Annotated in this window: 48 protein-coding genes (2 of these 48 cut by a window edge); 19 read left to right on the top strand and 29 right to left on the bottom strand. The window is 65.4% G+C overall.

The features are described from left to right. The 6 genes from AB3X98_RS16820 to AB3X98_RS16845 all read right to left on the bottom strand — a co-directional run. Positions 1 to 721 carry the 5' portion of a GntR family transcriptional regulator gene (locus AB3X98_RS16820; protein WP_342947214.1) on the bottom strand. The gene continues 26 nt to the left of window position 1, outside the view, so the window shows 721 of its 747 coding nt (coding positions 1–721); it begins with the start codon at positions 719 to 721; its stop codon lies beyond the left edge, outside the window. Positions 722 to 1091: 370 nt separating this feature from the next. Next, positions 1092 to 2234, bottom strand: a complete 1143-nt coding sequence (locus AB3X98_RS16825; RefSeq protein WP_342947213.1) for a porin — start codon at positions 2232 to 2234, stop codon at positions 1092 to 1094. 80 nt (positions 2235 to 2314) lie between these two features. Then, complete coding sequence (locus tag AB3X98_RS16830) at positions 2315 to 3709, bottom strand: spinster family MFS transporter (RefSeq protein ID WP_368602132.1); 1395 nt, start codon at positions 3707 to 3709, stop codon at positions 2315 to 2317. A gap of 446 nt (positions 3710 to 4155) precedes the next feature. Then, positions 4156 to 5352 carry a 5-demethoxyubiquinol-8 5-hydroxylase UbiM gene (ubiM, locus tag AB3X98_RS16835; RefSeq protein WP_368602131.1) on the bottom strand — a complete coding sequence of 399 codons (1197 nt, stop codon included), beginning with the start codon at positions 5350 to 5352 and terminating at the stop codon, positions 4156 to 4158. Between the two features lie 23 nt (positions 5353 to 5375). Further along, positions 5376 to 5816 (bottom strand): hemerythrin domain-containing protein, encoded by a 441-nt coding sequence (locus tag AB3X98_RS16840; protein WP_368602130.1) that lies wholly within the window; start codon positions 5814 to 5816, stop codon positions 5376 to 5378. A 273-nt stretch (positions 5817 to 6089) separates the two neighbouring features. After that, positions 6090 to 6299: a hypothetical protein gene (locus AB3X98_RS16845; RefSeq protein WP_069266757.1), complete on the bottom strand. Its 210-nt coding sequence runs from the start codon at positions 6297 to 6299 to the stop codon at positions 6090 to 6092. A 220-nt stretch (positions 6300 to 6519) separates the two neighbouring features. Here AB3X98_RS16845 and AB3X98_RS16850 point away from each other — a divergent pair, with 220 nt between their 5' ends. The 3 genes from AB3X98_RS16850 (at position 6520) to AB3X98_RS16860 (ending at position 9105) form a co-directional block, all read left to right on the top strand. Continuing rightward, complete coding sequence (locus AB3X98_RS16850) at positions 6520 to 7563, top strand: D-cysteine desulfhydrase family protein (RefSeq protein ID WP_368610286.1); 1044 nt, start codon at positions 6520 to 6522, stop codon at positions 7561 to 7563. A 54-nt stretch (positions 7564 to 7617) separates the two neighbouring features. Beyond that, a complete protein-coding gene (locus AB3X98_RS16855; RefSeq protein ID WP_368602129.1) occupies positions 7618 to 8004 on the top strand; it encodes an SgcJ/EcaC family oxidoreductase in 387 nt (128 codons plus the stop codon). 246 nt (positions 8005 to 8250) lie between these two features. Further along, positions 8251 to 9105: an alpha/beta fold hydrolase gene (locus AB3X98_RS16860; RefSeq protein ID WP_368602128.1), complete on the top strand. Its 855-nt coding sequence runs from the start codon at positions 8251 to 8253 to the stop codon at positions 9103 to 9105. 133 nt (positions 9106 to 9238) lie between these two features. Here AB3X98_RS16860 and AB3X98_RS16865 read toward each other — a convergent pair whose 3' ends face one another. From AB3X98_RS16865 to AB3X98_RS16895, 7 genes are all read right to left on the bottom strand, one after another. Beyond that, positions 9239 to 9376, bottom strand: coding sequence for a hypothetical protein (locus tag AB3X98_RS16865; protein ID WP_368602127.1), 138 nt, complete (start codon positions 9374 to 9376; stop codon positions 9239 to 9241). A gap of 24 nt (positions 9377 to 9400) precedes the next feature. Then, on the bottom strand, positions 9401 to 10111 hold the full coding sequence (locus AB3X98_RS16870) for a YceH family protein (protein ID WP_069266884.1): 711 nt from the start codon (positions 10109 to 10111) through the stop codon (positions 9401 to 9403). Between the two features lie 95 nt (positions 10112 to 10206). Beyond that, positions 10207 to 13002, bottom strand: coding sequence for an Hsp70 family protein (locus tag AB3X98_RS16875; RefSeq protein ID WP_368602126.1), 2796 nt, complete (start codon positions 13000 to 13002; stop codon positions 10207 to 10209). A gap of 5 nt (positions 13003 to 13007) precedes the next feature. Continuing rightward, positions 13008 to 14852 carry an Hsp70 family protein gene (locus AB3X98_RS16880; RefSeq protein ID WP_368602125.1) on the bottom strand — a complete coding sequence of 615 codons (1845 nt, stop codon included), beginning with the start codon at positions 14850 to 14852 and terminating at the stop codon, positions 13008 to 13010. Beyond that, positions 14849 to 15439: a DUF2760 domain-containing protein gene (locus tag AB3X98_RS16885; RefSeq protein ID WP_368602124.1), complete on the bottom strand. Its 591-nt coding sequence runs from the start codon at positions 15437 to 15439 to the stop codon at positions 14849 to 14851. Before AB3X98_RS16885 ends, AB3X98_RS16880 begins: the two co-directional genes overlap by 4 nt. A 390-nt stretch (positions 15440 to 15829) precedes the next feature. Then, the gene (locus tag AB3X98_RS16890) at positions 15830 to 16339 is read right to left on the bottom strand and encodes a DUF1269 domain-containing protein (RefSeq protein WP_368602123.1); all 510 of its coding nucleotides are present in this window, start codon (positions 16337 to 16339) and stop codon (positions 15830 to 15832) included. Positions 16340 to 16489: 150 nt separating this feature from the next. Then, positions 16490 to 18409 carry a potassium transporter Kup gene (locus AB3X98_RS16895; protein ID WP_368602122.1) on the bottom strand — a complete coding sequence of 640 codons (1920 nt, stop codon included), beginning with the start codon at positions 18407 to 18409 and terminating at the stop codon, positions 16490 to 16492. A gap of 260 nt (positions 18410 to 18669) precedes the next feature. Between AB3X98_RS16895 and AB3X98_RS16900 the strand changes: the two genes are divergently transcribed. From AB3X98_RS16900 to AB3X98_RS16920, 5 genes are all read left to right on the top strand, one after another. Then, positions 18670 to 19779, top strand: coding sequence for a purine nucleoside permease (locus AB3X98_RS16900; protein ID WP_069266767.1), 1110 nt, complete (start codon positions 18670 to 18672; stop codon positions 19777 to 19779). 376 nt (positions 19780 to 20155) lie between these two features. Beyond that, positions 20156 to 21460: an NAD(P)/FAD-dependent oxidoreductase gene (locus tag AB3X98_RS16905; RefSeq protein WP_368602121.1), complete on the top strand. Its 1305-nt coding sequence runs from the start codon at positions 20156 to 20158 to the stop codon at positions 21458 to 21460. A gap of 312 nt (positions 21461 to 21772) precedes the next feature. After that, positions 21773 to 22942, top strand: coding sequence for a diguanylate cyclase (locus AB3X98_RS16910; RefSeq protein ID WP_368602120.1), 1170 nt, complete (start codon positions 21773 to 21775; stop codon positions 22940 to 22942). A gap of 117 nt (positions 22943 to 23059) precedes the next feature. Then, positions 23060 to 24091, top strand: a complete 1032-nt coding sequence (locus AB3X98_RS16915; RefSeq protein ID WP_368602119.1) for an SGNH/GDSL hydrolase family protein — start codon at positions 23060 to 23062, stop codon at positions 24089 to 24091. Positions 24092 to 24412: 321 nt separating this feature from the next. Continuing rightward, on the top strand, positions 24413 to 25075 hold the full coding sequence (locus AB3X98_RS16920) for a gamma-glutamylcyclotransferase (protein WP_368602118.1): 663 nt from the start codon (positions 24413 to 24415) through the stop codon (positions 25073 to 25075). Here AB3X98_RS16920 and AB3X98_RS16925 read toward each other — a convergent pair. Beyond that, on the bottom strand, positions 25072 to 25722 hold the full coding sequence (locus tag AB3X98_RS16925) for a LysE/ArgO family amino acid transporter (RefSeq protein ID WP_368602117.1): 651 nt from the start codon (positions 25720 to 25722) through the stop codon (positions 25072 to 25074). The two genes, AB3X98_RS16920 and AB3X98_RS16925, sit on opposite strands and share 4 nt — an antisense overlap. A gap of 115 nt (positions 25723 to 25837) precedes the next feature. Between AB3X98_RS16925 and AB3X98_RS16930 the strand changes: the two genes are divergently transcribed. Next, the gene (locus AB3X98_RS16930; protein WP_368602335.1) at positions 25838 to 26305 is read left to right on the top strand and encodes an Lrp/AsnC family transcriptional regulator; all 468 of its coding nucleotides are present in this window, start codon (positions 25838 to 25840) and stop codon (positions 26303 to 26305) included. 18 nt (positions 26306 to 26323) lie between these two features. Here AB3X98_RS16930 and AB3X98_RS16935 read toward each other — a convergent pair whose 3' ends face one another. Further along, the gene (locus AB3X98_RS16935; RefSeq protein ID WP_368602116.1) at positions 26324 to 27625 is read right to left on the bottom strand and encodes an aspartate aminotransferase family protein; all 1302 of its coding nucleotides are present in this window, start codon (positions 27623 to 27625) and stop codon (positions 26324 to 26326) included. Between the two features lie 86 nt (positions 27626 to 27711). Here AB3X98_RS16935 and AB3X98_RS16940 point away from each other — a divergent pair, with 86 nt between their 5' ends. Together AB3X98_RS16940 and AB3X98_RS16945 are read left to right on the top strand one after the other, a co-directional pair. Further along, entirely contained in the window at positions 27712 to 28620 is a 909-nt protein-coding gene (locus AB3X98_RS16940; protein WP_368602115.1) for a LysR family transcriptional regulator, read from the top strand. An 82-nt stretch (positions 28621 to 28702) separates the two neighbouring features. Further along, positions 28703 to 29077, top strand: coding sequence for a hypothetical protein (locus tag AB3X98_RS16945; RefSeq protein WP_256094896.1), 375 nt, complete (start codon positions 28703 to 28705; stop codon positions 29075 to 29077). Positions 29078 to 29087: 10 nt separating this feature from the next. Here the strand turns inward: AB3X98_RS16945 and AB3X98_RS16950 are convergent, their stop codons facing one another. From AB3X98_RS16950 to AB3X98_RS16960, 3 genes are all read right to left on the bottom strand, one after another. Beyond that, positions 29088 to 29432, bottom strand: a complete 345-nt coding sequence (locus AB3X98_RS16950; protein ID WP_069266775.1) for a hypothetical protein — start codon at positions 29430 to 29432, stop codon at positions 29088 to 29090. Positions 29433 to 29593: 161 nt separating this feature from the next. Next, entirely contained in the window at positions 29594 to 30904 is a 1311-nt protein-coding gene (locus AB3X98_RS16955) for an MFS transporter (RefSeq protein ID WP_368602114.1), read from the bottom strand. A gap of 37 nt (positions 30905 to 30941) precedes the next feature. Next, entirely contained in the window at positions 30942 to 31988 is a 1047-nt protein-coding gene (locus AB3X98_RS16960) for an ABC transporter substrate-binding protein (protein ID WP_368602334.1), read from the bottom strand. A 159-nt stretch (positions 31989 to 32147) separates the two neighbouring features. Here AB3X98_RS16960 and AB3X98_RS16965 point away from each other — a divergent pair, with 159 nt between their 5' ends. Both AB3X98_RS16965 and AB3X98_RS16970 read left to right on the top strand, forming a co-directional pair. Then, entirely contained in the window at positions 32148 to 32813 is a 666-nt protein-coding gene (locus AB3X98_RS16965) for a response regulator transcription factor (RefSeq protein WP_368602113.1), read from the top strand. Further along, positions 32800 to 34227, top strand: coding sequence for a sensor histidine kinase (locus tag AB3X98_RS16970; RefSeq protein WP_368602112.1), 1428 nt, complete (start codon positions 32800 to 32802; stop codon positions 34225 to 34227). The genes AB3X98_RS16965 and AB3X98_RS16970 overlap by 14 nt, the downstream gene beginning before the upstream one ends. A 49-nt stretch (positions 34228 to 34276) precedes the next feature. Here AB3X98_RS16970 and AB3X98_RS16975 read toward each other — a convergent pair whose 3' ends face one another. Continuing rightward, positions 34277 to 35467: a sugar transporter gene (locus tag AB3X98_RS16975; protein ID WP_368602111.1), complete on the bottom strand. Its 1191-nt coding sequence runs from the start codon at positions 35465 to 35467 to the stop codon at positions 34277 to 34279. A 396-nt stretch (positions 35468 to 35863) separates the two neighbouring features. Between AB3X98_RS16975 and AB3X98_RS16980 the strand changes: the two genes are divergently transcribed. Then, positions 35864 to 36688 (top strand): alpha/beta hydrolase, encoded by an 825-nt coding sequence (locus tag AB3X98_RS16980; protein ID WP_342947196.1) that lies wholly within the window; start codon positions 35864 to 35866, stop codon positions 36686 to 36688. 24 nt (positions 36689 to 36712) lie between these two features. Here the strand turns inward: AB3X98_RS16980 and AB3X98_RS16985 are convergent, their stop codons facing one another. Further along, the gene (locus AB3X98_RS16985) at positions 36713 to 36961 is read right to left on the bottom strand and encodes a hypothetical protein (protein WP_368602110.1); all 249 of its coding nucleotides are present in this window, start codon (positions 36959 to 36961) and stop codon (positions 36713 to 36715) included. Between the two features lie 61 nt (positions 36962 to 37022). Further along, on the bottom strand, positions 37023 to 37439 hold the full coding sequence (locus AB3X98_RS16990) for a MarR family winged helix-turn-helix transcriptional regulator (RefSeq protein WP_069266783.1): 417 nt from the start codon (positions 37437 to 37439) through the stop codon (positions 37023 to 37025). Between the two features lie 433 nt (positions 37440 to 37872). Between AB3X98_RS16990 and AB3X98_RS16995 the strand changes: the two genes are divergently transcribed. Then, positions 37873 to 40116, top strand: coding sequence for an NADP-dependent isocitrate dehydrogenase (locus AB3X98_RS16995; RefSeq protein WP_069266784.1), 2244 nt, complete (start codon positions 37873 to 37875; stop codon positions 40114 to 40116). Positions 40117 to 40232: 116 nt separating this feature from the next. Here AB3X98_RS16995 and AB3X98_RS17000 read toward each other — a convergent pair whose 3' ends face one another. Together AB3X98_RS17000 and ilvD are read right to left on the bottom strand one after the other, a co-directional pair. Next, positions 40233 to 41288 carry a DUF535 family protein gene (locus AB3X98_RS17000; protein ID WP_342947195.1) on the bottom strand — a complete coding sequence of 352 codons (1056 nt, stop codon included), beginning with the start codon at positions 41286 to 41288 and terminating at the stop codon, positions 40233 to 40235. 488 nt (positions 41289 to 41776) lie between these two features. Further along, positions 41777 to 43636, bottom strand: a complete 1860-nt coding sequence (gene ilvD / locus AB3X98_RS17005) for a dihydroxy-acid dehydratase (RefSeq protein WP_368602109.1) — start codon at positions 43634 to 43636, stop codon at positions 41777 to 41779. 284 nt (positions 43637 to 43920) lie between these two features. On the opposite strand from ilvD, the gene AB3X98_RS17010 reads away from it, so the two are divergent. Beyond that, positions 43921 to 45309 carry an alkaline phosphatase family protein gene (locus AB3X98_RS17010; protein ID WP_368602108.1) on the top strand — a complete coding sequence of 463 codons (1389 nt, stop codon included), beginning with the start codon at positions 43921 to 43923 and terminating at the stop codon, positions 45307 to 45309. Positions 45310 to 45334: 25 nt separating this feature from the next. Here AB3X98_RS17010 and AB3X98_RS17015 read toward each other — a convergent pair whose 3' ends face one another. From AB3X98_RS17015 to nirB, 4 genes are all read right to left on the bottom strand, one after another. Continuing rightward, on the bottom strand, positions 45335 to 45565 hold the full coding sequence (locus AB3X98_RS17015) for a hypothetical protein (RefSeq protein WP_368602107.1): 231 nt from the start codon (positions 45563 to 45565) through the stop codon (positions 45335 to 45337). Beyond that, on the bottom strand, positions 45562 to 49758 hold the full coding sequence (locus AB3X98_RS17020; protein WP_368602106.1) for a molybdopterin-dependent oxidoreductase: 4197 nt from the start codon (positions 49756 to 49758) through the stop codon (positions 45562 to 45564). Before AB3X98_RS17020 ends, AB3X98_RS17015 begins: the two co-directional genes overlap by 4 nt. Before the next feature lie 84 nt (positions 49759 to 49842). Continuing rightward, on the bottom strand, positions 49843 to 50190 hold the full coding sequence (gene nirD, locus AB3X98_RS17025; RefSeq protein ID WP_069266789.1) for a nitrite reductase small subunit NirD: 348 nt from the start codon (positions 50188 to 50190) through the stop codon (positions 49843 to 49845). Positions 50191 to 50219: 29 nt separating this feature from the next. Next, entirely contained in the window at positions 50220 to 52811 is a 2592-nt protein-coding gene (gene nirB, locus AB3X98_RS17030; protein WP_368602333.1) for a nitrite reductase large subunit NirB, read from the bottom strand. 611 nt (positions 52812 to 53422) lie between these two features. Between nirB and cobA the strand changes: the two genes are divergently transcribed. Beyond that, complete coding sequence (gene cobA, locus AB3X98_RS17035; protein ID WP_368602332.1) at positions 53423 to 54217, top strand: uroporphyrinogen-III C-methyltransferase; 795 nt, start codon at positions 53423 to 53425, stop codon at positions 54215 to 54217. Positions 54218 to 54273: 56 nt separating this feature from the next. Here cobA and AB3X98_RS17040 read toward each other — a convergent pair whose 3' ends face one another. Next, positions 54274 to 55668 carry an MFS transporter gene (locus tag AB3X98_RS17040; RefSeq protein WP_069266790.1) on the bottom strand — a complete coding sequence of 465 codons (1395 nt, stop codon included), beginning with the start codon at positions 55666 to 55668 and terminating at the stop codon, positions 54274 to 54276. A gap of 23 nt (positions 55669 to 55691) precedes the next feature. Beyond that, positions 55692 to 56426: a type IV pili methyl-accepting chemotaxis transducer N-terminal domain-containing protein gene (locus AB3X98_RS17045; RefSeq protein WP_368602105.1), complete on the bottom strand. Its 735-nt coding sequence runs from the start codon at positions 56424 to 56426 to the stop codon at positions 55692 to 55694. Between the two features lie 497 nt (positions 56427 to 56923). Here AB3X98_RS17045 and AB3X98_RS17050 point away from each other — a divergent pair, with 497 nt between their 5' ends. Together AB3X98_RS17050 and AB3X98_RS17055 are read left to right on the top strand one after the other, a co-directional pair. Then, the gene (locus AB3X98_RS17050) at positions 56924 to 57292 is read left to right on the top strand and encodes a hypothetical protein (RefSeq protein ID WP_368602104.1); all 369 of its coding nucleotides are present in this window, start codon (positions 56924 to 56926) and stop codon (positions 57290 to 57292) included. A gap of 342 nt (positions 57293 to 57634) precedes the next feature. Beyond that, positions 57635 to 57671 carry the 5' portion of an AI-2E family transporter gene (locus AB3X98_RS17055; RefSeq protein WP_342950051.1) on the top strand. 1070 nt of this gene lie beyond the right edge of the window, so only the first 37 of its 1107 coding nucleotides appear in the window; the start codon lies at positions 57635 to 57637; its stop codon lies beyond the right edge, outside the window.

Consider the following 57671-nt stretch of genomic DNA (forward strand, 5'->3'; position numbering starts at 1 on the left):
GCGACCCGGCCTCGGCCGAAGCCGTTTCGCGCGCGTGGCTCATCGGCGCGTCGTTGAAGAACTCGGCCGGCAAGGTGGCGAGGAACTCCGAGAAGCCCGCGTCGCCGCCCGGCGAATGCTGCGCCATGACTTCCTCGGCGGTCGCCTCGTCGCCCGAAAGCAGCGCTTGCGCGAGGCGCTGGTGGTCGGCGATCACCTTCTCCCGGCGGCTCGGCGCCAGAAACAGCTTGGGGCGATAGCGTGAAATCAGGCGGCGGATCGCCCGGATCTGCTCGGCCAGGTAGTCGTTGTGGCAGGCCTGACAGATCACCTCGTGGAATTCGGCATTGCTGCGCGCAAAACGGCGGGCGTCGCTCTGGTTCAGCGCTTCCACGCCTTCGTCGATCGTGCGCTGCAGTTCCACGCGCTGCTCGTCGTTCATGCGGCGGGCGGCCAGGCGCGCCGAAACGGCTTCCAGCTCGTGCAGCAGTTCAAGCATGTTCCGCAGCTGCGGGACCGTCATCTTTGTCACGAACACGCCCTGGCGCGGCACGATCTGCACATACTGCTGCGCGGCAAGCTGCTGCAGCGCCTCGCGAATGGGCGTGCGCGACACATTGAAGCGCGCGGCGAGCGCGCGCTCGTCGAGCGCGGCGCCCGGCACGAGTTCGCCTCGCTCGATTTCCGATTCCAGGAGCGCCTTGATTTCGGCGGACCGGCTCAGTTTGGGTGGCAGACTCATTGAATGGCTGACAGTGGGTTCGAAGGGCCATATCGGCGGCTTGCAACTGCCGATGGCGTTTAAAATCCATATGATACCGTCAGGTATACCAAACGCCCAACTGTGTGTTACCCCAATGAAAAGGGAATGATCGAGTCGCCGGAGGGCATCCGTGCGCGCGGACAGCAACTCAATCCGCGCAAGAGAGTGGCATTCTCCTTACCCCGGCTTGGCGCCCCCAGGGCTTCGCGCGCGAATGCCCGCCAGGTCCATGAGGCCCCGGCGGGCATGTAGACAAACGGTTTGAACCGGCCGACCTGTCGAGTAGGATTCCTTAAAAAAGCGCCGGCACCCGGAAACTCAATCCAGCTACCGGCGCGTCGCGAAACGATTAGAAAGTGTGTCGAATACCGATCTGCATAGCCAGCTGGTTGGCCGTGGTGGATGCGAGGTTACCGTACAGCGAGCCTCCTGCTCCCGGAACCGAGTACGGCGTCGAAACGAGGAAGCTGTCCGCGAACTTCTGCCCCGCGAACGCATGCTGGAATACGCCGAACATGTAGACGTCGGTGCGTTTCGAAAGGTGATAGTCCACGCCAGCGCTGTAGAGGTCGTACTTGCCAAGGCGGTGCTGGTCTACATAAGTGAACCCGCCGCCCACCGTGAGCATCGGCGAGATCCTGTAGCTCGTGCCGACCTCGTAGGCGTTCACCGTGACGACACCACGCGGGCTCTTCGACGCATTCGTGTACGTGTACAACCCATTGACCGACCACGCATCGTTCAGGTTCACCATGCCGCCAACGGCAACCGTGTAGATCGACTCCGCGTCGAGCGCAACCTGCGCCATCGTGCCGACGCCGCGCGTTGCGTTGCCGCCGTCCGTCTTTGTGATCACGGCAGCCATCGAGTACGGTGCGTTGAACGTGCCGGTCGGGCTGTACTTGATGCCGCCGCTAATCACGCGCGGGTTACCGGTCGGCGTGCCGCCGAAAGCGCCTGCGATATTGCTGAAGCCATACATCACGCCCGCGCCGAAGCCATGCCAGTTAGGCGTTTCGTAGCGCACCATGTTGCTCACCGGCTCGCCCGCGAGGCGGTCAATGTCGTAGGCGCCGTGGAACGCATACGAAGGCGCGAACTGCGCGACGTTCGTGTAATAGGAGATGTAGTCGTAAATGAAGTCGTAATCGTAGCCGGCGATCAGCGTACCGAACCTGTCGCTCGACAGTCCCACGAAAGCGCGGCGTCCGAACAACGCGCCGCCGTGGCCCGCGGCGCCGGTGTTCAGCGAAAAACCGTTCTCCAGCGTGAAGATCGCCTTCAGTCCGCCCCCCAGATCCTCCACGCCTTTCAAGCCCCAGCGCGACGCCTGGTTGATGCCGTCATCCATTTTCCAGAGCGAATGACCGCCCGCGTTGCTCACATAGGTGAGGCCATTGTCGATAATCCCGTACAGCGTCACGCTGCTTTGCGCGTGCGCGCCACCCGCCATCACGGCCGCTATCGCGCCCGCCAAAACCTTCTTCTTCACTTGACGATCTCCTGAAAATGCGGGCTTTTTCACCCGCTTTTATTGCTGGTGTATTCCCATCGGCTGGCGCCGGCTTCGAACTACTTGCTGCGAGAGAGGTGGCGCGAGGCCAGGAAGTAATGGACAGCCGACCATCCGAGCGCCACGCTGACCGCCAGCATCGCGTAACGAATGCCGTGAGCCGAAGCATCGTGACAGGCCGACGCGAAGGCTCCCTGACCTGCGGCAACTGCGCCATGCAGGCCGTGTGCGCCGCCAGCCGCGCAAACCAGCTTGAACTGGCCTTGCGTGAACAGGCGTGCCGCAAGATGATCGCTCAGGAATCCTACAGTGGTCGGACCCAAACCCTGACCCACCAGATTCATGAGCAGGAACACACAGGCCGACGCGGTGGCGCGCATGCGCGGTTCGACGATGCCGTGCACGACGGCGAAGGTCGGGCCATTCCACATGCTCAGCATGATCGTGGCGCAGAAGATCAGTGCCACCGCGGCGGGCCATTGCCCGAGGGTGAGGCCGAATGCCACGAGCGGAAAGCCGATCGCCGTGCCGAGCGCGGGCACCCAGGCATACCAGCGCCGATTCTTCACGCCCAGCGAGTCGGCGAGCAGGCCGCCCAGCGGGTTGCCGAGCAAACCGCCCACACCGATCACGAGGCCGAAGATCAGCCCGGCCTGCGCGAAGCTCAGGCCGTACACGCGGTTCAGATAGACGGGGATGAACAGGTTGACGCCGTACTGCGCGAACCCGCCGATCACGGTGCCGAGCAGCATGTGCACGAAGGCGCGGCTCTTGAACAGAACGGCGAGCACATCGCGCAGCGGCGGCACGGGGGCCGCAGCGTGCGCACCGCCCTCCTCCGCCCCGCCGCGCTTCGGTTCGCGCAGCGTGATCCAGGCAAGCAGACCGAAGATGAGTCCCGGGAGGCCGACCACGAAGAACACCGGGCGCCAGCCCATGTGCTGCACCATCAAGCCGCCGCCTAGCGCGCCGGCAAGCACGCCGATGGGCGGCCCGAACGCATAGATGGAGAGCGCGCTCGCGCGGCGGCGCGGGCCAAACTGGTCGGAAATCAGCGAGTGCGCGGTGGGTGTGCTGCCGGCCTCGCCAATGCCCACCCCAAGTCGGTAGAGCAGCAATTGCCAGTACGCGCCGGCAGTGCCGCACAGCGCCGTCATGACCGACCAGGCACCAATAGAAAGCGCGATCAGCACGACACGGTTGAAACGCTCGGCGAGACGCGCGATCGGCAGACCCAACAGCGAATAGAAGATCGAGAACGCGAGCCCGTTCAGCAGCCCGAGTTGCAGGTCGCTCAGGTTCATCTCGATCTTCATCGACTGGCCGACGACCGCGATGATGATCCGGTCGACAAAACTCGACGCATAGATCAGAACGAGGAGTAGCAGAAACCAGCTGCGGTACCAGCCGGTTTCGGACCTCGCTCCGATGTTCGGGGCCGTCAGTTCCTTCATTGTGGTGTCTCCGAGGTGAACCGTACGTCATGTTCGGCTCGCCGTTTGTATGCCACAAAGCGTCTGTGGGATTTTTTGAGGATTCTGTAGCATAATTTTTAGGTGCGCAAGGCTAACTCGCGTGAAAGGCATCCTCGTTTTCACTAGGACGAATCGTCTAATCAATGCAGTCCCCGGCGACCGGATAAGTCCTGGCAAGCCGCAAATGCGCGCTGACCAAGGCGCAGACGGGCGCGAGTCGGCAAACGGCTAATGGATGGAGAGGGTGAGACGCGACAATCAGCGATTTGTTGCGCACGCAACGAACATGATCGAACAGCTTGTCACTAATCCGGCGCCATTTACTGTTTGATGTTTGGCGCCAAAGGTGCTACGAGTGGCGTGGCGAACGCGGTGCCCGCCCTCGAACGCATCGTTGCGGTCGATGTGCGCGAGGGGGCGTGAAGTCAGCCGGTCAGAGAAGCCGCGATGGCCTTCCTGAACGGCATCAGTTTCGAAGCCGCGCGCAGCATGAACTCGCGCGCCAGTTTCGCGGGCGCGGTGTTGTTCGTATAGACGTCAGTGATGAACCGGGTCGCGAGATAGAGCGGCTTCGTCGCGCGGCGGTGCTGGGTTTCATAGCGCTGCAAAACCGAGGGAGCCCAGATATCGAAGCCGCTTTTGTGCGCCTCGATGATTCGGTTACCTAATGTTTCCACGCCGAGCAGACCGAAATTGAATCCATGCGCGGTCACCGGATGCATGCCCACCGCGGCGTCGCCCACGGCCGCGAAGCGTCTGCCGACGAAGCGCTCCGGATAAACGGCCACGAGCGGATACACATGCCGCGTGCTCGCCAGCCTCATCGCGCCCAACCTGTGCATGAAGCGATCTTCGATATGCCGCGCGAACGCGACGGGCGCAAGCGCGGCGGTCTCGTTGGCCTGTCCCATGGGTAGCGTGAGCACGACCGACGACTGATGCGCGTTCGTCGAGCGCTCCGCGTTCATGGGCAGCAACGCGAGCGTCTGATCGTAGCCGAACCATTCCCACGCGGCGTGCTCGTGAGGCGCTTCGTGCGTCATGCGGCAAACCAGCATAGCCTTGCCGAAATCGTGCATGTTGGCAGCAATGCCCATCATCTTGCGCGTAGGCGAGAAGCGGCTGTCCGCCGCGACGATCAACTTCGCCGAGAGCGTTTCACCGCTCTCCAGTGTCACGTTCGCCAGAGCGTCATCGGCTTTCACAGCGCTGACCTTTTGCGCCGCGAGCAGCGTCACGTCGCCATGCTCCGCCGCGCTTTGCCGCAGCGCCTCGTAGGCGGCCTTGCGAATCAGATGGTTGGAGACCAGCCAGCCCAGTTCCGTGTGGCCGCTCAGGTCGTGCCCGATCTCGAGCGCCCCCGGCGAGGGACCATTGAATACCCTCGCGCTGCGAAGCGGCGCACGCGCGTGTGGGTCGATGAGATCCCAAAGCCCGAACCTGCGCATCGCGCGCACCGACTTCTGGGTCAGCGCGATCTCGCGTCCGTCGAACTGCGGCTCGCTGATGTCGGCGAGGCACTGCTGCTCGACGATGACGATCTTGAGGCCAACACCACTGAGCGAGCGCGCGAGACACAGCCCCACCGGCCCGGCGCCCACGATTACGATATCTGCTTGCATGAACCGAACGATTGGAATGTGATTCAGACGGTTTGATCGGCCTGATCGGCCGTTGCGATGCCGCGTTCGCGCAGGGCTTCGACCATGAGCGCGTCCATCGACTTCACGTGCCAGGCGAACCATTCGCGTAGTTCGCTCACCAGTTGCCGCCCGCTGTCGAAGCGTCCCTCGTCGACGACTTGCCTGCGCACCTCGCGGGCCACGTTCAGGACGTGCCGATGCTGGCTCCCATGGCAATGGCGCGGACCAAAGTTCATCTCCTCCATCCATGCCTCTTCCTGCGCGAAATGCTGCTTCGTATGCGCCGCCCACGCGTCGAACGCGCCGAGCCAGGTTTCGTCGCTCGCGCACGCGAGCGCGTCGACCAGCGCGACGAATTCGGCATGCATCGTATCGGTCATGGGTTCGCCCAGTTGCAGATCGGGCGCAAGTGTCGGCGAGGTGCGCGGCGCGGGTGAATTCATCAAGGGGGTGACTGCGCTCAGGAACGGTCTGAAAGCCCACTCGGGCAATTTTTCAAGATACCGGGGCGCATGAGATTGCGAGCTGATTTTTAGCAAACGTCGCACGATCGGTCGGTGAGGCCGATGGACGCGGCCCGCCCACATGCAGGCAAAGCGATCAGACGAAAAGAAACATCGATTCCGGCGCAGCGCGGGGAGCGCGGGCCGCAAACGTGGAAGGATGCGAGGAAAGGTGCCGCAGACGTAAAAACACGAAGCCGCGCGGCGCGCGGCTCAAACCAGTTCGGCGAGATTGACGAGGGCGCGGTCGCCGTCGGACTGCGCTTCGTCTTCGGCGCGGAAAGTCTTCTCGCTGTACGCGATGACCTTGAACCCGCCGCCTGCCGAACGCTCTATGGTGATACCCCAGTGCCAGCCGCCTTCCTGTTCAAATACGTGCAGCTTCGGACTCGATGGTTGGCTCGGCGATTGAAAAATATTCATTTGAAGCCTCCCGTGGTGGGAATATCGTCTCCGACGATTGCCTGGATAAGAATCAGTCTAAAAACCTCCTTGCTGCGACGCAATACGGAATTACGTGGACGTGAGAACCCTGAGGCGTTGCGCATTATTCGAGAAGTACCCTGGTTACTATTCGACGCCTGGCAAACGCAAATGCCGCCAGCCACGCTCCCATTCCTGAGTGCGAAACAGCGAGAGCCCGATGACTACCGTAACGAATGCCACGACGCATGCCGCGTCCCCCTATCAGCTCGATCTTTCGCGGCATGCTCGCCGCGCACTGCTGGAAGGACCCACGCCGATCCAGCCCTTGCCGCGGCTAAGCCACGAACTTGGGGGCGTCAATGTCTATGTCAAGCGCGACGATCTGACTGGCCTCGGCGGTGGCGGCAACAAGCTGCGCAAGCTGGAGTTCCTGATGGGCGAAGCGCTGGCTGCGGGCGCGGACACCATCGTCACTGTGGGCGCGCGCCAGTCGAACCATGCGCGCTTGACGGCGGCTGCGGCGGCGCAAGCGGGCCTGCAGTGCGAACTCGTGCTCACGCGGGCCGTGCCGCGCGCGGATTTCGAGTATCTGGAGAACGGCAACATCCTGCTCGACGACCTGCTCGGCGCACGCGTGCACGACCTGCCCGGCACGGCCAACGCACTGGAGTTCGCCCAGGCCCGCGCCGACGAGCTGCGCGCCCAGGGCCGCAAGGTCTACGTGTGCCCGCTGGGCGGATCGAGCCCGGTCGGATGTCTGGGGTACGCGGCGTGCGCCGCGGAAATCATGACGCAGGCCCATGCACAGGGTTTGAGCTTCGCACGCGTCGTCGTGCCGAACGGCAGCGGCGGCATGCACGCAGGGCTCGCCGCCGGCTTCGCGGCCTTGGGCATCGACCCGAGCCTCGTGCTTGCGTACACCGTGCTGGCGAAGGCCGGGCAGGCCCACGCCGCAACGTTCGAAAAGGCCGGCAAGACGCTCGAGCTGATCGATCAGGCGCGGCGCATCGAGGGCCGCTCGATCGTGATCGACGAAGCCCAGCTCGGCGAAGGCTACGGCATTCCAACCGACGCGATGCGCGAGGCCGTGCGTCTCGTCGCTTCGAAAGAAGGCCTGCTGATCGACCCCGTGTACGGCGGCAAGGCGTTCGCGGGTCTCGTGCACGCCGCGCGATCGGGGCGCCTTGCACGCGGCGAGAACGTCCTCTTCGTCATGACTGGCGGCTTGCCGGGCTTGTTTGCTTATCGCAGTGCATTCTGATGCGTCGCGCGCCGCATTCTAGAATCGTCGAACTGAACGACGAGGGAGTCCACGATGACCGATGACGAACGTGCCATTCGAGAGCTGGTGCAAACCTGGATGGAGGCCAGCCGCGCCGGCGACACGGCCAAAGTCCTGAGCCTGACGACCGACGACGTGGTGTTCACGGTGCCCGGCCAGGAGCCGTTCGGCAAGGCCGAGTTCGCGGCGGCCTCGCAAGCGCAGCAAGACATGCGCATAGAGGGCACGGCTGAGATCGTGGAACTGCAGGTGCTGGGCGATTGGGCCTTTCTGCGCAATCGCATCGATATAACCATTACGCCGCCGGGCGCGCCCCAGCCCATACGCCGTGCAGGCTACACGCTCACGCTGGTGCGCAAGGACGCGAGCGGACGCTGGCTGCTCGCGCGTGACGCCAATCTCGTGGCGCCTAAGGCGTAAATTCCCCGCCGCGAACGCGGTCGGCGCCGCTACAAACCACGATCCTGCCGCCGCGCTCCAGGCCGCGGGCGGCGCGGGCGCACCCGCTTGCTTTCACCGCTGAAAGAGAACAGCCCCGCGCGACGGGCCTCGCAGCGTTACGTCCCTTTTTCGAATCAGAAAAGCTTATCGATTCCTTCAGTTTATTGAGTTTCCCTTAATCGTTCGGTTGCGGCAAAGTGACGCTCATACGCTCGGAGCCACTCCTTGAACCAACGCATCGATCCCTCCCTACTTGCTGTGCCCGACCTGTCGTACGCGACGTTGCACTCGGGCATTGCCCTGCCGTTCCTGGAGCGCGGCGATGGCGAGCCGCTGCTGTTCGTCCACGGATCGCTCTGCGATTACCGCTACTGGATGCCGCAGTTCAACGGCCTGTCGGAGCATTTTCGCTGCATCGCGCCGAGCCTGAGCCATTACTGGCCCGCGGCCGACGCCTGTATCCAGGGCGATTTCGGCTGGGAGAGCCACGTCACCGAGTTGGCCGATTTCATCGCCGCGCTGGGTCTCGAATCGGTGCACCTCGTGGGACATTCGCGTGGCGGCTGTGTGGCGTGGCATCTGGCGCGCCGCTATCCGCGCCTCGTGCGCACGCTGGTGCTCGCCGACCCGGGCGGCCCGCTCTCGCGCGTGGACGACGACGAAGCCGCGCTGCCCCCTGCCACCAACGCACTGCGCACGCGCGCGGCCGACCTCATCCATGCCGGCGAAGTCGAAGCGGGGCTCGAGTTGTTCGTCGACTCCGTGAGCGTGCCGGGCGCGTGGAAGAAAGGCTCGGCGGCGTTTCGCCAGATGGCCATCGCCAACGCCACGACACTGCCCAAGCAGTTGCAGGACCCGCTGCCGCCGTATGCGCCGCGCGCCGCGGGCGAGATCAAGTGCCGCACACTGCTGATCGACGGCCAGCGCAGCCCGCTCATGTTCCGCAACAACGTCGAAGCGCTGGACGAGTGGATCGAGTTCGCGCGCCGCGTCACGATCAAGGGCGCCACGCACGGCATGAACGGCACGCACCCCGACCTCTTCAACACCCACGTCCATACCTTCATCACGCAAGGCTGAGACTTCAGTCACGGCCCGGTTGATAGGTCGCCTGTGGTCGAGGCGACTCAACCGTTGGCCGCAATTCCAGCCGCACCGGCATGCGATTCGGCACCATCGCGAACGCCGTGTTTTCCTCGATCATCGAAGGTTCCTACGCCCACTGTTCGAGCACACGATGCAGTTTGGGCGCATTCAGCTGATGCAGATTGCCGATGAGCGGCAAGCCGCGCGGGCATGGCAGGTCGCGCACCTGGCGCAGGCGCTGGGCGGAGGATGCGGCGGCGTCCATGGCGCGACGGCGGCGTGAAGGCGCTCAGTCGAGCGACATGCCCAGCTCGGCGGCCATGCGAGCGACGAGCGTTTGCAGGCGCGCGACTTCATCGGCGAGACGCTGCTGTTCGGCGCGTACTGCTTCGAAGTCCGCGAGCGAAACGCTCTCGCCGGCTTCTTCGCGCGCCCCGGGAGCGATGGTCCCCGCGGCGACGAAACTTGCCGTGTTGACCTCGCCGCACATCAGATGCATCCAGCGGCTTTCGCGCTCGCCCGGCGCGCGCGGCAGCTTCACGACGAGCGGCGGCTCGCGTTCGGCCAATTCTTCGAGGAAGCCTTCGACCGAAGAGACGTCGGCGAACCCGTGCAGGCGCGACGAGTTCAGGCGCAATTCCGCGGCCGTCTGTGCGCCGCGCAGCAGCAGCACCGTCAGGAGCGCAACGGCCTGGCTCGGCACGCCGAGCACGCGGTTCAGATTGTGCTCGAAGCGCGGCACGCGGCTGCTGCTGCCTTCGAACACCAGGCTCAACAGCTTGAGGTCTTCGATGGCGGCCAGCACTTCGGCTTCGCTCACGTTCATGACCGGCGTGCGCGCGGTCTTCTGGTTGCAGCCGAGCGTGAGTGCGTTGAGCGAGAGCGGATAGGTGTCGGGCACCGTGTGCTGCTTTTCGACCAGCACGCCGACGATACGCGCCTCGATCGGCGAGAGCGCGCGCAATGCGCGCGGCGAGGAAGCATCGGCAGGAGAATTCATGGGCAGATCAGTCCGCTGTGTTTCTGTTGGAATCAGGCGTTCGATCATACGCGCGCCGGGCTTCCTGCAGAAGTCACGCATCGCTCAGTCCACGCTCAGCCCGCGATCAGCTTCAGCCCCGCCGGCAGCGCCTCGCCGAACACCCGGCCCGTGTCGGCCGTATCGAGCGCGACGACTTCGCGCACCATCGTGACCCACGTGGGCGGCGCGTTCGCCGACTCCATCCGGCGCACCACGGTCTCGCGCAGCTCGGGGGGCAGGTCGCGCGAACGGTCGCCCGTCATGCGCGCGATTTGCGCGGCGGCGAACATCGCCGGTTCGATCTTCTTCCAGTCGAGCGCGAGAATCGCATCGAGCCAAAGCGCTGCGGTGTGCGGCGGCACCACGCCGTGCGCGCTGCCGTAGAACGGCTGGCGCGCGCCGATGCGGCCCACGGCCCACCACGTCTGATGATTCTCGGTAGGCTTCTGGAGCCGCTGCAACAGCCGCTCGCCGATCTCGATCTTGCGCTCGGCCGCAATCTGCTCGAGCGAGGCATAGAGCCGGATCATGTCCGGCACGCCCAGCTTCGCGGCGTCGAAGGGCAGCTTGTGGCGCTTCGCGCCAGCCGCCTCTTCGAGGTACGTCATCGCCGCCAGCACCTCGTCCTGCTGCGCCTCGTTCAGGCCGCCCGCCGCGCGCCGCCAGAGCGTCCACCACTCCGACCACACCTGGCCTTCGCCCACGAACTGGATGCCGTCGTCGAAGAGCGACCAGAGCTGCTCGACGCGCCATTCGTCCAGCGGATAGCCGAAGCCCGGACGCAGACAGAAGCCGGCGAGATTGAGCCACAGGCGTTCGTGATCGGCGGAGCGCCGCCGCTTGCCCGCGCGTTCCCAGAGCGCGCCGAACAGCTCGCGCAGCAGCGGTCCGTCCCAGTTCTGGCGCGGCCCGAGCCGCTCCTCGAGATGCGCGCGCAAGCGCTTCACTTCCTTCGGGTCGACCTTGGCGGAACGCGCGCCGAACACGCGCTCGATCGCCTCGATCGCTTCGTCGAGGCCCGCATGGCGCGACTCGCCGCTTGCCGCGCCTGCACCGCCCTCGTGCTCCGCGCGGCGCAGCGCAAATTCGAGCAGCCAGCGCTGCGAGGCGTCATCGGTGGCGATGCAGTGCATCTCCAGGGTACCGACTTCGGTGAGCGCGGTCGTGAGCTTGACGGGGCGCTCGCGCGCCGTCTTTGCATTGCCGCCCGCGGGCACCACGGTTGCGAGCGGCGGCAGGCGCACGAAGTCGGCCGCCGCGAGGTCGGCCAGCTCGCCGGGTTGCCACGCGGTGTCGGCCACCGTCGATGCAAGGTGGAACTGCACCGGCTGGCCCAGTTGCAATGCGAACGTGCGGTCGTCCAGATGCAGCTCGTGGCCTTCCTCCGTGCCGCGTGGCAGGACGCACACGCCACGCGGCGCGGCATCGGCTCCCGCGCCTTCATCGAGAACGAGAAAGTAACTGCGCGGCGAGCCGCCGCCGATACGAGGCGCGTTGCCTGCCCTCGCAAGCGCATAGGCGACCGCGCCGCGCGCAACGGCCACGTCGGGCTGATCGTTCTGCAGCACGTTGAGTGGCTCGCCGCGCCACGTGCCGAGCGTATCGGCCAGACGCTGCGCAAGCGAGCGGGCGCGGAACACGCCGCCGTTGAGCAGCAGCGCGTCGGGCATGGGCAGCGCGGCTTCCGGTTCACCGGCAGCGCCAGACAAACCCAGCGCCTCGCGCGACTGCGCCGCGAAGCGCTGCAAGAACGCAGCGATATGACGCGTGATGCCGGGATCGGCGGCATAGGGCAAGCCGAACTCGACGATCGCCGCGCGCGAGCGGCGCGGCAGGTCGCCGGCAGTGCCCATGGGGAAGAAGCCGTCCACCACGATCTGCGCGACCTCCTCGCGGCCAAGCTGCGTGGTGCGCGCGCCGCCCACGAGACGCGCGCCGGCACCGAGCAGCGTGATCGGCACGGACTCGGGCGCGCTCGTGTCGAGCAACTGCTCCTTCGCGACGCGGCAGCGTTCCACGAGCTGCGAAAGGCTCGCCGCGCTCAACCGCGTTTGCGCGTTCGCGAGCCGGCTTTCGGCCAGATGCGCGAGCGCGAGATCCATGTTGTCGCCGCCGAGCATCAGATGATTGCCCACGCCAATGCGTGTGAGCTGCGGCTCGCCGGCGTCGAACTGCACCTTGATGAGCGTGAGGTCGGTCGTGCCGCCGCCCACGTCGCACACGAGCACGAGGCGCGACGCGCCCAGCTCCGCATCGAGCGTCGCGCGATGGTGATACAGCCAGTCGTAGAACGCGGCCTGCGGTTCTTCGAGCAGACGCAGCGCGGGCAATTGCGCCATGCGCGCCGCTTCGAGCGTGAGCGCACGCGCGCCGTCGTCGAACGAGGCGGGCACGGTGAGCACCACGTCCTGATCTTCGAGCGGCGCATGCGGGAAACGATGGTTCCACGCGGCGCGCACGTGCGCGAGATAGCTCGCGCTCGCGGTCACCGGCGAAATCTTGGCGACGTCGTCGGGCGCGCCCCACGGCAGGATCGGCGCGAGGCGGTCCACCGCGGCGTGCGAGAGCCAGCTTTTCGCGCTCGCTACGAGCCGGCCCGGCACCTGCGCGCCGAGCGTGCGCGCGAGGCGGCCGATGACGGCATCGTCGCCGGGCGTAGGTGCGCGCCACGGCAAACGCAAATCGCCCGCCGCAAGCTCGCCTGCCGCCGGGTGATAGCGCGCGGAAGGCAGCATCTTTTCCGCGCCCACTTCCCCGAGGCCGGTGAGCTGCTCGACGTCGAACACGCGGATGGCGTCGCCGCCAGCCTCCACGTACGCCACGACCGTATTGCTCGTCCCCAGGTCGATGCCGACGACGTATTGCTTCATCGGGCTCAGTCGCCTGCTCCGCCACGCACGTCGAACTCGACCTTCCAGCGCTCGTTCGTGCCGCTCGGCATGGCTTCGAGCTCCAGCGTGCCCGCCTCCGTCACGCGCGCGTGCAGCTTCACGGGCACGACTTCGCCGGGCGTGCGGCCTTCGGTCGGCAGCGTGGCCTGGATTTCCTCCAGCTCCTGCAATTCTTCGGGCGACCAGTAGTCGAGCATCGTGCCGACCTGATCCAGGCGCCGCACCGAAGAGCCGAAGAAACGGAAGTGCACCGGCTCGCCTACCACGAGGCCGAACTCCTGCGGCGGCAGCGCAGCCTCGGTGCCCTCTTCCATGCCGAACGGCGCGACGCAGAGCGCCGACACCGGCGGCTCGAGCCCCGGCACCGCCGGCATGGCCGATTCGACGGCCACGTAATACGCGCGCGCCGTGCCGCCGCGAATGCGCACGCCCTTGCCGCGCTTCACGTAGCCGTAATAGGCCGCGCCGCGCGCCACCGCGAGGTCGAGATCGGCACCGCCGAGCAGACGCGCGGGGGCAGCACCCTCGGCCGCGAGCCAGCCGTTGAGGATATCGAGCACGCGTTGCGAGAGCAGCGCCGACTTGAACACGCCGCCGTTGAACAGGACCGCCGTGGGATGCAGGAAGCTCGCGCCTGCGGGCGGCGCGCCAAAGCCTTCGAGTTCCGCGAGCGCCTGCACCTGGCGGCCGAGGAAGGCCGCGAGATGGCGCGTAACGCCCGCGTCCTGCGCATACGGCAGGCCAAGCTGCGTGAGACCCACGCGCGTGCGCACGGCGGGACGCGTGGCGGCGTCCACCTGCGGGAAGAAGCCTTCGAGAATGATCTGCGTGAGTTCGGTGCGCGTGAGTTCCGTGCGGATCGAACCGCCGATCAGCTTCGAACCGCGGCTCGGCACGACGATCGGTACCGTATCGACGGAGGCGTCGCTCAGCAGCGTTTCCTTGGCCGACCGGCACGCATAGGTCAGCGCGCGCAGCTGCCACGGATCGGCCTGCGTGCCCTGGGACGCGAGCTTGCGCGCGACGACGTGCGCGAGTGCGAGGTCCATGTTGTCGCCGCCGAGCAGAATGTGCTCGCCCACGGCCACGCGGTGCAGTTCGAGATTGCCTTCGCGCTCGACCACGGCGATCAGCGAAAGGTCAGTCGTGCCGCCGCCCACGTCCACGACGAGGATGATGTCGCCGACCTTTACTTTCTTGCGCCATGCGCCGCCGCTTTTCTGGATCCAGCTATAGAGCGCCGCCTGGGGCTCTTCCAGCAGCGTCATGTTGGCGTAGCCCGCCGCTTGCGCCGCCTCGGCCGTCAGCTCGCGCGCGGCAGGGTCGAACGAGGCGGGAATCGTGACGGTGATCTCCTGCTCGCCGAACGGCGCTTCCGGATGTGCGTGATCCCAGGCCTCGCGCAGGTGCGTGAGGTAGCGCACCGAGCTTTCGAGCGGCGACACGCGCGTGACTTCGGGCGGCGCGTCGTTGGGCAGAATGGCCGCACGGCGATCCACGCCGGGGTGGCACAACCAGCTCTTCGCGCTCGAGACGAGGCGGATCGGCGTGCCCGCGCCACGGCTGCGCGCGAGCTCGCCCACGGCGTACTCGCGCGTAGTGGTCCACGGCAGCGTGAGGTCGCCCGGCGTCAGCTCGCCCGCATGCGGCAAGTAGAGAAACGAAGGCAGCAGGTCGGGCGATTCCAGCGTGCCCGGCGCCGTCAGCTGGGTCACGTTCAGCACGCCCTGCTGGGTCTTTTCGCCATCGCTGGCGCTGAGGTCGACGTAGGACAGCGCGCAATGCGTTGTGCCCAGGTCGACGCCAATCGAATAACGCGGATCGCTCACAGCTCCACCTCCGCCGGCGCGATGATGCGCGCGTCATGCGTCTTGACGAGTTGCGGCAGCTTGACCTCCTCGACGCGCCAGCCGCGATGCGTGAGGCTGCCGCTGAACGGCGCCTCCCCCACCACGTTACCGGTGAGCCGCACGGCGGCGGCGTCGAAGCCGGCCGGCAGCGTCACTCGCGAGCCTTCGGACTCGCTGCGCACCGGGCGGATCGAAAAGTGGTCGCGCAGCGTGGCGCGGCAGCCTTCGTGGACGATGCGGGCGGCGGCGCCGATATCCGCATCGGCATAACCGGCAATGTCTTCCTCGACGAAATCGACGAAGCGCGCGTTGCGCTGGAGCAGGCCGAGCAACTGGAGCGCGGCGTCGGGCGTAGCTTCCTTGATGACGGTGGGTGCAGGTGCGGGCGCGGGGGCCGGCTTCGCGACCGGAGCCGCGGCAGGCGCAGGCGCAGCGGCGGCGGCCGCGAACCCGCCTTCGCGCAGACGGCGCACGTTGGCGGCGAGCTCGCCATCGCCAAGGATCGCGAAGAACGATCCCAGCGCGACCGAAAGGCGGCCGAAGAAAGACAGATTCGATTCGGGCATGTAGACGACTCCAATATCGCTTGAGGGCTCGCAGACAAGGCGAGCCGACCTGCCGGGCTCGCAACGAGGCCCGATCGATGCCTTGGAAGGAGGCGGCCGGCAGGGGAAACTCGAGCCCGGCGCGGGCTCAAAACCCGTATTTTGCCTTGTCGCGGGCGTAAGCCGGTCAAAATGCGGATTTGGCGAGGGAATGGCGGGCCCGGCGGCGGGCGCCGGGCGTGGGTGGCGGCCGGGCGGCGCGGCTCAACCTGGGCGGTCAGCGGTTCAGCGCTGCGGCCCTAAAAAAGCGAGACAAGGCTGATGAAATGGTGCGCGAACTGGACGACAAGCGGCGGGGCAAACGCTCAGGCCTGCCCCGTTGCCGTGATTCGCACTCGAGCCCCGGCGCTTTCAGGGGAAGATGGGCGTCGTCGCTTCCGCGCCTTCCACATCGGCGCGCGGAACGTGCTGGGCGATGTTCGCCTCGATCTCCGCTTCGCGCGAGCCGGGCACATCGGCCATGACCAGCAGTTGGCCGTCCTCGATCGGCCCATTAAAGCGCGCGAGCCGGGTATTCGGTTCGTCCACGCCGATCATGCCGGCCACCCACGCGCCGAATATCATGCCCGCGAGGGTCAGCGCGACGACGACCCCGCCCGTGATATCGAAATTCGCGGGCGGAAACATCAGCGCGACGAGACCGACGATGGCGCCGGTCGCCGCGCCGAACATCACGCCGCGCTCCAGCGCATGCACGACGTCGCTGCGCTGCAGCAGCGAGGCCTCGGGCAAGCGCTCGAGCCCCACACTATGATTGGCGAGCACATGGATATGACGCCACGTGATGCGCGCGCGCAGCAGATCGTCGACGATCGCCTGCGCCGTGGTGGTGTCGGGAGCGAGGAAATAGAGGCGTCTCATGATGGCCCTCCTTCGGTCATGCGGCGAGCCGCTTGCAACCGGCTCGCTGCCACATGACCACGATGCGATTCCGATCATCCTACGCCTGAGTTTCCGTCAGCGCGACAGCCTGCCACGCGTTTGCGCTACAACCCAGGCGCGTCGAGCCGCCTAGATCTCGACGCGTGCACCGACCTCGATCACACGATTGGCTGGAAGCTTGAAGAACGCGGCGATATTCCCGACGTTGTGCAGCATCACCGCGAAAAGGCGCTCACGCCAGAGCGACATGCCATGGCCGCGCTTCGGCACCACCACGGCGCGGCTGAGAAACCACGACGTCTCGTCGAGATCGAACGTCAAATCCGCGGACTTGTAGGCGGCGAGCGTGCATGGCAAGTCCACCTCGTCCTTGAATCCGTAATTGACGACGACGCAGTAGCAACCCGGGCATAGCAGTTCGACCATCACGCGCTCGCTCTCGGCCACCCATGGCACGTCCTTCGTTTTCACGCTCAGGAATACTACGCGTTCGTGCAACACCCGGTTGTGCCGCAAGTTGTTGACGAGCGCGTGCGGTACAGCGTCGGCGTTCGGCGTGAGGAAGATCGCCGTGCCGCCCACGCGCACCGGCGAGCTCTCGAGCAGCGTCGCGAGATAAGGCTTGAGGGGCTTCTTGCCGGCGCGCACGCGCGCCTCGGCCGCCATCATTTCCCAGCCCTTGCCCCAGGTCGCCATGACCGTGAACATCAGTGCGCCGATCACGAGCGGGAACCAGCCGCCGTCCACGATCTTGAGCAGGTTGGCCGAGAAGAACATGGCGTCGATCACGAAGAAGAACGCCGTGGCGAACACGCACAGCAGCCAGTTGTAGTGCCACGCGTAACGCACGACGAAGAACGTGAGGAATGTCGTGATAAGCATGGTGCCTGTCACGGCGATGCCGTAAGCGGAGCCGAGCGCCGTCGACGAACGGAAGCCCACCACCGCCGCGACCACGGCGACGAGCAGGATCCAGTTGATGCCGGGCACGTAGATCTGCCCGATTTCGCGCTCCGAGGTGTGCACGATATTCATGCGCGGCAGGAAGGAGAGTTGCATGGCCTGCATCGCCATGGAATACGTGCCCGAAATCACCGCCTGCGAAGCGATGACGGTGGCGACGGTCGCAAGCACGATCATCGGCACGATCGACCATTGCGGGAAGAGTCGGTAGAACGGGTTTTGCACTGCGCCTGGGTTGGCCAGCAGCAGCGCGCCCTGCCCGAGGTAATTGAGCGCGAGCGCGGGAAACACCAGGCCGAACCACGTGAGGCGAATAGGCTGCTTGCCGAAGTGGCCCATGTCGGCATAGAGCGCTTCGGCGCCCGTGAGCGAGAGCACGACCGCGCCTAGCGCGACGAAGGCGAGCCAGCGGTGATGCAGGCAAAACGCGATGCCCTCGCGCGGATCGAGCGCGAACAGCACGGCCGGCGCGGAGGCGATGTTGGCCACACCCGCCGCAGCGATCACGATGAACCACAGCACCATCACCGGACCGAACACGGCGCCGATGCCACCCGTGCCGTGCTTTTGCGTGACGAACAGCACGATGATCGCCGTAAGCGTCACCGGAATCACGTAGGTCTTGAGCCCGGGTTCGGCCACTTCGAGGCCTTCTACGGCGCTCAGCACCGAGATGGCCGGCGTGATCACGCTGTCACCGAAGAAGAGCGCCGCGCCCATCACGCCGATCACGAGCAGCGTGGCACGCAGATGCGGCCGTGACGCCACCGAGGAAGCCGCGAGTGCGAGCAGCGCCATGATGCCGCCCTCGCCGTGATTGTTCGCGCGCAGGATGAGCGCGACGTACTTGAGCGAAACGACGATCATGAGCGACCAGAAAATCAGCGAGACGATACCTACGATGTTGAAAGCATTGACGGCAAGGCCGTTGCCGGGATCGAACACGGTGGCGAGCGTGTAGAGCGGGCTCGTGCCGATGTCGCCGTAGACCACGCCGAGCGCGGCCAGCGCGAGCGCGGGAAGCGCCGGACGATGCGGGCCGGAGTCGCCAAGGTGCCCGTGCGCCGCGGATGCGGATTGTCCCATGTCTCCCTCCTGATGCTGCCGCATGCGGGCCGGGGGCCGCGCGGCCTTGTCGCTTCGTGTTGGCGAGGCTGCCTCGTTGGGCGCGTTAGTCGAAGTATAGGAACTTGGCGCGAAAATGCGCTTTGCGTGGCGCACAAGGGCAACAGCGCCGTGCGAGGCGCCGCGTCTTCGCAAAACTGTCATAGTCGAGCGTATTTTCCTGAACATTCGCCCGATCAATCGTGCCGCCTGTTACGCGTATAAGGAAAAGGAGTTGCGCAATGCGAACCCGCCTCACGTTCCTCTGCGCCGCGCTGGCGCTCGCTGCCTGTGCATCGCAGCCACGTCCAGGGCAACAGAACACCGGAACGCTTTCTGCGCAACCCGCGGCCTTCGCACAAGCGGGCGCCGCCGCACACGGACGCCCGGTGAAAGTCATGATCGTGACGATGTTCGCACCCGAAGCGAAGACATGGCTCGAGCGCCTCGGTCCCTGGGAGTCCGTGACAATCGCGGGCCTCTCGCCCGACTATCCCGCTGTGCAATGCAACGCCGACGATGTCTGCGTGATGACGACCGGCATGGGCCATGCGAATGCCGCCGCTTCGATGATGGCCCTCGCCTTCGCGCCGCAGTTTGACCTGCGCAAGACCTACTTCCTCATCGCGGGCATTGCGGGCGTGAACCCCGGGCACGGCACGATCGGCTCGGCGGCCTGGTCGGACTGGCTCGTCGATTTCGGCCTGCAGTGGGAGATCGACGGCGACGGCCGCCCGCGCGGCTGGCGCACCGGCTATCTCGGCATCAATACGAAAGGCCCTGACGACAAGCCCGCGCTCGATTACCGCACCGAAGTGTTCCACTTGAATCCGAGGCTCACCTCGGCCGCCTGGGCGATCTCGCGCGACGTGACGCTCGCCGATAGCGCGCAGGCCCAGGCCGCGCGCGCGAAATATGCTTACGCTCCCGCGAACCGGCCGCCTACGGTGATCCGCTGCGATTCGGTCGCCGACGATACCTGGTGGTCAGGCAAGGCGCTCGGCGCGAGGGCGAGCGAGTTCACGCGCCAGTTGACGGGCGGCCAAGGCGTGTACTGCATGACGCAGCAGGAGGACAACGCCACGTTCGAAGCACTGAGCCGCGCGGCGCGTGCGCAACGCGTGGACCTCGATCGTGTGGCCGTGCTGCGCGCGGGCTCGGACTTCGATCGTCCGTATGCAGGAGAATCGAACGCGGCGAATCTGCTTAACTATGCGAGCCAGGGCGGCTTCGCCATCGCGTTGGAAAATCTCTATCGCGCGGGACATCCTCTCGTTCAGACCATCGTCGCGCACTGGAGCGCATGGCAGGATGGCATTCCTGCAAATACGTCCGCAGCGCCGCCGCGCTAGCCACAACCACGCGCTGCCCCGCTTTGCCTCGTTACACCGAAGTATCCTTGTGAGGAATACAGACGATCGATGCGTGCCGCTATCCGGCATGCATCGCCAATTCGCAAAGCAATTACAGCGCACGATCGTTCATACGCATTGCGCATCGGAATGTGGGATTTCCGCTACTGAAATCCTCCTTTGACCGGATAGCTTTATCGCGGCATCTATGCCAGATTAGGTTTCACTCCTTTCGAGCGCAGCGCAGGGGTCGCAAAGCGATGCGCCATGATTCCACGGGGGACAGCATGCACGGTTACCTCCCTCAACTTCATGCCGCCACGCACATCATGTTTGCGAGCGTACACGCGTGTGTGCCTTCGCGAGCGCGCGCGTCATGAATACCGCCAGCATCGTCGTGCTTGGCGCGGGGCCAGCGGGCGCAGCCGTTGCGCGTGCGCTCGCGGGGCTCGATTATCGCGTGGAGGTGGTAAGCGACTGGCGCCGCTTCGACGCGGCCGAAGCCTTGTCGGCACGCGCGATCGAAGCGCTGCGCCGTGCGGGCCTGCATCGCGCAGCCAGTTGCGGCGAAGGACCGTGCGTGCGCACCACGCTCTGGAACGGCGCGTTGCAAACGCTCGACGCAGAATTTCTCGTGGACCGGCGCGTGTTCGATGCGGCCCTGCGCGAGGACCTGTGCAGCGCGGGCGTGGACATGATCGAGGCGAACGTGCGCTCGCTGCATTCCTCATCGGCGGGTCACGATCTCATGATCGAAACCGCCGACGGACCGCTCACGCTACGCGCGGACTTTCTGGTCGAAGCGCGCGGGCGCCTCGCGCCGCTGTTGCGCGACGCCACGCGCGGCCCGCAAACCGTGAGCCTGCTGAACGTATGGAAGGGCCGCGGGGGCGCATCAGCCACTGCGGTGGAAAGCCTGCCTGGCGGATGGGCATGGATGGCGCGTCTGGGCGACGGCCGCTGCTACTGGCAATTGACGCTGGACGTCACGAACCCCGAACTGCCGCAGCGCGATGAACTGCTCACATTTTGCGAGCGCATGCGGCATTCGCCGCTTGCCAGCGACTTCTTCGCGGGCGACGCCGCGACCGACGCGCGCCTCTACGCTCGCAGCAGCACTGCCACGCTGTGCGGCCGTACTGGCGGCCACAACTGGCTGCGCGTGGGCGACGCCGCCATGGCCGTCGATCCGCTCGCGGGCAACGGCGTGTTCCAGTCGCTGACCTCCGCGTTGCAGGCGCCCGCGGTGATCCATACGCTACTCGCACGGCCCGAGCGTGCGCCGCTCGCGCTGCGCTTTCATCAGCAGCGCATCGAGCAGTTGTTCATGCGCTTCGCGCGCACCGGGCGCGATGTCTACGCGCTCGAACAGCGGTGGACTACGCAGCCATTCTGGCAAACGCGTGGGGCATGGCCTGACGACCGTCCCGCGCATGTGAGCGCGGATTTCAACGAGTTGAATGTGGGGCGTGCGCCCGTGATTGATGGCGGCATGATTGCCGAAGCGGATGTGGTCGCTAGTCCGGACCAGCCGCTGGGGATCTGGCATCTTTGCGATGCTGCGCTGGCGCCTGTGGTTGAGGCGTTGCGGCGGGAGCCCGCTGAGCAGGTGCTCAAGTCGCTCGATGCCGATCAGGCAAGGATGATTCGGCATTGGCTTGCTATGCAGGATTATCCTTAGCCTTGTTGGTTTTTTCGCCTTTTTCTGTTTTGGCCTTTCCTTGTTTTCGCGTCGGCATGCCGCGAAAACAAGGAAAGGCCAAAGCACTCAGAGCACAAAAAAAAACTCCATCGCACTCCTGCGCAAATCACACGCGCGCTCGACCCGTTCGGGCTCGATACAGAACGCATCGAGGCGTGGCGCGACGCGTGAAGCCGCTGGGGCACGCCAGGGGCACGTAACGGACAATCAGGGACCGGCATCGCACTATTAAGTTTCGGCGTAAAATGCGCGTTCGCCGCGATGTACCGGTGTAGAAGCCTCACGCCAGCGATGCACGTCGATCTACTTACCATCTACTTCCTCCTGATCGGGACCCTGCTAGCCAGTTCCCTGATGACGCTCTGGGAGCATCGTACGCATCCCGCGCGCAGCAAGGCATTGCGGGTTCTGGCCGGGGGCTACGCGACCCTCGCAGCCGGCTGCGCCGCGGTGCTCGTGCGCGCCAATTTGCCAGGGGTTTGGGGCGCCGCTCTGAGCAACCTCGTCATGATGGCCGGCTATCTGCTGGTCCTGCATGGCGTCGCGACGCTGAACGGGCGGCATTACCGGGCGGCCTCGTTCGCCCTGCTCGCGTTGATCGCACTGACATGGGCCACATGGGGCGCACGGCATCCGCAGGCCATGTGGTACTACGCGAGCGCGTTTCCCATTGCACTGGTGAGCGCCATGACCTCGCGCGAGCTGCTGCGCGGCGACGGCATGAAAGGGGGCCAATCGCGCCACGTCGCGACGTTCGTCACCGGAGTCCACGCACTCTTTTACCTGTTCAGGACGTTTGTCCTGCCGTTGCTGGGCAGCCGCTATGGGGACGGCTTCGTCGCGCTCGTCAGCAAGATCACGATGTATGAAGGCGTGCTCTATTCGATCATTCTGCCCATGGCCCTGATCAAGCTGGTACGCGAAGAAACGCATGGGCAGTTGTTGCGCGAGTCTCAAACGGACTACCTGACCCGCCTTGGCAACCGCCGCTGCTTCTTCGAAGAAGGCGAGCGCGTGATGAACGAGATCGGGACGCGTCAGCCCGGGGCGCGTCAGCCGGTTTCGCTGCTTGCCTTCGATCTCGACCACTTCAAGACCATCAACGATCGCTACGGCCACAAGACCGGCGACGAAGTCCTCAAGACGTTCGCGGACATTGCCCGCAGCGCCGTGGGACCCGAGGCGATCCTCGCGCGCATAGGCGGTGAAGAGTTCGCCGCCCTGCTGCCAGGCCATGACCGCGTGCGCGCCAAAGCGGTGGGCGAAGCGATCGCCAGGCGTTTCGCTCAAACACCCATGAACAAGGTCGATGGCATCGCCATACGCGCCACGGTGAGCATCGGCCTGGCGCAACATGGTCAGGAAGCGTCCACGCTCTCCGAGCTGCTGGCCGCCGCCGACGCCGCGCTCTACAGCGCGAAGGCGCTGGGCGGCAACCGGCTCGAAATGCTGGCTCTGTAACGCCTCACGCGCCTCCCAGTCAGCTATTTGTAGGCTGCGCGCATTGTTTTTGCTAGCCCACTTAGGCCCGCCCTATCCGGTCGCGGGTGCAATCGCGTCAAGCGGTAAGGGGGCACAATGGCAACGATCGATACACGGATCCGGGTGGCAATTTCCGCCGGACTGATTTACCTGCTCGCGGCTTGCGGCGGCGGCGGTGGCGGAGGAGGCGGTGGCGGCTCGAACCCCGGCACGAGCACGCCGGCTGGTGGCGTCAAGCTGCAAGTCGTCTCGTTCGGCGACAGTCTTTCCGACGTCGGGACCTACGCGCCGCTTGCGAGCGCCGCAGGCGGCGGGCGGTTCACGACCAACCCCGGTCAGGTCTGGTCCCAGGACGTCGCGCAATATTATGGGGACACCCTGAACGCCGCATACACGGTCGGCCTCGATCACAAGCTGAGCGCGCAAGGCGGCTTCGGCTACGCAGAGGGCGGCTCGACGGTCGCCACGCCGGCGAACCAGTACGACTTCCTCTCGGACGTGATCGGCAACATCGAAATGCCGGTCAATCAGCAGGTGTCGAGCTATATCTCCGCTCACGGCACCTTCAACTCCGGTCAGCTCGTGCTGGTCTGGGCAGGCGCGAACGACGTGCTGCGCGCCGGCAACCCGCCGACAGCCAATACCGTCGTGCAGACTGCCGCCACGACGCTCGCACAAGTCGTCGGGCAGATCGTGCAGGCCGGCGCCACACATGTCGTGGTGATCAACGTGCCGAACGTCGGCCTCTCGCCCAAGGGCATCACCTCGGCCGACGGCGGCGCGAACCTGACCCAGCTATCGCAGCTCTTCAACTCGACATTGAACAGCGCGTTGCAGACGGATGGCCTGCAAGGCAAGGTCATCGAAATCGATTCCTACACCTGGATCACGCAGCTCGTCGCGAACTTCCAGACGAACGGGTTTACCGTGTCCAACACGGCCCAGGCGTGCGACCCTTCGAAAACGCCGGACAACACCTCGCTGCTCTGCTCGCCCGTCACCTACGTCTCGGCCCATGCGGACCAAACCTATATGTTCGCCGACGACCTTCACCCGACCACGCACACGCATTCGCTGTTCGCGCAGTACGTCGAGCAGCAGATCGCGGCGAGCGGTCTGGGGCATTGAGCGCTGGATTCAAGCGACCGCGCCGGGCATGAGCGCGGCCGCTTGCGTAGTCCCGTTAGCAGCACGCCTTCGGGGCGGCGGCTCAATACCGTATCGAGCAGGCGCTCTTCGTTCGACGCGCTATAGTCGCTCAACGCGAGCAGCACTTCATAACTCGCACGCGCCTGGCGGCGCGATCCTGGGGGAAGTGCGGAGGGGACAAGAGCGCCCCGCCCCGATTGTCGCCCTCAGTTGAACGCAGCATCGCGCTCCAGCCACTTTATCCCCCACCCGCGCCGACCGCATACTTGGTCACATAGCCTCCACCGACCCGTCAACGCCATGCTAAACAGGGACGCCATTCGCTCCGGCGCGTTTCTCGAGAGTTTCAGCCATCTCCCGCCGGAAATTCTCTGGACGCAAGCCCAGATCGCCCAGTCGCTCGCCGAAACGATGGCGAAGCGCCCCGCCGGCGAAGAGGTCTGGGTGTTCGGCTACGGTTCGCTCATGTGGAATCCGCTCTCGCACTTCGACCGGCGCGCGCACGCCACGCTGCACGGCTGGCGCAGGAGCTTTTGCATCCGCCTGTTCGGCGGGCGCGGCACGCCGCAGTGCCCCGGCCGCATGCTCGCGCTGGAGCGCGGCGGCCATACCCAAGGCGTGGTGCTGCGGCTCGATGCGGCCACGCTCGACGAAGAGTTGCACATCCTCTGGACCCGCGAGATGCTGACGGGCGCCTACACGCCCGCCTGGACCTCGGTGACGCTCACGACGGGCGAGACGCGGCACGCCCTCGCCTTCGTGGCGAACACCTGCCCGCGACAATACGAGGCTGATTCGAGCCCCGCGACTGCCGCGCGTGCGATAGCCCAAGCGCATGGGCCGCTCGGCAGCAACGCGGAATATGTGTTCCAGCTCAGGCGGGCGCTCGCGGACTGCGCAATGACGGACGCCTACATCGAGGAAGTGGCGCAAGCCCTCGAACGTTTCGAAACGACGTCTTAAGCGAGCCGCACGAGACCGGTCACCATCTGAACCACGCCAAACGCGGCAATCGCCACGGCGGAAAAAAGGGAGATGCCCCGCGTGAACGCGAGTGGCAGCTTCGTACGCAACGCGGATGTCACGCCGCTCAGGAACAGCCACCACACGGCCGAGCCCGCAAACACGCCCGTCACCATAGTCACCATCAGCGCCATCGAAAACCCGCCCGGCGCCCGCTGCTCGCCTGGCATGGGCGGTAATGGCCCGAGCGAGGCAAACGCGGCAATGAACGAAAAAATGGTCAGAGGGTTCGAGAGCGTCAGTGCAAACGTCGTGAGGAAATCCCGCGCGACAGGGCTGCGCTGCGTCTCCTGTACGGCGGCCGGCGCGGTCGACGACGCGCGTGCGATGGTCCACGCCATCCACACCAGAAATGCCCCGCCCGCCGACTTCAAGACCACCGTCAGCATCGGCAGCGCCGTGACGATACCGGCCACGCCGAGCGCGCCGAGCAAGCCATAAAACGCATCGGCGCACGCAGCGCCAACGCCGGTTGCGAAGCCGGAGTAAAAACCGCGGCTCAGGCTGCGCTGGATGCACAGCATGCCGATGGCCCCGACCGGTGCGGCGATGCAAAACCCCATCGCCACGGCTTTGACGAACAACATGTCTCCTCTCTCCGCAATGCGTGTTCTATAGGGGACTATCGTAGACCGCGAAGAGTATCCGCAGAAGCCGGGATTTAAGGGAAAATCGGCCTTTCACCTTAAACATTTCGCCATGATGGACGATCTGGACTGGAAAGTACTGGCGCTGCTGCAGGAAAACGGCCGCATGACCTACACCGAGCTTGCGCGCCAGGTGCATCTCTCGGTGCCTGCGGTCACGGAGCGCGTGAGACGTCTCGAAGAGGCCGGCGTGATCGAAGGCTACACGGCGCGCGTGAATCCGGCCGCCGCCGGCTATCCGATCTCGGCCCTGATCGGCATCACGGTGCCCCAATCCGCGAAAGCGAAGTTTCTCAAGCTGCTCGGCACGATTGCCGAGGTGCTCGAATGCCATCACGTGACCGGTGCGGACTCCTATGTCATTCGCCTCGTCGCGACGAGCGTGGCCGACCTGGAGCGCCTGATCCAGCGCATCAATCTCTACGGCGAGACGCGCACGTCCATCGTCATGTCCACGCCGCTCGCCGCACGTGCGCTCGCGAAGCCTCAAGTGAGCACGGCCGGGTCGCGCGGCAAGGCCTAGCCGCGACGACTCTGGTCCTCAGAGGGAGCGCTCGATCGCCTGCCCCAGCAACTCCACGCCGAGATCGATCTCCTGCTCGCTCACGGTCAGCGGCGGTGCAATGCGAAACACGCCGCCCATGCCCGGCAACTGCACGATGTTCATGCTGAGCCCGAGCTTCATGCACTCGCGCGTGATTTTCGCGCCAAGGCCGTCGGCGGGCTCCTTCGTGCGGCGGTCCTTGACGATCTCGAGGCCGAGCAGCAGCCCGCGCCCCCGAATGTCGCCGATGCATTCGAAGCGCTCCATCAGATCCAGCAGCCCGCGCCTCAAACGGCCGCCCATGATATTTGCGCGCGCAACGAGTCCGTCGCGCGCCACGACGTCCAGCACCCGCAGGCCGACCGCCGCAGGAAGCGGATCGGACACATGCGTCGTGTAGAACAGGAAGCCCCGTTCGTGCGCGGCTTCCTCGATCTGCGCGGACGTGACCACGGCCGCGAGCGGCAATCCGGCGCCGAGTGTTTTCGATAGCGTGAGAATGTCGGGCGTCACGCCGTCGTGCTCGCACGCGAACATCGTGCCGGTGCGCCCGACGCCCGTTTGCGCCTCGTCCAGAATCAGCAGCATGCCGCGCTCTTCGCATTTGCGCTTGAGCGCGGCCATATAGCCGGGCGGCAGTTCGATGATGCCGCCCGAACTCAGGATCGGCTCCGCGATGAAGGCCGCGAGATTGCCGCTCGACTGGCGGTCGATGAGATCGAACGCGTAGTCGAGTTCCGCGAGGTAATCGTATTGCCCGTTGCGCTCGAAGCGCGGCCGGTACGTGAACGGCGCGGGAATCGCATAGGAGCCCACCGCTGCGGGGCCGACGCCCTTGCGCCCTGCGCTATAGGTGGCCGAAGCCGCGCCGCCCGTCATGCCGTGCCACGACTGCGCAAAGCCCACGATTTCGAATTTGCCCGTGACGAGCTTCGCCATGCGGATGGCGGCCTCGTTCGACTCCGCGCCGGTGCTCAGCAGCAGCGCCCGGTCGAGCCCGTCGGGCGTGACGTCGGCGAGACGCGTGGCCAGTTCGACCACGGGCCGCGAGAGCATGCCGCTGAACAGGTGGTCCAGCTTGCCCGCGTATTCGTTGATGACCGAGACGATTTCCGGGTGGCTGTGACCGAGCACCGCGCTCATCTGTCCCGAAGTGAAGTCGAGAATCGGCCGGTCGTCCGCGTCGTAGACGAAGCTGCCCTGGGCGCGCTCGATGATCATCGGCTCGAACGTGCCGCCATAGCGGATCAGATGTTGTCTCGCGTTGCGCCAAAACTGTTCGTCGTCGTTCCTGGACACGGGCTTCTCCTCGTCGGGTAGCGGGTTTTGCGGGTTTTCCTTGCAGTCTAGGCGGCGCTCTGGTTTTATAGAATCGAATAGTTCTTATGCAAGCTAGAAGAGAGGCTAATATCGTGAGCCGACCGCTGGAAATCGATCTGCTGCGTTCGTTCGCGGTTATCGCCGAGGTGCGCTCGATAAGCCGCGCGGCCGAACGCGTGGGCCGCACCCAGTCGGCGCTGAGTCAGCAGATCAAGCGGCTCGAGGAGATCGTCGATCAGCCGTTGTTTCAGCGCACCGGCCGCGGCGTTGCGCTGACGAGCCCCGGCGAGCGCCTGCTGGTGCACGCCCAGCGCATTCTGCGCCTGCACGACGAGGCCATGGCCGACCTGTGCGGCACGGGCTTGTCGGGCACCCTGCGCTTCGGCTGCCCGGACGACTATGCGGCCGTATTTCTGCCCTCCTTGCTGCGCCGGTTTTCGGGCCAGCATCCGAATGCGCTCGTGGAAGTCGTATGCGTTCCCACGCCGCGTCTTCTCGAACAGCTCGACAAGCGTGCGGTCGATCTCGCCCTGGTATCGCTGCCTTTGACCGCCATCGGGTCCGCCAACGCAAGCGGCCCGCACGACGAGATCATTCGCCGCGAGCAGCTGGTCTGGATCGGCTCGCCCGGACTCGATTCCGCCCATGTCGATCCGCTGCCGCTCGCGCTCTCCGATCCGGACACCCTCGATCACATCGCAGCCTGTGAAGCGTTGGAGAGGATGGGCCGCGCCTACCGCGTCGCGTATGCGAGCAGCAGCCTCGCCGGTCTCACCGCGCTCGTGCGTTCGGGCCAGGCCTTCGCCGTCATGACGCAAACGGCCGTTCCGGCGGATCTGGCGATTCTCAATGGCGATCCCGCGCTGCCGCCCTTGCCGGCCGTGGGCATTACGATCAAGTACGGACGCAAGCGGCCGTCGCTCCTCACGGCGGCGTTCGCCGAGCATATCCGGCTCACGCTGCCGCTGTTGTGAGCGCACCGCCGCGAGGCACCGCCGCCCCACGCCGCCCCTTCGTTATGCGAACATCGCAGCTTCGCTCGCGGACGCCATCCCCATGTCGAAAATCCGGAAAACACTCGCCACGCTGCTGGGCATCGCACTCGCCGCGGGGAGCGCCGCCGCACAACCGGCGCAGAAGCCGCCGGGGCCGGCCATGATGGTCCATTTCGACTACTACCCGAAAGACCGCCCGCAGATTCATGCGCTCGAACAGCGGCTGGCCGGCGCCATCAAGCGCGCCGATGCCGGCGAACTCGGCGAAACCGAAATTCACATCGACGGCAACGACGGCTATCTCTACATGTATGGGCCCGACCCGGACCGGCTGTATCGCGTCACGAGCCCGATTCTGAAGTCATCCAGATTGACCGCGCACTCCGAAGTCACGAAGTGGTACGGGGCTCGCAGGGAAACGTTCGTGATTCGCTGAGGCGCGGGCCTCAAAGCTTGGGATGACATTCGAAGCGGATGACGGAGGCCTGCTGCTGCAGCGCCTCGATGCCTTCGGTGTGCTCCATGCCGAGACTCGTCTGCATGCCGCGGCTCTCGCAGTAGTCGTTCGCTTCGCTCACCGCGCGCTTGTGGGCGCGGGCCCACGCGAGTCGGCCGCCCGTTGCGGACGCCGAAACGACGAACGTGCCCGACTTGTCCGCCGTGGTGACGTCGCTGGCCGACGCGCAACCCGCCAGCACCGTGCACGCGGCGACCAGCGATACGGCGACCCTGGGCCAGGACCGGCTTGCCACGTCCGCAAGTCTGGCCGTCCCCTTGAAAATCTGCTGCATGAATCCCTCTCATGATCGAGCGTCGCAATACGCTCACATATGACAGTGGATTTTAGGGTTGCCCTATCGAAAGTCTATGCTCATAGATTGAATTCACTGTTACGGCGAGAAATACAATCGCGATCCCTTTCCGGCCCGATGAACGCGACGAGCGGCCCGGGTCAAGCCGGCACGCCCTCGATGGCGCGCCCGGAACGTCCCCACGCCACTACGACGCCCAGACCGAGCACGGCGAGGCACACGATCGGCACGATCATCGGCCCGAACGCGGTACCGGTGAGCTTGCCCGCGAACGGCATGAGGTTCTGGCCGAAGAAGCCGCCGAGATTGCCGATCGAGTTGATCGCCGCCACGCTCGCCGCAGCCCGCGCGCCGGTGAAGTAGCGCGGCGGCATCGACCAGAAGCACGGATACAGCAGCGGAATGCACGCGCCGCCGAACACGAGCGCGATGAAGCGCATCGGTGTGGAAGGCAGCAGGAGACTCAGCAGGAAACCCAGCGTGCCTAGCGCCGCGACGATCGCCATCGCGCGCAGAATGCTTTTCGCGCGGCGCAGCTTCGACGGCAGCCACAGCAGCAGCAGCACTGCCAGCGCCCACGGCAGCATGCTCAACAGCCCGTTCACGCTGCTCGACACGCCAAACGACTTCACGAGCGTGGGCAGCCAGTAGGTCACGCCGTAGAGCGACGTCGACATCAGCATATAGGTTGCCGCGAACAGCATCACGCGCGGATCGAGCAGCGCCTTCCAGGGCTGCGAGTGTTCGGCGTGCTCGGGCTTCTCCCGCTCGTGCGCGGCCGCCACGATCTGCTTTTCGCGATCGTGCAGAAAGCGCGCTTCCTGGTACGACGCCGGCAGCAGCCTGAACACGGCGATGCCGACCAGCACGGCGGGCAGGCCCGTGGCGATGAACACCCACTGCCAGCCGGCGAGGCCCCATACGCCATTGAGACTCAGCAGCCAGCCGCCCACGAGCGAGCCCAGCATATTGGCGAGCGCGCTGCCCAGCGTGAAGATGCCGAGCACACGCGCACGATAGCTTTGCGGAAACCACAGCGTGAGGTAGTAGATCACGCCGGGATAGAAGCCGGCTTCGGCGACGCCCAGCGCGAGGCGCAGGCCGCAGAACACCTGCATCGAGGTGGTGAAGCCCATCAGCACCGTGATCACGCCCCAGGTGAGCATGATGCGCGCGAGCCACACGCGCGCGCCGAAGCGGTGCAGCGCGAGCGTGCTGGGCACTTCGAACAGCAGATAGCCGATAAAGAACAGCGACGACGCAAGGCCGAACGCCGTTTCGGTCATGTTGAGGCTGTGCACCATCTGAAGCTTAGCGAAGCCGACGTTTTGGCGGTCGATGAACGAAATCAGAAACATCACGACGAGGATCGGCATGAGGCGGCGCGCGATCTTCGACATGACATCCCGCTCTTCGACGGATGGTTGATCGACGGTTGAGTCTGTATTCACTCTGTTCTCCTACGTTTATTTGTGTCTATGCGTATGTCTAGGACGGACGGAAATCCCCGAGCATCGCCACGAACATGTCGTTCCATGTGCGCGGCTTCGCCTTGATCGTGCCCACCATGTACAGAAAATCGACGTACTCCATCAACTGCTCGGGCCAGACCGAAAAGCGCGACTCCGGCGCGCAGAGCGTCTGCACCACGTGCTCGCGCGACGCGCCGAAGCCCGACGAATCGACATAGATCTGCGCCGCGGCCGCCTTGTCCTGCGCAATCATCCGGTTCGCCTCGTCGAGCGCGTGAAGGAACGCCTTTGCCAGCGCAGGCTCGGTATCGACGAGGCGCTTGGGCGCGAACACCACGTCGAGCGTGAGCGGCCCGAGCACGTCGACCGAATTGACCACGCGGTGGATGCCAGGCTGCTGCAATTCGAGCGTCGAAAATGGCGGCGACGCGAAATGCGCGGTGATGCCGCCCTCGCGCCGGATCAGCGACTGCATGGCCTGCGGATGCGGCAAGCCGACGGTGATCGAATCGAGCTGCGCAAAGTGCAGCGGCCCTAGCAGCTTGCTCGCCACCATTTGCAGCACCACGGCCGAAAGCGAGGTGCGAATACCGGGCACCGCAATGCGGTCGGCGGCCGTGAAGTCGCGCAGCGTCACAATTTGCGGCCGGTTCGTGTTGAGCGAGAGCGCCGTGGCCGAAAGGCCGCTGATGCCGATCACCTCGACGTTCGGTATGCCGCGCGCCCGCGCCCACAGTTCGATGAAGCCGGGTGCGCCCACGGCGGCGAAGTCGAGCGTGCCGGCCATCATGGCGTCGTCGACCGAATTGCCGCCGTCGAGCCTCACCCACTCCACGCTCACGTCCGCGAGCCCCTGGCGGGCCGCATGGCGCTCGAACAGGCGCGCCTTTTCCATCACGAGCAGCGGCAGATACAGCAGGCCATAGCCCTTGGAAATGCGCACCGTGCGCGGTGTGGCCCGGACCCAGGCAGGCGCGAGCCCCGCGGCAACGGCAGCCGCGCCAAGCCCGGCCGCAACGATCGCGCGCCGACGCGGTGAAGGCCGCGGCGACTTCACGCGCATCTTGCCGTCTCCGTTGGTTCGTGTCGTAATCACGTCGCGCTATCTTCCATGGTTCGCGAGATTACCGGGCGAGTCTGAGAAAATGCTGAGAAACACACAGAGTAGACCTCGGGGAAAACCCGCAATCGCACCCATGAAGATTTCGGCAGGAACGGCATCATGCGCATTCTGGTGGTAGAGGACGACGCGGAAATCGGCGCGGCGGTCCGCAGCCGCCTCACGCGCCTCGGTCACGCGGTGGACCTCGAAGCGAACGGCGCGACGGCGAACGGCCTGCTCGGCGTGGAGCGTTTCGATCTGGTCGTGCTCGACGTGATGCTTCCCGCCATGGACGGCTTCGAGATTCTGCGCCATCTGCGTGCGTCGGGCTCGACCACGCCGGTGCTGCTGCTCACCGCACGCTCGGCCATCGACGACCGCGTGAGCGGCCTCGGCCTCGGCGCCGACGACTACCTCGTCAAACCGTTCGACTACCGCGAACTCGAAGCGCGCGTGCAGGCGCTCCTGCGCCGCAACAGCGGGCACGCGAACGATGTGGTGAAGCTGGGCGGTCTCGCCATCGACCGCAGCAGCCGGCTTGCCGAACTCGACGGCAAACCGCTTTCGCTTTCGCGCCAGGAGTTCGCGCTGCTCGAAATCCTCGCCAGCCGTCCGCAACGCATCTTCCCGAAAGAAGAACTGCTGAATCAGTTGTTCAGCTACGGCAATGAGCCGAGCGCGAACGCCGTCGAACAATACGTCACGCGCGTGCGCAAGAAGCTGCAGGGCAGTTCGGTCGAAATCCGCACGGCGCGCGGCATGGGATATCAAATTGCCGCGCTTTGACTGGTTCCCGAAAACGCTGCTCGGGCGCACGCTGCTCTTCATCGCGCTCGTCGTGGCGTCGGGCGCTGCGGCGCTCGCGGGCATCGCGCGCTATTACGCGGGCGTCGCGTCCGAGCGCGCCTACGATCAGCTGCTTGCGGGCGCAACCATCCAGGTCGCCGAAAACCTCTACGTGCAGGGCGGCGTGCTCGCGCTCAATCCGCCGGTGGCCGCGCTCTCCACGCTTTCGCGCTATGACGTCGTCTACTACAAAGTGGTCGACGCGCGCGGCCTCGTCGTCGCGGGCTATGGCGATCTTCCCGGTCCGGCCGATACGAAGAGCGCGATGAACGCGCACCAGGGTCCGACATTCGCGAACGCCCGCTACCAGGGAGAGCGCGTGCGCACGGCGACCATCGGGCGCTACATGCCGGACGCGCGGCCGCCCGGCTGGGCCCTCGTCACGGTCGCGCAGACCACCCATGCCCGCCAGCAACTCACGAACGACATGAGCCTCAAGGTCTGGACGCTCATTTTGCTGATGAGCGTGCTCGCCATCGGCGCGAGCGGCCTTGCGATCCGGCGCGGCTTGCGTCCGCTTGCGCAGATCGAGCAGATCATCGCCGCGCGCGACCCGGCCGACCTGCGGCCCGTGGCGCACGACACGCCAAGCGAAATCAACGCGCTGATCGGCGCCATCAACGGGCTGATCGGCCGCCTCGCGGAACGCATGACGGCCATGCAGCGCTTTATCGCCGACGCCGCGCACCAGATGCGCACGCCGATCGCGCGGCTCGACGCGCAGATCGAATTGCTCAGCACCGAGTCCGATCCCGCGCGCCATGCCGCGCGGCTCGAAGCGTTGCGCGCAACCTGCTCGGACGTGGGCCGGCTCACCGGCCAGTTGCTCAATCACGCGATGGTGATTCATCGCACGGAAGTGGTCCCGTTGCAGCGCGTGGACCTCGCGAAGCTTGCCAGAGAAGTGTTGGGCCGCACCATTCCGCTCGCCGACGAACGCGACGTGAAAGTGGCATTCGAAAGCAGCGCGCCGCAGGTCTGGATCGCGGGCGACCCCGTGAGCCTGCAGGAAGCGCTGTCGAACGTGCTGCACAACGCGCTGCTGCACGGCAAGGCGGACGATATCGTCGTCACCGTGAGCACCTCGCCGGAGGCCGTCACGCTAACCGTGACCGACAACGGTCAAGGCATCGCACGCGAACACTGGGACGCCGCGTTGCGTCCGTTCGAGCGCATCGGCCAGGAAGGCGCGGAGCGCGCGACGGGCTCGGGCCTCGGGCTCGCCATCGTGCAGGCGGTGATGAAGGCACACGGCGGGCGCGTGAACTTTGCGTTTCCCGCCGGCGGCGGCTTTGCCGTGGAGCTGACGTTTCCTCCCGTAGAAGGCGAGATGCCGTCCGTGACGCCACTGTGAACGCCTCGCGAAAGCGTTGGCGCGCGAGTTCGTCGCCGCACGCGGTGTATCAGTGCGCGGATGGATGCGCCCGCGCATACATGCGCAATGCGAACCAGCATACTCCAGCCCCAAGACCACCCACCACGCCGCCGAAACTGCCGAGCCACGACACGCCGAAGCCATTGGCAATATGGTTGCCGAGCAGCGCGCCCGCGCCGATTCCCACGTTATAGAGGCCGGAATAGATCGAGACCGCGAGGTCCGCGGCCTCGGGCGCGAGCTTGAGCACCCATGCCTGCATGGCAAGGCCGAAGGAAACGATCGCGCCGCCCCACACCAGCGTGTGAACGGACAACGTGATGATGCTCAGCACGGCGGGAAACTGCACGAGCAGGCACGCACACACGGCGATCACAGCCACCTGGAGGAACTGAGCCGGATCGCGCGGATAAAGCCGGTTAAAGAAAATGGCCGCGGGAATACCGGCACTGCCGAACAGAATCAGGATATAGGTGATGCGTTGACTGCTTTCGTGGCCCACGGAGTGAATGAAGGGCTCGATATACGTGTACGACGTGAAGTGCGCGGTCACGACGAGTATCGTGAGCAGATAGAGCGAGGCCAGCATCGGCTTTCTGAACAGCACGGGCACGCTGCTGAACGAGCCCGTTTGCTGGCTCGGCAGCAAGGGCAGCATCACGCGCAGCATGAGTAGCGCTAACGCCGCCGCGCCCGCAATGACGAAGAAGGTTTGCCGCCAGCCGAGCGTCTCGCCGATCACGCGCCCAAGCGGAATGCCCGCCACCATGGCGATCGAGGTTCCCATGCCGAGCATGGCGAGCGCCCTGCTCTTGTTGCCGGGCGGCGCGAGCCTCACCACCAGCGAGACGGAAATCGACCAGAAGATGGCGTGTGCAAAGGCAATGCCGATTCGGCCCACCATCAGCACCGTGAAGTTCCACGCTACGCCGGTCACGATGTGGCTGACGACGAAGAGCGCGAATACCCAGGTCAGCAGCTTGCGGCGTTCGACGTTGCGTGTCAGCAGCATCAAGGGCAGCGACGCCACGGCCACCGTCCACGCGTAGATCGTCAGCATGAGGCCGACGTCGGTCGGCTTCATGTGCAGGCTGTCCCCAATGGCGCTGAGCAACGCAACCGGCACGAATTCGGTCGTGTTGAAAATGAAGGCCGAAAGCGCCAGGACGAGCACGCCCCACCAGGATTGGCCGGAAGCGACCGGTTCAGGCGTCGACATACGAGTCAGGCGAGAGTCGATAAAGGGCGATTATCGCGTATCGCCGTTCGACGCAGTTTCAAACGGTGCAGCGCGTCGGTTCGGTGGACGACGGAAGAAGACTAGACCAGACTGGCCAACCCGCCAGGAAGCCCGATTGCCGCGCCAACGACACGCATGTGAAAGTTGCCGGCACGAGCGAGGCGCGCGCAACTTCACGTCATCGCGCATAGGTTCTCTCTATACTGGCCCACGTGTCCTCCCTGCCTCGTTGCGTGACGCGCAGGCACCGGCACGTTCCACCCGCATTGCCCATCCCTGGACGCCGCCACGAACCGCCGCGCGAAGCGCGACCGCGCGCCAATGCGTCGGCGTCTGCCTGCTTTGTGATGCTGTAAAAGAAACTGGAGAGTTTCCATGAGCACCTTCACCACCCGCGATGGCACGTCGATCTATTACAAGGATTGGGGCAGCGGCAAGCCCGTCGTGTTCTCCCACGGCTGGCCGCTTACCGCCGACGCCTGGGACGCTCAAATGCTCTTTCTGGTGCAAAACGGCTTTCGCACGATCGCGCATGACCGCCGCGGCCACGGCCGCTCCGATCAGCCCGCCAAGGGCAACGACATGGACACCTGGGCCGACGATCTGGCCGACCTGCTCGACAAGCTCGATGTGCAGGACGCCACGCTCGTTGGCCATTCCACGGGCGGCGGCGAAGTCGCGCGCTACATCGGCCGCCACGGCACGAAGCGCGTCTCGGGCGCGGTGCTGATCGGCGCGGTGCCGCCCATCATGATCAAGAGCGAGAAGAATCCGGGCGGTCTGCCCAAGGATGTGTTCGACGGCATCCGCAAGGGCGTGATCGACGACCGCTCACAGTTCTTCAAGGACCTGGCCGTGCCGTTCTACGGCTACAACCGCAGCGGCGCGAAGGTCTCGCAGGGCGTGATCGACTCGTTCTGGCAGCAGGGCATGTGGGGCGGCATCCTCGCGCTGCATGACTGCGTGCATGAGTTCTCCGAGGTCGACTACACGGAAGATCTCAAGAAGATCGATGTGCCCACGCTGATCCTGCACGGCGACGACGACCAGATCGTGCCGATAGACGACGCGGGCAAGCTCTCCGCGAAGATCGTCAAGGACGCGACGCTCAAGATTTACCCGGGCGGCCCGCACGGCATGTGTACGACGATGGCCGGGCAGGTCAACGCCGACCTGCTCGCGTTCCTGAACCGCAAGTAACGTCGCGGCGCGCGGCGTGCCCGTTCAACGCGAGCACGCCGTGATTGCCTCGACGTATTGCGCCTGCCACGCCGGGTCTTGCGCGAACGCCGCGAGATCCGCGTGCAGATCGTTGGCGTAGGCCGTTATGCACGCGCGGTTGTTCGCCTCCACGGCGCGCGGCATCGCGAGAATCGCGGCCACCACGCCACCCACTGCCAGCGCGGCGATCGTCACGCCGATTGCCCAACGCCAGGCTTCTTCCCCTGTCCCTTTTAGCGCCGCTTCGCTCATCGCTCTTCTCCTTATTGATTAGCAAGACAATCATTCGAGGTTTAAAAAAGGCGCGAACGCATTACGCAAGTCCCTTGCGTATCTTGCGCATGCCGGCGACCGTGGACTCGAAGAGGTCCGGGCCGACTTGCGCACGCAGGCGCCGCGCCACGTCGGCGCTCGCGCCGTTGATCGGGCCGTCGAGCGCCGTGCCGCCCGCCGTGGGAAAGAGTCCCCATTCGCGGCCATCGGCCTCGCCCTGGCGGCGCTCGAGCAAGTCCTTCTCGCACAGGTTGTCGACGAGGCGAGTCGCAGTGGGCCGCGCGATGCCGAGCGTTTGTGCGACATCGCTCGCGAGGCACCCGGGCTTCGCCAGCACGACGCGCAGCACGAAGCCTTGCGCGGGCGTGAGGCCGAACGGCGCATAAGCGGCACTCCACTCGCGCTCGACCAACCGCGCGAGCGCCGACGAATTGAAGTAAAGGCAGTGATCGAACATGGCAGCAATGAAACCACGAATTGATTAGCAAGGCAACCGTTTTCAGAGACTTCGGCGAGGCCCGCAGGACAAAATTCTTATATAAGACTCCCCGATTCACTTCTCTTTTCACAAGGGTCTTTACCAGCTTGACAGTCAATCAAGGGTACGATCCACAAAACCGGAGAGCCATCTCCGAATCGTCGGTCTCACCTCGCAAAGCCTTATAGAACGGGGCGCCGGCGCGGAAACGTTTTCGGCGCAGGGCCGGCCGATCAAGGCAAACGCGCCGACTTTCTGGTCAATTAACATTGCGCAAGCGCTTTCCACGATATGAAATATAGGCACGCCAGGTCCCCAGCCCGCTGCAAATTGAGGCAAAATCCAGGTGTTTCGCCGACTGCGCGCAGCCGGTGGTGTTATCACCCCGTTTTTGAACCCCGCCAAGAAGCCGATGAGTACCCAGCAACCCACCATCATCTATACCCTGACCGATGAAGCGCCGCTGCTCGCCACCAGCGCGTTTCTGCCGATCATCCGCACCTTCGCTGCGCCGGCCGGCGTGAACGTCGAGACCAGCGATATCTCCGTTGCGGGCCGTATCCTCGGCGAGTTCCCGGAATTCCTCACGGAAGAACAGCGCGTGCCGGACAATCTGGCCGAACTGGGCCGTCTCACGCAGTTGCCGGAAACGAACATCATCAAGCTGCCGAACATCAGCGCATCGGTGCCGCAGCTCGTCGCCGCGATCAAGGAACTCCAGGGCAAGGGCTACAAGGTCCCCGACTTCCCCGAAGATCCGAAGACCGACGAAGAAAAGGCTATCCAGAAGCGCTATTCGAAGTGCCTCGGCTCGGCTGTGAACCCGGTGCTGCGCGAAGGCAACTCGGACCGCCGCGCACCGCTCGCGGTCAAGAACTACGCGAAGAAGCACCCGCACAGCATGGGCGAGTGGAGCATGGCTTCGCGCACCCACGTCGCGCACATGAAGCACGGCGACTTCTACCACGGCGAAAAGTCGATCACGAACGACAAGGACCGCGAAGTCCGCATGGAGCTCGTGACGAAGGCCGGCGAAACCATCGTGCTCAAGCCGAAGGTCAAGCTGCAAGCCGGCGAAATCGTCGACAGCATGTTCATGAGCAAGAAGCACCTGCTGGCCTTCTACGAAGACCAGATGGAAGACGCGCGCAAGACCGGCGTCATGCTCTCGCTGCACGTGAAGGCGACCATGATGAAGGTTTCGCACCCCATCGTGTTCGGCCACGCCGTGCGCGTGTTCTACAAGGACGCGTTCGCCAAGCACGCCAAGCTCTTCGAAGAACTCGGCGTGAACGTGAACAACGGCCTCGTCGATCTCTACACGAAGATCGAAAAGCTGCCGGAATCGCAGCGCGAAGAAGTCATCCGCGACATGCACGCATGCCACGAGCACCGTCCGGCGCTCGCCATGGTCGACTCGGCCAAGGGCATCTCGAACCTGCACGCACCGAACGACGTGATCGTCGACGCTTCGATGCCCGCGATGATCCGCGCAGGCGGCAAGATGTGGGGCGCCGACGGCCGCCCGGCCGACACGAAGTGTCTGATTCCGGAAAGCACGTTCGCGCGCATCTACCAGGAAATCATCAACTTCTGCAAGACCAACGGCGCATTCGACCCGCGCACGATGGGCACGGTGCCGAACGTCGGCCTGATGGCGCAAAAGGCTGAAGAGTACGGTTCGCACGACAAGACGTTCGAAATCCCGCAGGACGGCACGGCGCGCATCGTCGACAACGCCACGGGCGAAGTACTCGAAGCGCTCACGCAACCCGTCGAGCAAGGCGACATCTGGCGCATGTGCCTCGTGAAGGACGAGCCGATCCGCGACTGGGTCAAGCTTGCCGTCACGCGCGCAAAGAACTCGAACACGCCGGCCGTGTTCTGGCTCGACCCGTACCGTCCGCACGAAAACGAAGTGATCAAGAAGGTCGAAACGTACCTGAAGGATTACGATCTGACCGGCCTCGACATCCAGATCATGTCGCAAGTCCGCGCGATGCGTTACACGCTCGAGCGCGTGATCCGCGGCCTGGACACGATCTCGGTCACGGGCAACATCCTGCGCGACTACCTGACCGACCTGTTCCCGATCATGGAACTGGGCACCTCGGCGAAGATGCTCTCGATCGTTCCGCTGATGGCGGGCGGCGGCATGTACGAAACGGGCGCCGGCGGCTCGGCTCCGAAGCACGTGCAGCAGCTGGTTCAGGAAGACCACCTGCGCTGGGACTCGCTCGGCGAATTCCTTGCGCTGGCCGTTTCGCTGGAAGACCTCGGCATCAAGACGAACAACGCGCGTGCCAAGCTGCTCGCGAAGACGCTCGACGCCGCCACCGGCAAGCTGCTCGACAACAACAAGGGCCCGTCGCCGAAGACCGGCGAGCTGGACAACCGCGGCAGCCAGTTCTATCTCTCGATGTACTGGGCGCAAGAGCTGGCCGCACAGAAGGATGACGCGGAACTCGCGGCACACTTCGCGCCGCTGGCGAAGGCATTGGCCGAGAACGAGCAGAAGATCGTGGGCGAGCTGGCCGCGGTTCAGGGCAAGCCGGTCGATATCGGCGGCTACTACAAGCCTGACTTCGCGAAGCTCGCTGAAGTCATGCGCCCGAGCGCGACGTTCAACGCCGTACTCGCAGCCGCTGCGAAGTAAGGGATGGACCCCGCCCCCCGTGCATTGCGCGGGGGACGTGCCACCAAACGAATCGAGCCTCCCACACTACTGTGGGAGGCTCGATTTTTTTGCCCGGTTGATTGTGACGGCCGATATCAGGCGGCGAGTTTTTGCTCGACTGGCCGATCGTCCCGCGTCGGATCGCTCTCTCCGAGAGCAGGGCCCGGCTCCAGGTCGCAACGATCGGTTGCCAGAGCCACAGCAAGATCCAGCAGTTGCTTGTTCGAATCTGGATGACCCAGATGCGGCGGCATGACCTCTTCAATCAGGCCAGCATCCATCGCCCGAGGGATCTGCGCGAGTAAATCTGCAATCAGCGTCTGTCGCCTGCGGAATGCAGCACGCCGGTTCGACGGAACCTCGCTGACGTCGCGGTGATGCAGGCGAAGCGGCAGTACATACCGCCCATTGCGTTCGACGCCACCCAATTCCTGCCAGAAGCCATCATAGTCCGCGTGTATCTGAGCCCGCCTGGAGTCGGTAACGTGCGTCTTCTTCGTCACGCCAGTCAGCACGTCCACCCCTGCCATCCTGGACAATTCGCAGACAGCCTCCATGACAGCAGCCTTGGGCCGCAATCCATGGCATTCGCGCGTGGCCTCGCGCACCCGCTCCCTGGCCGCGCCGGAAGGTCCTTGCAGGCCGCCGATAAGCGCCCCGATTTTCCCCGCTTCGGCGTGCCACTCGAAACTGATTGTCGCCCACGCAAGATCGACGCGATCGACCACGTCGCGCCAGGCGACGCTCAGCAACCCTTCGCGCCAACAACGTACCGGCTCGCTCACGACGATGGCGTACCTTCCGCTCGACGCCAAGGTCACGTCTTCCGAATTCAGGTAGAGGCTGCGCACCAGATCGTCGCCGAAGCGTTCCCGTACGACCCGAAAATGTCCGCACAGTAGCTCGGCACGCGCGCAGGCACGCATGTCCGCCTGGACGAAGCGGCGAAAGGGGCGTTCAAGATAGCGACGATTACGGACGACAATCTCGGCAAGCAGGGAGTTTGCCGCCAGCGCACTCAACCAGACGCGAGCTGCAAACGGATGAAGCAGTGCGTACATGAGCACGCGCCCCTTCCGGAACAGGGCATCGGGACGTCTCCCAGGAATAGCCCTGGACAAGAGTTGGAAAAACTCGGGAATCGGTGTCATTGACCGCGATCCGTTTTCGTGAATGGCTCAAACGCGGAGGCAACCGATGCAGCCGTGACGGCGTTGCGATTTGCGCCCGATGATGATCCGAATGCTGGAGGGTGGAATGTGCTGCGCAGATACATCGCAGTCCTTAGAAAAAATTGCCTCACTCACCGATCTTCGATACACGGGACGTCACGGAACAGTAACAGTCATTCGACGACCGGTACGAACGCTCTTGCGAGGATTCGACCAGCCGTCGAGGTCATGAAACATATCACAGTATTACGAAGCGTTACAGAATTTTTCAAACGAGGGCACGATCGGTAAGTTTTCCGTAAACGTTATGAAAACTTCAGGCAAACGTACGGTCCAGTCCCGGGCTTGACCGAACCTCGGCGCCCTGGCCCTTTCCCGCGAATCCGTGATGCGCCAGCCAAAAAAAACCGCTCCGAGGAGCGGCTTTACTGATCTGCCGATCGACGGGCGCGAAGCCCGTTGCAATCTCAATCATCCAGCAGCGAAAGATCGCGCACGGCGCCCTTGTCTGCCGACATCACGAGCTTGGCGTAGGCCTTCAGCGCCGCCGACACCTTGCGCGGACGCGCCTTCGCCGGCTTCCAGCCCTTGGCGTTCTGCTCTTCGCGGCGGCGCGCGAGTTCGTCGTCCGAGACCAGCACGTTGATCGTGCGGTTCGGAATGTCGATGCGGATCTTGTCGCCGTCGCGCACGAGGCCGATCGCGCCGCCTGCCGCCGCTTCCGGCGAGCAATGGCCGATCGAGAGGCCCGAAGTGCCGCCCGAGAAGCGACCGTCGGTCAGCAGTGCGCACGCCTTGCCGAGGCCCTTCGACTTGATGTAGCTCGTCGGGTAGAGCATTTCCTGCATGCCGGGGCCGCCCTTCGGCCCTTCATAGCGCACGATCACCACGTCGCCGGCCTTGACCTTGTCGGCGAGGATGTTTTCCACCGCTTCGTCCTGCGATTCGGTCACGTGAGCCGTGCCTTCGAACACGAGGATGCTGTCGTCCACGCCCGCGGTCTTCACCACGCAGCCGTCGAGCGCGATGTTGCCGGTCAGCACGGCGAGGCCGCCTTCCTTCGAGAACGCGTGCTCGTACGAGCGGATGCAGCCTTCGGCGCGGTCCGAGTCGAGGCTCGCCCAGCGCGTGTTCTGGCTGAATGCGACCTGCGACGGAACGCCGGCCGGGCCAGCCATGTAGAACGTCTTGACCGCCTCGTCCTGGGTGCGCGTGATATCCCATTGCGCGAGCGCGTCGCCGAGCGTCGGCGTGTGCACGGTCGGCACGTCGGTGTGCAGCTTGCCGGCGCGCTCGAGTTCGCCCAGGATCGCCATGATGCCGCCGGCGCGGTGCACGTCTTCGATGTGGTACTTATTCGTGTTCGGCGCGACCTTGCAGAGCTGCGGCACGACGCGCGAAAGGCGGTCGATGTCGGCCATGCCGAAATCGATGCCCGCTTCCTGCGCAATGGCCAGCAAGTGGAGGATGGTGTTGGTCGAGCCGCCCATGGCGATGTCGAGCGTCATGGCGTTTTCGAACGCCTTGAAGCCCACCGAGCGCGGCAGCACGCGCTCGTCTTCCTGCTCGTAGTACTGGCGCGCGAGTTCGACGATGCGGCGGCCGGCGCGCTTGAAGAGCTGTTCGCGGTCCGCGTGCGTGGCGACCACGGTGCCGTTGCCCGGCAGCGAGAGGCCCAGCGCCTCGGTCAGGCAGTTCATCGAGTTGGCCGTGAACATGCCCGAGCACGAACCGCAGGTCGGGCAGGCCGAGCGCTCGACTTCGGCCACTTCGGCGTCGGAGTATTTGGTGTCGGCCGCGATCACCATGGCGTCGATCAGGTCGAGCTTCTTGACTTCGATGGCCTTCGTGACCGGGTTCGCGAGGCGCGTCTTGCCCGCTTCCATCGGACCGCCCGAGACGAAGATCACGGGGATGTTCAGGCGCATGGCGGCCATGAGCATGCCCGGGGTGATCTTGTCGCAGTTCGAGATGCAGACCATGGCGTCGGCGCAGTGCGCGTTGACCATGTATTCGACCGAATCCGCGATGATGTCGCGGCTCGGCAGCGAATACAGCATGCCGTCGTGGCCCATGGCGATACCGTCATCGACGGCAATCGTGTTGAATTCCTTGGCCACGCCGCCCGCGGCTTCGATTTCGCGCGCAACGAGCTGGCCGAGGTCTTTCAGGTGCACGTGGCCGGGAACGAACTGGGTGAACGAGTTGACGACCGCGATGATCGGCTTGGCGAAGTCCTCGTCTTTCATGCCGGTGGCGCGCCAGAGGGAGCGCGCACCTGCCATGTTGCGGCCGGCGGTGGAGGTTTTGGAACGGTATGCGGGCATTGTGGCTGTAGAAGAAAAATCGCAGAAAGGAAGCGGGCCACGGGATTGAGGGCCCCACGCACGCCCTTGCGAACAACCTCTTGAGCTGCGCTCTGGGCAGAACTCGTCATTATCCCACAGGGATGGGCGCCCCGCTGGATCGGCCGGCGGCGGTCGCGGGGTGCAGCCGGTACGCCCGAAGGCACCCCCGAGGCGTCGGCCGTTTTCTCAGGGTTGCCGAACCTTGCCGAATCCACCCGCCTGCACCACTATTCTTCGTCAAACCCGCGTGACGGAGAGAGCCCATGTCCCTGCAGAACATCAAGCACGTCGTTGTCGTGATGTTCGAGAACCGATCGTTCGACACAATGCTTGGCGGCTTGTACACGAACGGCAGCAGCCCCACCCGTTTCCTGCCCGCGGCCAGCGCGGAACGGCCATTCGATGGGCTCACGATGGGCCTGAGCAACCCGACGAAGGCCGGCGGCACCATCGCCGCCACCATGCCGGCCTCGACGGCCACGCTGCCCGACCCCGATCCGCAGGAAACGTTCGCGAACGTGCGCGTGCAACTGCTCGGCAACGCGGCAGGCGCGGCGCCCATGTCGGGCTTCGTGCAAGACTACGAAACGACCGCGACGACGGACGCGAGCCAGGTCATGCAGTGCCACAGCCCGGATCAGCTGAAGGTGCTCTCGACGCTCGCGCGCGAATACGCCGTCTGCGACGCCTGGTTCGCTCCCGTGCCGAGCCAGACCTGGCCGAACCGCGCCTTCGCCCACGCGGGCACGTCGAACGGCCACGTCGACAACGGTGCGCCGCCCGACCCGTTCGACTGGCAAGTGCGCACCATCTTCAACGTGCTGGGCGACATGGGCACGAGCTGGGCCGTGTATAGCGCCGCCCTAGTCGCGCCGTCGCTCACGCTCACCATGTTCCCAACGTTATGGGATGCGAAATATAAGGCCAACTTCCAGCGCTTCAGCAACTTCGTCTCCGACTGCGAGAACAACACGCTGCCGCAGTATTCGTTCATCGAGCCGCGCTTTCTGCTCGACCCCAACGACCAGCACCCGCCACACGACGTCTATGCGGGCGAGAGCTTTCTCTACGACATCTGGCACGCGTTGAGCACGTCGCCCGCATGGCCCGAAACGCTGCTGGTGATCACCTACGACGAGCACGGGGGCACCTACGACCACGTGCTGCCGCCCGCCAACGCCGTAGCGCCCGATGCCGCGAGCAATCCCGGCGACCAGAACTTCGCCTTCGACAGCTTCGGCGTACGCGTGCCGGCGGTCGTGGTGTCGCCGTATATCGCACCGGGCACCGTGTTCCGCTCACCGGGCGCCATACCCTACGACCACACGTCGATTCTCGCCACACTGCGCGACTGGCTCGGCATCGCGCCCGCCGACATGCTCGCGAGTCAGCGCGTGGCCGCCGCGCCCACGCTCGCTCCGCTGCTCACGCTGGACACGCCGCGCAGCGACCTGCCGGCCATCGCCGCGCCGCCCGCTTCCGGATTCATCGCCACCAATCTCGCCCGCCCGCTCAACGACCTGCAAAAGAGTCTCGTGAGCGGCACGGCGCGGCGTTCGGGGCTCGATCCGGCAGCCACGCTCGGGACGATGTCGACGCGCCAGCACGCCGTGGACTTCTTCCACAACCTGCTCTCGTCCGACCAACCCTGAGCAGACGAGAGAACCAAAAGCCGCCTCAGGCTTCGCCCAGGCCTTCCTGTGAAATCGTCGCGAGCAGCACGTCCGAAAACGCGTTGGCGGCGAGCGTGCTCGATGCCCGCAGCCGCTTGAGCAGCGCGACGGTGCGCTGTGGCAACGCCGGCGTGACCGGCAGCGTGACGAGCCCGCGATGCTCGCGCAGCACCGCCGAAGGCAGCAGCGTGGCGAGCGTGCAGCGCCGGTCCGAAGCCGCGCCGCGCCCCTTCAATAGACGTCGCGCAGGTAACGCTTGTCCCGCCCGAGTGCGCTGACGTAGTCGTGCGCGGCCTCGGCGCTCATGCCGCCATGGCCCGCCACCACCTCCCTGAGCGCCGTATCCACGTCCTTCGCCATGCGGCTCGCATCGCCGCACACGTAGAGGTGCGCCCCTTCCTGCAGCCACGCCCATAGCTGCGCGCCCTGCTCGCGCATGCGGTCCTGCACGTAGACCTTCTCGCTCTGGTCGCGCGAAAACGCGAGGTCGAGCCGGTCGAGGTGGCCGTCCTTGCGCATTTGCTCGAGTTCGTCGCGGTAGTAGAAGTCGGTGGCTGCGTGCTGCTCGCCGAAGAAGAGCCAGTTGCGGCCCGTGTCGCCGCGCGCCTGCCGCTCGTGCAGGAAGGCGCGGAAGGGAGCGACGCCCGTGCCCGGACCGACCATGATCATCGGCGCGTCGCCGTTGCGCGGTGGCCGGAAATGCGTGCTCTTCTGCACGAACACCGGGACGCTGCCCTCCTGCGCGCGGTCCGCGAGGAAGGTCGAGGCCACGCCCTTGCGTTCGCGGCGGCCGTTGTCGTAGCGCACGGCCGAAACGGTCAGATGCACTTCGCCGGCATGGGCTTTCGGGCTCGACGAAATCGAATAGAGCCGCGGCTGCAGGCGCTTGAGCATGCCGAGCAGTTCGGGCGCGCTCATGTCGACGGGATATTCGTGGAGCACGTCGGCGAGCTGCTGGCCCCACAGCCAGTTGCGCAGATCGCCCTTGCGTGAATCGTCGAGCATCTCGGCGAGGCCCCGCGAGCGCGTGCGCGCCGCAATGAACGCGAGCGCATCGGGGCTCGGGCGCGCGATCTCGTAGTACTTGCCGAGCGCCTCGCCGAGGCGCATCTCGCCGTGGCCGCTCACGGCGACGGGCGTGTCCGCGGCGAGGCGCGTGAGGTCCAGCAACTCTTCGACAAGCGCGGGACAGTTGGTGGGCCACACGCCGAGCGCGTCGCCCGCTTCGTAGTCGAGGCCCGCCTCGCCCGTTGCGAGCGAGAAGTAGCGCGTGTCCTTCGTCGCGCCCTTCATGTTCAGGCGCACGTTCTTCAGCAGCTTCGAGGCGGCCGGGCGTGCCTTCGTCGCCGCGCAGCCTGGCAGCACCTCGGGAATCGAACCGTCGGCGGGCACCGCGTGCAGCGCCGCGTCCTCCTGCTTGATGCGCACGACAATGCGCTCGAGCCAGGCGTCGGCGGCGCTCTGGTATTCGCTGTCGCAATCCACGCGCTCCATGAGACGCGTGGCGCCCAGCGCTTCGAGGCGCGCGTCGAGCTTGCGCCCGTGGCCGCAGAACGCGTCGTAGTTGCGGTCGCCGAAGGCGAGCACGGAAAAACGCAGCGAGCCGAGGCGCGGCGCGTCGTGCGCCGCGAGCGCGTTCCAGAAGGCCGCACCGTTGTCGGGCGCGTCGCCGTCGCCGAACGTGCTCGTCATCAGGAGGACGTATTGCGCCCTGGCGAGGTTCGCGAGCGGGTAATCGGCCATGCAGGCCGTGCGAATCTCGAAGCCCGACTCCATTAGCTGCGTCGCGTATTGCTCGACGAGCGATTCGACGTTGCCCGTCTGCGAGGCCCACAGCAGCACGACCTTGGGGCGCGTATGGGCGATGCGCACGCCATGCGGCTTTTCTTCCGGTGCACCCGGCACGGCGAGCGCAGCCGTGCGCGCGACAGGCTCGCCGCGGCTGAAGAGGCCCGCCAGCAGTCCGTCCAGCCACACGCGTGTGTCGGCGGGAAACGGCGCGTGCGCGGGCAGCATGGGCACGCCAACGGGCTCGGCCGCCCGCAACGCGCGCAGGCCGCCGACAAAGCCCGCGAGATACTCGCGTTGCGCGTCGTCCAGCTGCGGCGCAGCGACGTCGTCGAGACCGAGTAGCGTCGAAAAGGCATCGATACGGGACATGTCGAGTTCCTGAGACGGGTGGGCGGTTTTCGGCGCGCTGGCGTCGAACGCGCCCGACGCAACGGCGGCATCGGTGCCATCCGGTACGCGCGCGGTCTCGCGCGGCGCGGATGGCGGGCCGACGCGCGAGAGCGCGACCGCGCAGAATTTCAATTCGGGCTGCTGGGAAATCGGGTCGATCGCGTCGCTCGTGACCGCGTTCACGCAAAGCTCCTCGCCATACACGTCGTTCCAGTGCATCGGCGCGAAGCAGTTGCCGGGACGCACACGCTCGGTCACCACGGCGGGCAACACCACGCGGCCGCGGCGCGAGCGCACTTCCACGCGGTCCTTCGCGGCAATGCCGAGCGCGGCGGCATCCTCGGGATGAATCTCGACGAACGGGCCCGGGTTGAGCTTGTTGAGCATCGGCACCTTGCCGGTCTTCGTCATGGTGTGCCACTGGTGCTGCAGGCGACCCGTGTTGAATACGACCGGGAACGTGCCATCGGGCAGTTCGGCAGGCGCAACATGCGGACGCGCGAAGAACACGCCCTTGCCGTGCGGCGTGGCGAATGCGATGCGAGGGCGCGTGCCGTCGACGTTTTCCCTGAGCGGTTGGCTCACGCCGTCGTTCACATAGCGCAGCGGGTTGCGATCGCTCGCGGCATCCGGCGCGATGGGCCATTGCAGCGGCGTTTCGCGCAATTTCGCGTGGCTCGCGCCGCGCAGGTCGTAGCCCGTCTTCGGGTTCGCGAAGCGCGTGATTTCGTCGAACACCTCGGCAGCGCTCGCGTAGCTGAACGCCTGCGCAAAACCCATCGCGCAGGCTACGCGCGCGATGATCTGCCAGTCGGGCAGCGCCTCGCCCGGCGGCTCGACGGCCTGCTGCATGAGCGTCATGTTGCGCTCGGAGTTGATCATCACGCCCTCGGCCTCGGCCCAGAGCGCGCCGGGCAGCAGCACGTCGGCGTACTGATTCGTTTCGGTGTCCAGAAAAGCGTCCTGGGCGATCACTAGTTCGGCGGCCCTCAGGCCCGCTACCACCGTTTGGCGGTTCGCAACGCTCGCCACCGGGTTCGTGCAGATGATCCAGCACGCCTTGATCTCGCCCGCGGCCATGCGCGAGAACATGTCGACCGTGCCGCCACCCACTTTCACGGGCAGCGTGCCGGGCGCCACGCCCCACGCCGCTTCGACGAACGCGCGGTCTTCTTGCGCGAGCACCGTGCGCTGACCGGGCAAGCCGGGTCCCATGTAGCCCATCTCGCGCCCGCCCATGGCGTTGGGCTGCCCCGTAAGCGAGAACGGACCGCTGCCGGGGCGGCAAATCTTGCCCGTCGCGAGATGCAGGTTGCAGATCGCGTTCGTGCTCCACGTGCCGTGCGTGCTCTGGTTCAGGCCCATGGTCCAGCAGCTCATCCACTCGGGCGCCTCGCCAATCATCTGCGCAGCGCGGCGAATGTCGTCGACGGCGAGACCCGTGATTTCGGCGACCTTTTCCGGCGTGTAGTCGTCGAGGAACGCGGGCATCGCGTCCCATCCTTCGGTGTGCTGTGCAATGAAGTCCGCATCGGTGTGGCCGTTCCTGTGCAGCAGGTGCAGCAGGCCATTGAGCAGCGCGAGATCGGTGCCCGACGCGATCTGCAGGAACAGCGACGCCTTCTCGGCGGTCGCCGTGCGGCGCGGGTCCACGACGATGAGCTTCGCGCCCGCCTTCACGCGCTCCATCATGCGCAGGAACAGGATCGGATGACAGTCCGCCATGTTTGCGCCGATCACGAAGAAGAGGTCGGCGCGGTCGAAGTCCTGATAGGAACCCGGCGGCCCGTCCGCGCCGAGCGAGAGCTTGTAGCCGCTGCCCGCGCTCGCCATGCACAGGCGCGAGTTCGACTCGATGTTGTTGGTGCGCACGAAGCCTTTGGCGAGCTTGTTCACGAGGTACTGCGCCTCGATCGACATCTGCCCGGAAACGTAGAACGAGAGCGCGTCGGGGCCGTGCACGTCGAGCGTCGAGCGCAGCCGGCGCGCCGTATCGGCGATCGCCTGCGCGAGCGGCAGCGGCACCGGGTCCTCGTCGCGGGCGTGGCGCACGAAGGCACGCTCGAGGCGCCCCGACTTGCGCAGCGCCACGTGCGCCGACGAACCCTTCGTGCAGAGGCGGCCGAAGTTGGTCGGATGCTCGGCGTCGCCAGAAATCTTCGCGACCTGGCCGTCCTCGACGTGCAGGACCATCCCGCAGCCTACGCCGCAGTACGGGCAAACGCTCTTTACGCTCTCGCTGCTCATCCGGTCGATCGATATCAGCTTGAAACAGATTCGGGGCGCACCGCGCATCCTGCGCGCCGCGCGTTTGTCATTTCATTCGGGCAATCAGGCGGCAATCCAAACCTGACCGTTTTCCACGCGGGCGGGGAACGCATTGACCGAATGCTGCGGCGCTTCGATGCACTCGCCAGTGGACAGATCGAAGTGATGCTTGTAGATGGGCGAGGCCACCACGACGCGCTCGCCAAAGCTGCCCACGAGCCCGCGGGAGAGCACGGCCGCGTGCGAGTTCGGATCGTAGTTGCCGATGGCGTACACGCGCGCGTCGCCGTCGTCGACATGAAACACGGCGACCTGCTCGCCTTTAACGAGCGCACACACGCCGGTGTTCGGCACGATGTCGTCGAGCGTGCAGACGGGAACCCAGTTGCCTTGACTATGTTCGTTGCTCATTTCGTACTCCTCGGTTCGATGAAAGGGAATCAGACGGCTTCGACGACGACGGGAATGCCGGACAGCGCCTCATGTCGCTTGTATTGCGCCGCCGCTTGCGGGAGCTGCGTGCGCTCCTCGGGCGTAGCCGGACGAATCTGGCCGCGCTCTTCGATGAAGGTGACGTGCTGATCACCCGCATCGCTATTGACGAAGTGGCGGAAGCGGCGACGCGTTTCAGGATCGGTCACGGCCTTCTTCCATTCGCATTCGTAGGTGTCCACCACGAGCTGCATTTCCGCTTCGAGTTCGGCGCCAAGGCCCAGCTTGTCGTGCACGACCACGTCGATCAGATAGTCGAGGCCGCCTTCGAGGTTGTCGCGCCACACGCTCGTGCGCTGCAGGCGGTCGGCCGTGCGCACGTAGAACATGAGGAAACGATCGACGTAGCGCACCAGGGTAGCCTGATCGAGATCGGCGGCGAGCAGTTCCGCGTGGCGCGGCTTCATGCCGCCGTTGCCGCACACGTAGAGGTTCCAGCCCTTCTCGGTGGCGATGATGCCGACGTCCTTGCCTTGCGCCTCCGCGCATTCGCGCGTGCAGCCCGAGACGCCGAACTTGATCTTGTGCGGCGCGCGTAGACCCTTGTAGCGGTTCTCGAGTTCGATCGCGAAGCCCACCGAGTCGCCCACGCCGTAGCGGCACCACGTCGAGCCCACGCACGACTTCACGGTGCGCAGGGCCTTGCCGTATGCGTGCCCCGATTCGAAGCCGGCGGCGATCAGTTCTTCCCAGACGAAAGGCAACTGCTCGACGCGCGCACCAAAGAGGTCCACGCGCTGGCCGCCAGTGATCTTCGTGTACAGGCCGTACTTCTTCGCCACCTGACCCACGGCGATGAGGCCTTCCGGCGTGACCTCGCCGCCCGGCATGCGCGGCACCACCGAATACGTGCCGTCGCGCTGAATGTTGGCGAGGTAGTAATCGTTCGAATCCTGCAGGCTCGCGTGCTCCTTCTTCAGCACGAATTCGTTCCAGCAGGACGCCAGAATCCCGGCCACGGCCGGCTTGCAGATATCGCAGCCCAGCCCTTTGCCATGCTTCGCGAGCAGTTCGCCGAAGGTCTTGATGCCTTCCACGCGCACGAGGTGATACAGCTCCTGGCGCGAATAGTGGAAGTGCTCGCAAAGGTGATTATTGACGGCGAGCCCCTGGCGCTTCATCTCCGACTTCATGATCTGCGTCACGAGCGGCACGCAGCCGCCGCACGACGTGCCGGCGTTGCACGCCCCCTTCACCGCGGCGATGGTCGTCGCGCCTTCCTGCACGGCCGCGCAGATTTGCGCCTTCGACACGTTGTTGCACGAGCAGATCTGTGCGGCGTCGGGCAGCGCTTCCACGCCGATCGCGGGCTTGGCCTTGCCGTCGGCCTGCGGCAGGATCATGAATTCGGGCGACTCGGGCACCTCGATGCCGTTGAGCATCATCTGCAGCAGCGTGCCGTATTCGCTCGCGTCGCCCACCATCACCGCGCCGAGCAGCTTCTTGCCGCAATCGGACACGACGATCTTCTTGTAGACCTGGCGGCGCTCGTCGGCGTAGCGGTAGGAACGGCTGCCGGGCGTCTTGCCGTGCGCGTCGCCGATGCTCGCCACGTCCACGCCCATCAGCTTGAGCTTGGTGCTCATGTCGGCGCCCGCGAAGCTCGACGCCTCGCCCGTCAGCGCCCTGGCGGCGATGCGCGCCATGTCGTAACCGGGGGCGACGAGGCCGAAGATCTGCCCCTGCCAGAGGGCACATTCGCCGATGGCGTAGATGTTCGCGTCGCTCGTACGGCACTGGTCGTCGATCACGATGCCGCCGCGCGCGCCGATTTCGAGGCCGCAGGCGCGGGCGATTTCATCGCGCGGGCGAATGCCGGCCGAAAACACGATCATGTCGGCATCGAGGTGCGTGCCGTCGGCGAACTGCATGCGGTTGGCGGCCGTTGCGCCGTCTACCGTTTTGCCATCCACGATCGCCAGCGTGTTCTTCTGCGTGTGCACGCTCACGCCGAGTTCTTCGATCTTGCCGCGCAGCATGCGGCCGCCGTCGTCGTCCACCTGCACCGCCATCAGGCGCGGCGCGAATTCCACCACGTGCGTCTCGAGGCCCAGGTCGCGCAGGGCCTTTGCGCATTCGAGACCGAGCAGACCGCCGCCCACCACTACACCCGACTTCGCGCTCGCGCCGCGAGCCTGCATCGCTTCGAGATCGTCAATGGTTCGGTAGACGAAGCAATCGGCACGATCGTTGCCCGCAATGGGCGGCACGAACGCCGAGGAGCCGGTGGCCAGCACGAGCTTGTCATACGAAAGCGTCTCGCCGTTGGACACCTCGATGGTGTGCGCTTCGCGATCGATCGACACCGCCTTCGCGTTCAGCACGAGACGCACATTCTCGCGATCGAAGAAGCCGGGCGCTACGAGCGAGAGATCGTCCGCCGACTTGCCTGCGAAGAATTCGGAGAGGTGCACGCGGTCGTACGCGGGGCGCGGTTCCTCGCAGAGCACGGTCACGCGCGCGTTGGGCGCGCCGTCCGCAAGGATGCACTCGAGGAATTTGTGGCCCACCATGCCATGGCCGACGACGACGATCTCCATCGCGGCCGAGCTGTTCACTTCGTTCGTTGCTTGCACCATGCTGGCCCCTGCCAATAAAAAAGGCGTCCCGCGATTCCAGCTTGCGCGAAGCCAGATTCGGGGGACGCCGTTGTCCTGAATACGAAACCCTTGTGCGCCGCGCTACTGCTTGCGGCCGAATCCTCATTGATTCGCGTGGCACTTGCTGCGAAGCAATACGCAAGCACTGTGCCAATCTGCGCGCATTCCGTCCAAACGCCCCGTCCGGCGGAGTTCGGCGGCTGGTGAGCGGGGCGTCCGCCACAACGCCCGCGCGCGCATCGTGATGCAGGCCAGCACAAGATTGGTGCCCTGCAGCACATTGACTGTGCGCCCTGGGCGTGCAGGTTGCGGCGTTGTCGATTTTGGCCGGCGCCCACGGACGGGCGGCGCGAGCGCGCGTAAATTGGTCTGGAACTTGCGTGCGCCCGAGCGCCCGGCAACGTTGCCGGGCATGCAACCTGAGGCCGCGCTTCGCGCCTCGACTCGAACACACCGGACAATGGCGTCCCCTCGTCGCAAGCGGCGAGCGGACGCCATTTGTCTTATGGCGCTGCCCGTGCGGTGCGCCAATACAAAGGAAGACGACGATGATGACGGGCAACGAAGGCAAGGTCACGCTGGTGAGCGCAGGTCCGGGCGATCTCGACCTGCTCACCCTGAAGGCGGCGAAGGTGCTCGCGAGCGCCGACGTCGTGCTGCTCGACGATCTCGCGAATCCGGAAATCGTCACGTTCGCGCCGCAGGCCCGCGTGATCCGCGTGGGCAAGCGCGGCGGCTGCCGGTCCACGCCACAGGCCTTCATCGAGCGGCTGATGCAGCGCTACGCGCGCCGCGGCTTGCACGTAGTGCGGGCGAAAGGCGGCGACGCGCTGCTGTTCGGCCGCGCAGGGGAAGAACTCGCGGCGCTGCGCCGGGCGGGCGTGAGGGTGGAAATCGTGAACGGGGTGTCCTCGGCGTTCGCGGCAGCGGCGGGACTCGGCGTGTCGCTCACGCATCGCGATCATTGCCAGGGCGTGATCTTCGTGACTGCGCACCTGCGCGACCACAGCGAACCGGACTGGCAGGCGCTCGCCGCGACGGGCATGACGCTCGCCATCTATATGGGCATGAGCCGCATCGAGTCCCTGTGCGCAACGCTCGTGGGCGCGCTGCCCACAACAACGCCCGCCGCCGTCGTGCAGTGGGCGGGCAGCGCGAACGAGCGGCGCGTCACGGGCACGCTCGGCACGATCGCAGCGCATGCTCGTGCAGCAGGCCTCGGCAGCCCCGCCATCATCCTCGTCGGCCACGCGATTGGCGAGGCGGCTTCGTTCGCCATTTCGCCTGCGTCGTTCGGCGTGCATTCGCACGCATCGAGTATCGAAGAGCTGCGTCGACGCGCGTAAACGCGTTGGCGGCCCGTCGCTCACGCGCGGGCCGCATCCTGCTAACGACCCAGTTCTCAGTTGCTTGCGCTCGCCTGGGCGCCCTGCACGACGGCCTGGGCCATCGCCGGCTCCTGGGGCAGCGCCCATTCGAGCCAGCGTGCGCGATGCAGCACCACGAGTCCGAATGCGGCCGCCGCGATCAGGCCGAACGTCGCGAAGCCCATCTGGTAGCTGCCGGTGCTCTCCTTGGCGATGCCCATGATGACCGGCAGATAGAAGCCGCCGATTCCCCCCGCCGCGCCGATGATGCCCGACATCAGCCCGGTGCGGCCCTGCCAGCGGCGCGGGACGAGCTGGAACGTCGCGCCGTTGCCGAGACCGAAGCACACGTAGGTGAAGGCGAGCAGCGCAATGCCCGCGGCGAACGGCGGCATCCACAGCGCGAATGCGAAGTCGCACACCGAGATCGCGGCAAGCAGCACCACGAGTGCGCGCACGCCCGAAATGCGATCCGCGATCAGGCCGCCGAGCGGGCGCACCATCGCACCGGTCAGCGCGAGCAGCGACATCATCACGCCGGCTTCGAGCTTGGGCACCTGGTAGAGCGAAATCAGCAGCGTCGAGACATAGGACGACATGCCGACGAAGCCGCCGAACGTGATGCTGTACACGAGCATCACGACCCATGTGTCGCCTTCGGTCAGTACCGCGCGATAGTGGCGCGGCAACACGGCGATGGCGAGCAGCGCGCCGAGCACCGGCAGCAGCAGAACACCGGTCTTGCCCGCGCCGAACAAGCCTGCATGCACGGCAAGCACGAGCGCGATCAACCCGGCGAGCGTGATGCCGAACGAGCGCAACGCCTGCGGCGCGCTGCCGGACTTCTGGCCGAGATCGCGAGCCCAGAAGATCACTGCCGTCGCGGCGAGCGCGAGCAGCGGGAGCGCCGCGCCCGTGGCGCGCGCCCATCCATAGTGGCTCGCGAGGCCCGGGAAGAGGAAGCCGTCGAGCACGGCGCCAATATTGCCGGCCGCGGCGAGGCCGAGCACGAGGCCCTGCACCTTCGGCGGATAGTTGCTGCCCGCCATGGGCAGCGCCACGGCGAAGCTCGCGCCGCCCACGCCGAGCAGCACACCGAGCACGAGCAGCAAGGTATAGGACGGCGTGCCCGGCATCATCAGCAGCACGGCGGCGGGAATGGCGGAAAGCGCGATGCCCATCAGCGCGACACGGCGGCCGTCGTAGGCCTGATAGAGATTGCCGAGCGTCACGCGCAGAATCGCCGCGCCGAGCACCGGCACGGCCACGAGCAGGCCCAGTTCGCCCGGCGTCATCGCAATGTCCTTCTGGATGAACGGCGCGAGCGGGCCGAACATCACCCACACCGTGAAGCCGGTGTCGAAGTACAGGAAGCACGCGACGAGCGCGCGCCAGTTACCGCTCTTGAGCGAACTTACCAGGTCTTTCACGAGGTTCTCCCCAATAGTGGATCTCAACCCGCAAGGCGGGCATGCATCCGTTGATTTCGGAATCCAGAATGTCTTTCGGGCGCGCTATTGTGCGTTTCGGGCTTGCCGACCACGCCCTGCACGAGCCTGTCCATTTCGCCGATTACGTGCGCGAGTTCCGCCGTGATCACCGCGAATTCGCGGCCGAACTGGCCGGCGCGAGCGGCAGCCACCCGTGCATTGAGCGCGACGATGTTCGCGCGCAGTGAAATGGCAGCGAGTTCGTCGACAATGCCGGCCTGGCGCTTCGCCGCGGCGGCTTCCACGCTACGCAGTTCGTCCTGGTACGCCTGGGTCAGCGCTTGCAACAGTTCGAGCAGCGGCGTGGCGGCAGCGGTGAGTTCCGTCACGGCTGCCTCGCACCCGCTATCGGCCGCTGCGAATTGGACTGAGCGCTCGAGGCACGCGCAGGCGTGTGCAGCGAGTTGCATGAACGCGCGAATACGCTCGTCGGCCTTGCGCGCGCCGAAGTAGAGTTCGCGCAATGCCGTCGAGAACACGCCGGGAAAATGATCGTCACCGTCTACTAGCCGCGTGTGCGAAGCCGCGAACGTGTCGAGGCAGTCGCGCGCGACGACGAGCGCGGCCGTGTCGCCGCGCGAGCCGAGCAGCGCATGCAGGACCACGCGCTGCGAGAGCATGCGCTGGCGCCCGGCCAGATTGATGAGTTCGCCGACGATTTCCGCAGAGATGTCAGGTATCGGTTCCCGCATGGTCATCTTTAGTTGTCCAAATCGCATCGCCAGGTGTTTGTCGGAACCACGGCGTTTGTGCGACGCGCATAAAAAAAGCGTCCCGAAGCGCACCCGCCACGCACGCTGTGCCGTGGAGTGCCGCTTCGGGACGCCGTTGCCCCGCACGATCGAATGATCCCGCGCACCGCGGGACGATGATGCAATTCATTGGAGCCGTCATTGGCTCCGGTAGCGACAAAGCAATAGGTATGCCACCCGCCCCACATGCAAACCGCGCGCCCCGCATAACGCCCGGCTGGCGCGGGTTTCACGGCCCACGCAGCGCGCGTAGCTCGCGAAATGGCGACCGACTGCGCGCCACCAATCGTGTGCTTCAGGTGACTGCTGCTGGTGCACTGCAACGAAGCCCCGCACCATCGCCGGGCACTATCTTGCCCTCCGGCGCTACCGCACTACTCTGTAAACATGGATGGGTGGGCCGCGCCAGCGCTCATGCGCAACGCCGGCCTGGGAGGTGCATCATGAAGGCAACCGCAATCGCCCTCACGCTCGCATGGGGCGCCGTCAGCCTTGGAGGGCTCGTTATCTCGTCTGCGGCGAGCGCCGCGAATCAAGCGACGATTGCTATCGTCTCCGGCACTTACGGCAGCAACTGCGGCGCGCCACACGGCAATGTCACGCGCGATCTCGCCGCGCACTGTGACGGTTTGCGAACCTGCAGCTATCCGGTGTCGATGGTCGCCGCGCAGTCAGACGGCTGTCGCAATGACTATCTCGCCGAGTGGCGCTGCGGCGGTCATGAATTCCACAACGCCGCACTGGCTCCCGGTGCGGGCGACGGCGATCGGCTCATTCTCAGTTGCGAGCCTTCGAGTGGTCCGGGGCATTGAGGCCTGCAAACGAGAATCAGAAGCAGAAACGCAACCCGCGCATGACGCCATTTTCAGCGCACTGCTAACCACTTTTTTCGCCGGTCCAAAGCGGGCCGCGCGTTCATTGTCCCTTTTCAGTGCGTGTAATAGACTCAATTCGACGACGCGCTCCGCACAACTCACAGGCGACTGCAAACATCGTACAGTCTTGCTCCCTGTCACGGGGTCATGCCAGGAAGGAGCGCAACGTCGGCGGACAGTTTCTCGTACTACCTGGAATTCCGGCGGGCCTCGCCGGAACGCGATAGGAGCCTGGGCGCGTCTGGATTGCACGCCCGGGTCAGCGAGGAGACACAAACGATGCTGCTGCCCACTAGATCAACGCCGAAGGCGCAGT

This window comes from Paraburkholderia sp. BR14312 (assembly GCF_040948675.1).
Classification (GTDB): Bacteria; Pseudomonadota; Gammaproteobacteria; order Burkholderiales; family Burkholderiaceae; genus Paraburkholderia; species Paraburkholderia nodosa_A.

Bases quoted from the DNA above. Each gene is read 5' to 3' on its own strand.
- AB3X98_RS16830 (WP_368602132.1), bottom strand. From the start codon at position 3,709: ATGAAGGAACTGACGGCCCCGAACATCGGAGCGAGGTCCGAAACCGGC.
- ubiM (WP_368602131.1), bottom strand. From the start codon at position 5,352: ATGCAAGCAGATATCGTAATCGTGGGCGCCGGGCCGGTGGGGCTGTGT.
- AB3X98_RS16840 (WP_368602130.1), bottom strand. From the start codon at position 5,816: ATGAATTCACCCGCGCCGCGCACCTCGCCGACACTTGCGCCCGATCTG.
- AB3X98_RS16845 (WP_069266757.1), bottom strand. From the start codon at position 6,299: ATGAATATTTTTCAATCGCCGAGCCAACCATCGAGTCCGAAGCTGCAC.
- AB3X98_RS16850 (WP_368610286.1), top strand. From the start codon at position 6,520: ATGACTACCGTAACGAATGCCACGACGCATGCCGCGTCCCCCTATCAG.
- AB3X98_RS16855 (WP_368602129.1), top strand. From the start codon at position 7,618: ATGACCGATGACGAACGTGCCATTCGAGAGCTGGTGCAAACCTGGATG.
- AB3X98_RS16865 (WP_368602127.1), bottom strand. From the start codon at position 9,376: ATGGACGCCGCCGCATCCTCCGCCCAGCGCCTGCGCCAGGTGCGCGAC.
- AB3X98_RS16870 (WP_069266884.1), bottom strand. From the start codon at position 10,111: ATGAATTCTCCTGCCGATGCTTCCTCGCCGCGCGCATTGCGCGCGCTC.
- AB3X98_RS16875 (WP_368602126.1), bottom strand. From the start codon at position 13,002: ATGAAGCAATACGTCGTCGGCATCGACCTGGGGACGAGCAATACGGTC.
- AB3X98_RS16885 (WP_368602124.1), bottom strand. From the start codon at position 15,439: ATGCCCGAATCGAATCTGTCTTTCTTCGGCCGCCTTTCGGTCGCGCTG.
- AB3X98_RS16890 (WP_368602123.1), bottom strand. From the start codon at position 16,339: ATGAGACGCCTCTATTTCCTCGCTCCCGACACCACCACGGCGCAGGCG.
- AB3X98_RS16895 (WP_368602122.1), bottom strand. From the start codon at position 18,409: ATGGGACAATCCGCATCCGCGGCGCACGGGCACCTTGGCGACTCCGGC.
- AB3X98_RS16900 (WP_069266767.1), top strand. From the start codon at position 18,670: ATGCGAACCCGCCTCACGTTCCTCTGCGCCGCGCTGGCGCTCGCTGCC.
- AB3X98_RS16905 (WP_368602121.1), top strand. From the start codon at position 20,156: ATGAATACCGCCAGCATCGTCGTGCTTGGCGCGGGGCCAGCGGGCGCA.
- AB3X98_RS16910 (WP_368602120.1), top strand. From the start codon at position 21,773: ATGCACGTCGATCTACTTACCATCTACTTCCTCCTGATCGGGACCCTG.
- AB3X98_RS16915 (WP_368602119.1), top strand. From the start codon at position 23,060: ATGGCAACGATCGATACACGGATCCGGGTGGCAATTTCCGCCGGACTG.
- AB3X98_RS16920 (WP_368602118.1), top strand. From the start codon at position 24,413: ATGCTAAACAGGGACGCCATTCGCTCCGGCGCGTTTCTCGAGAGTTTC.
- AB3X98_RS16925 (WP_368602117.1), bottom strand. From the start codon at position 25,722: ATGTTGTTCGTCAAAGCCGTGGCGATGGGGTTTTGCATCGCCGCACCG.
- AB3X98_RS16930 (WP_368602335.1), top strand. From the start codon at position 25,838: ATGGACGATCTGGACTGGAAAGTACTGGCGCTGCTGCAGGAAAACGGC.
- AB3X98_RS16940 (WP_368602115.1), top strand. From the start codon at position 27,712: ATGCAAGCTAGAAGAGAGGCTAATATCGTGAGCCGACCGCTGGAAATC.
- AB3X98_RS16945 (WP_256094896.1), top strand. From the start codon at position 28,703: ATGTCGAAAATCCGGAAAACACTCGCCACGCTGCTGGGCATCGCACTC.
- AB3X98_RS16950 (WP_069266775.1), bottom strand. From the start codon at position 29,432: ATGCAGCAGATTTTCAAGGGGACGGCCAGACTTGCGGACGTGGCAAGC.
- AB3X98_RS16960 (WP_368602334.1), bottom strand. From the start codon at position 31,988: ATGCGCGTGAAGTCGCCGCGGCCTTCACCGCGTCGGCGCGCGATCGTT.
- AB3X98_RS16965 (WP_368602113.1), top strand. From the start codon at position 32,148: ATGCGCATTCTGGTGGTAGAGGACGACGCGGAAATCGGCGCGGCGGTC.
- AB3X98_RS16975 (WP_368602111.1), bottom strand. From the start codon at position 35,467: ATGTCGACGCCTGAACCGGTCGCTTCCGGCCAATCCTGGTGGGGCGTG.
- AB3X98_RS16980 (WP_342947196.1), top strand. From the start codon at position 35,864: ATGAGCACCTTCACCACCCGCGATGGCACGTCGATCTATTACAAGGAT.
- AB3X98_RS16985 (WP_368602110.1), bottom strand. From the start codon at position 36,961: ATGAGCGAAGCGGCGCTAAAAGGGACAGGGGAAGAAGCCTGGCGTTGG.
- AB3X98_RS16990 (WP_069266783.1), bottom strand. From the start codon at position 37,439: ATGTTCGATCACTGCCTTTACTTCAATTCGTCGGCGCTCGCGCGGTTG.
- AB3X98_RS16995 (WP_069266784.1), top strand. From the start codon at position 37,873: ATGAGTACCCAGCAACCCACCATCATCTATACCCTGACCGATGAAGCG.
- AB3X98_RS17000 (WP_342947195.1), bottom strand. From the start codon at position 41,288: ATGACACCGATTCCCGAGTTTTTCCAACTCTTGTCCAGGGCTATTCCT.
- ilvD (WP_368602109.1), bottom strand. From the start codon at position 43,636: ATGCCCGCATACCGTTCCAAAACCTCCACCGCCGGCCGCAACATGGCA.
- AB3X98_RS17010 (WP_368602108.1), top strand. From the start codon at position 43,921: ATGTCCCTGCAGAACATCAAGCACGTCGTTGTCGTGATGTTCGAGAAC.
- AB3X98_RS17020 (WP_368602106.1), bottom strand. From the start codon at position 49,758: ATGAGCAGCGAGAGCGTAAAGAGCGTTTGCCCGTACTGCGGCGTAGGC.
- nirD (WP_069266789.1), bottom strand. From the start codon at position 50,190: ATGAGCAACGAACATAGTCAAGGCAACTGGGTTCCCGTCTGCACGCTC.
- nirB (WP_368602333.1), bottom strand. From the start codon at position 52,811: ATGGAGATCGTCGTCGTCGGCCATGGCATGGTGGGCCACAAATTCCTC.
- cobA (WP_368602332.1), top strand. From the start codon at position 53,423: ATGACGGGCAACGAAGGCAAGGTCACGCTGGTGAGCGCAGGTCCGGGC.
- AB3X98_RS17045 (WP_368602105.1), bottom strand. From the start codon at position 56,426: ATGACCATGCGGGAACCGATACCTGACATCTCTGCGGAAATCGTCGGC.
- AB3X98_RS17050 (WP_368602104.1), top strand. From the start codon at position 56,924: ATGAAGGCAACCGCAATCGCCCTCACGCTCGCATGGGGCGCCGTCAGC.